The following is a 57,671-nucleotide window of genomic DNA, read 5'->3' as shown; positions in this document are numbered from 1 at the left end:
CTTCAGCAAGGCACGCGATGGCGCGCCCACGCTACGCCCCACGCCGGCAGTCTTGCGCTTGGGCGAGGCCTTCAATTTGAAGATGCCGATCGACTGGGCCACGCTGTCGGTGCGCTGCGCCAGGCTGGTGGCGGCGGCCGCCGCCTGCTCCACCAGCGCCGCATTCTGCTGCGTGATGCCATCCATGTGGATGACGGCCTGGTTGACTTGCCCGATGCCCTGGTTCTGCTCGCGCGTGGTGGAGGAAATCTCGTCCATCACTTCCGTCACGCGGGCCACGGAGGCGATCACGTCGGCCATGGTGGCGCCCGCATTGCTGGTCAGCACGCTGCCCGCGTTCACGGTGGCGATCGAATGGTCGATCAGATTCTTGACCTCTTTCGCCGCCGTGGCAGAACGCTGCGCCAGGCTGCGTACTTCGCCCGCCACGACGGCGAAGCCGCGGCCGTGCTCGCCCGCGCGCGCCGCTTCCACGGCCGCGTTCAGGGCCAGGATATTGGTCTGGAAGGCGATGCCGTCGATCAGGCCGATGATGTCGAGAATCTTGCGCGACGACGTGCTGATCTCATCCATCGTGGTGACCACTTCGCTGACGATGGTGCCGCCCTTGGCCGCGACGGTGGACGCCTGCGCCGCCAGGTCGTTGGCCGTGGCCACGTGGTCGGCGCTGTTTTGCACGGTCGACGTCAGCTCTTCCATGCTGGCCGCCGTCTGCTCCAGGCTGGAGGCCTGCGATTCCGTGCGGCTGGACAGGTCCATATTGCCCGTGGCGATTTCCGCCGTGGTGATGCGGATATCCTCGAAATTGGCGCGCACGTCGCCGATAATGCTGTGCAAGTTGATATTGGTCTGGCGCAAGGCTGCCATCAATTGACCCATATCATCGTCGCGCACCTTGTCGATCACGCCCGTCAAATCGCCACCGGCCATTTTGCGCGCCACCGTGATGGCGTCGCCCAGCGGCGCGACGAGGGAATTGTGCAGATGGGCCCAGAAATACAGCATCAGCGCCACGGCGGCGGCGGCAGCGCCGCTGAGCCAGCCGCGCGTGGCCGTGCTCGTATCGCCATCGATATTCCACACGGCGCAGCCGAGAATGGCCAGCACCACGCCAAAGACGATGCAATGCAGGGCGATGTCCTGCGACAGGCTCAACTTGCGCCACTCGGCCAGCTTGGCAGCCCAGCCCTGGCGCACGACGCGGCCATTGCGGATCGCCAGGTTCGCGCTATTGCCATCTTTAAAACTTTTATACAGGGCCGCCGCTTCGTTGATCTGCTCGCGCGTGGGCTTGGTGCGCACGGACATATAGCCGATCGGGCGGCCGTTTTCGATGACGGGCGTGATATTGGCGAAGACCCAATAAAAGTCGCCATTCTTGCAGCGGTTCTTGACCATGCCGGTCCACGGCATGCCCGTCTTGATGGTGTCCCACAGGTCGGCAAACGCTTCGGCCGGCATATCGGGATGGCGCAGGATATTCTGTGGCGCACCCAGCAATTCCATTTCTGAAAAACCGCTGACCTCAATGAAATACTGATTGGCGTAATTGATGTTTCCCTGTAAATCCGTGGTGGAAACAATCGTCATGCCTTCATTTAATACGTATTCATTTTGCGTGATAGGCGTATTGACCCGCATCGTCGCTCCTCTATTTTTCTCAACTAGCATAACAAAAACATAAAAACAATATACCACATCAAGCACCCATGATATATCGCCCCGGCGACACTGACACTGGTCAAATAATTTAATAAAAATCAATTCATTTATGTTTTAGAATTTACTTTGAATCAACTTGATTGATTTTATTGAAATGCAAAATTTAAATTGCGCGCAGATACAATAATTAATAAAAAATTATGTATCGATGCGGCAGGCAATCAAGACGGTGCTTGCGCCGATAAAAAGATGCGCAAGCGCCACAATTACCGCCGGCCCATGGCGGCGCGTGCCGGCAAGCATAATGCGGCAATAACAATCATTTCTTGAGGGAAAATAAAAACTGGCGCGAACGCGCCAGTGGTGGAATTGTCTCCAATCCGCGACACAGACGCCGCAGCGCCTGTAAGGGGATGGATTCCTGTCAGTAACGACGCCTGACAAAACCGTAGCGAGCGGCAGTGATTTGTGGCCGAGAAGCGCAACCGTACTCTAGTACGGTGAGCATCGCCGGCCGCAAAGCACGACGCGCAGTAGGTTTGGTCAGGTGTTACTTATAGGTTTTACGCGGCGGGGACTTCGGACGCGGTGGCGCAGGCTTGCGCTCCGTCGTGCCATCGTCCAGGCTGATGCGCAGTTTCTGGCCCGACACCACGACCGATTTCAAGTGGTCGAGGATTTCCGGCGGCATGCCTTCCGGCAGGTCCAGCACGCTGTAGTTGTCAAAGATATCGATGCGGCCGATATGCTTGGCTTCCAGGTTCGCTTCGTTGGCGATGGCGCCCACAATGTTGCTTGGCGTCACGGCGTGCTCGCGGCCCACTTCGATGCGGTAAGCCGTCACGCCTGGACGTGGACGTTCCTTTTTCGGCGCGCGCGGTGCCGGTGCATCAGCCGCGTCGGCTGGCGCGGACTTGGCGGCGAACGGCTTGCGCGGCGCGGCTGGCGGCGCCAGGTCCGGCGCGTCGCCGTCGCGGCTGATGCGCAGCTGCTGGCCCGCGACCCACACGGTTTTCAGCTGGTCCAGCAATTCTTTCGGCATGCTGTCCGGCAAGTCCAGGACGCTGTAGTCGTCATAGATTTCGATACGGCCGATGTTTTTCGAATCGATGCCCGCTTCGTTGGCGATGGCGCCCACGATATTGCCCGGTTTTACGCCATGTTGATGACCGACCTCAATACGGAAAGTCTGCATGCCGGCGTCGGCCGGACGCTGAATGCGTTCTTTTTTCGGGAAGGCCGGGCGTTCGCTGCGCTCAAAGCGGTCGCCGCGCTCGAAACGGTCGTTGCGCTCAGGGCGGTCAAAACGGTCCTGGCGTGCCGGACGGTCATCTTGCCACGTGGCTTGCTCGCGCGCCTTGTTCTTGTCCAGCAGTAGCGGCACATTGCCACGCGCCATCTTCGCCAGGGCGGCGGCGATTTCGATGGCGGGAATGTTTTGCTCGCGCTCGAAATCCTCGATCAGCGACTGGAACTGTTCCAGTTCGCCCAGGGCCAGGGTTTCGCTGATCTGTTCCTTGAACTTGGCGATGCGCACGTCGTTGACGGCCTGGATCGTCGGCAGTTCCAGCATGCCGATCGGCTGGCGGGTCGAACGTTCGATGGCTTTCAACAAGTTCTTTTCACGCGGGGTGATGAACAGAATCGCTTCGCCGCTGCGGCCGGCGCGGCCCGTGCGGCCGATGCGGTGGGTGTAGCTTTCCGGATCGTGCGGCACGTCGTAGTTGACGACGTGGCTGATGCGCTCGACGTCCAGGCCACGGGCGGCCACGTCGGTGGCCACGAGGATGTCGATCTTGCCGTCTTTCAACTGCTGGATCGTGCGCTCGCGCTGGGCTTGCTGGATGTCGCCATTGATGGCCGCAGCCGAAAAGCCGCGCGCTTGCAGCTTGCTGGCCAGCTCTTCCGTGCCCAGCTTGGTGCGGGCAAAGATGATCATGCCGTCAAACGCTTCCGCTTCCAGGATGCGGGTCAGCGCGTCGAGCTTGTGCATGCCCGACACGAGCCAGTAGCGCTGGCGGATGTTGTCGGCCGTGCCCGTCTTGGCGGCGACCGTCACTTCGGCCGGCTTGTCCAGGTAGGTGGTGGCGATGCGCTTGATGACGGAAGGCATGGTGGCCGAGAACAGGGCCGTTTGATGGCCTTCCGGGGTTTCTTTCAAGATACGTTCGACGTCGTCGATAAAGCCCATGCGCAGCATTTCATCGGCTTCGTCCAGCACCAGCGTTTTCAGCTTGGACAGGTCGAGCGAACCCTTGTCCAGGTGATCGATGACGCGGCCAGGCGTGCCGACGACGACGTGCACGCCGCGGCGCAAGGCCGACAGCTGCGGGCCGTAGCTTTGGCCGCCGTAGATCGGCAGCACGTGGAAGCCGGGGATGTGGGCGGCGTACACCTGGAACGCTTCGGCGACCTGGATGGCCAGTTCGCGTGTCGGTGCCAGGACCAGGGCTTGGGGTGAGCTTTGTTTCAGATCGATGCGCGACAGGATAGGCAAGGCGAAGGCGGCGGTTTTACCCGTGCCCGTTTGCGCCTGGCCCAGCACGTCGCGGTTGGCGAGCAATAATGGAATCGTGGCCGCCTGGATAGGCGACGGTGTTTCGTAACCGACATCCTTGAGCGCGCGAACCAGCGGCTCGCTCAGGTTAAGGTCGGAAAATAAGGAAATTGGTGTATCAGACATGAAATCACTCACAAGTTCGCTCGAATCGCCCAATGCGAAAGAGTGTATCTGCTAGTTTACTCTTTACTGGACCGTACCGGGTGGAACGAGGCGGCAGAACGCCATTTTTTGCATTCTAAAACGCAGAAAAATCGGCGATCCGCACGCAATTGGTGCAAAAACCAAGCAATATTATGAGTTTTGCAATAGATTCGGCTGTTTTACAGATGCGCCTCGATATTGCTGGCCGCATCGACCGAGTGGCGCAAAAACTCCAGCAAGTCCTCGTTCAGCCTGTCCTTGTGCGTCGTCGCCAGGCCGTGCGGCGCGCCCGGATACACGAGCAGCTTGCTGCCGATGACGAGCTCGGCAGTGCGCCGGGCCGAGGCGGCGATCGGCACGATCTGGTCGTCGTCGCCGTGGATGACCAGGGTGGGCACGTCGAACCTGGCCAGGTCGGCGGTGAAATCCGTTTCGGAAAATTGCTTGATGCACAGGTAGGAAGCCGGCATGCCCGCCTGCATGCCCTGGCGCCAGAAGCTGTCGCGCACGCCTTGCGAGGGTGTCGCGCCGGGCCGGTTATAGCCATAGAAGGCCTCGCTCAAGTCGCGGAAGAATTGGCTGCGGTCGGCCTGCACACCGGCGCGGATGGCGTCGAACGTGGACAGCGGCAGGCCCAGCGGATTTTCCGCGGTTTGCAACATCAGCGGCGGCACGGCACCCACCAGCACGGCGCCGGCCAGGCGCCCGGTGCCGTGGCGGCCGATGTAGCGCGCCACCTCGCCGCCGCCCGTCGAGTGACCGACGAGGGTGGCGCCCGTCAGGTCCAGCGCGTCGATCAGGGCGGCCAGGTCGTCGGCATAGGTATCCATGTCGTTGCCGTCGAAAGGCTGGCTGGAGCGGCCATGGCCGCGCCGGTCGTGCGCGACGACGCGGTAGCCGCGCGCGGCCAGATAAAACATCTGGTCTTCCCAGGCGTCGGACGACAAGGGCCAGCCGTGGCTGAAGACGACGGGCGGGCCGCTGCCCCAGTCCTTGTAGTAAATCAAAGTGCCGTCGGCGGTACGCAGGGTATTACTTGATTGCAAGTCAGTGGCAGTCATGGAACGCTCCTAGTCGGTGGGCCAGCGGCCATTGTGGCCGCAATCGGCTTGCGCGCGCCGCGCGCTACGCCAGAGCATTGCGGTAGAGTAAGATTGTCGCTGCTTTGCTTTCCCGTATTCACTTTTGGAGTTGTCATGCGCTTTCCCGTCGTCCTCGCCGCCAGCCTGTTCAGCACGGCTGTCCTCGCCCAACCGCTCGTTGCCGAAGCGCCCTTGCGCGCCCATTTGTCCTTCCTGGCCGACGATTTACTGGAAGGACGCGGCACGGGCCAGCGCGGCGGCGACCTGGCCGTGCGCTACCTGGAAACGCAGGCGGCCGTAGCCGGCTTGCAACCGTTGCCCGATGGCAGCTACCGCCAGGCGCTGACCATCGTCGGCAGCAAGGCCTTGCCATCGAGCACAGTGACCTTCAGCGCGGGCGGCAAGACCTTGTCTCCCGCCTTCGGCCAGGACATCGTCTTTGGCGCGGCGAATGGCCAGCAGACAGTAGCGTTCGACGCGCCCGTCGTGTTTGCCGGCTACGGCATCCGCGCCGCGGAAGAAAACTGGGACGATTTCAAGGGTGTTGATGTCAAAGGCAAGCTCGTCATCATGATGGTCAACGACCCGCGGCCGACCGCCGCCGAGCCGAACCGTTTTGCCGGCAAGTCCCTCACGTATTACGGCCGCTGGGTCTACAAGTACGAGGAAGCGCTGCGCCAGGGCGCCGCCGGCGTCTTGCTGATCCACACGACGGAGTCGGCCTCCTACCCTTGGTCGGTGCCGGCCAACGGCTTCGGCCATGAACGCTTCAACCTGGCCGGCGCGGGCAATGCGATGGAAGGCTGGCTGCAGGAAGACATGGCGCGCGCCCTGTTCCAGGCGGGCGGGCAAGACCTGGACGCCTTGCGCGCGCAGGCGGAAACGCGCGAATTCCGCCCCGTGGCCCTGAACGCGACGGTCAAGGTGGCATTGAATAGCCAGGTGCGCAGCATCGAGCAATTCAACGTGGTCGGCATCGTGCCGGGCACGGACCCGAAATTGAAGGACGAAGCCGTGATCTACTCGGCCCACTGGGACCACCTGGGCAAGGATGACGAAGGCAGCGCCCAAGGTGTCAAACAGGGCCAGAGCGACCACATCTACAACGGCGCCATCGACAATGCATCGGGCGCGGCGGCCCTGCTGGCCATGGCGCAGGTGGCCGTGAAGCAGCCGGCGCGCCGCACGCAGATTTTCCTGTGGCCGGCCGGCGAGGAAACGGGCATGCTGGGCAGCACGGCTTACACGCGCAAGCCCCTGTGGCCGCTGGCCAAGACGGCCGCCGACCTGAACCTCGACAGCATGAATTTCGTCGGCAAGACGCACGACATCGGCGTGGCGGGCGCCGAGCGCAGCAGCCTGTACGCGAGCGCCGCCAAGGTCGCCAAGCGCATGGGCTTGCGCCTGGCGCCGACCATCCCCGACCTGTCCGGCGCGTTTTACCGGGCCGACCATTTTGCCTTCGCCAAGGCCGGCGTGCCCGCCTTCAACGTGGGCTCGGCCGTGTTTTCCGGCGACGGCTCCTTCGATTTCGTCCAGGAGCCGAAGGCCTCCAGCGAGCGTCTGGTGGCGTTTAAAAAGGATTATCACCAGGTCAGCGATGAATACCACCCATCGTGGGACTTGTCCGGCATGGTGCAGCAAGCGCAGTTCACCCTGAACCTGGGCTATGAAGTGGCGAATGACAAGAATTTGCCTACGTGGAACAAGGGCGAGGCGTTTGGCAAGGTCAAACGTTAAGCGCGAGCGCCAGGTGTAGGTCGGATTGGCGGCATCGCCGCGTAATCCGACAGCGCCATCTTGCCAACAATGTTGTCGGATTACGCGAGGCGAGGCCTCGCTAATCCGACCTACGCTGTTTCAGATTGCCATGATGCGTTTCAGGTCGACGAACGCCGTCTCGTACAGGTGCTGGAACGCGCCCACCATGACCTCTTCCACGCCTTCGGCCGCGTCGAATTCGCTCGACCACTCCGCCACGCAGGAAGCGGCGCCCGGCTCGCCCGTGACGCGCAAGGTGGAACGGTAGTTCTTGACGGGGATCGGACCCGAGACGATGCTGTAGCTGTAGCTCTTGTCCGCTTCGCTGTAGCTTTGCAGGCGTTCGGTGATGACGGCGCCGTCCGTGGTTTTCAGGCGGCGCACGCGGCCGCCATGTTCGGACAGGCTGGTTTTGATCGAGCTCGACCATTCAGCCAGCGACTGGAAGCCGCCGATAAAATCCCACACTCTTTCGGCGCTTGCCGCCAATGTTACAGAAACAATTACTTGGGCCATCTTTAATTCGGTTCCTCATCCAGGTTTGCCGGGCGCCGCGCCCGGCCGGCCGGAGTTGCCCGGCACAGCCGCTATTTTAGCGCCCATGCGGCTTTGCTGCAGGGCGCGCAAGGCCGGCGATCCTGTTTTCGGCGCAAGCCTTACAGGTTTTCTGCCAGGAAAATCAAGGAATTGCCGTGCGCGTGGGCGGCGGCGCGCTGCTGGTAGCTGTCGCGGTGGGTGCAGTTGAAACCGTGCTCGGCGCCCGGGTAGATATGGATTTCCACGTCTTGCCGGTCTTCGAAGCGCTCGGCGATCTTTTGCACGGCGTCCATCGGAATATGGCTGTCCTCGCCACCGAAATGCATGAGCAGCGGCACCTGGATCTTGTCGGCCAGGTCCAGCTTGTTCTGGATGCCGCCGCCGTAATAGGCGATGGCGGCATCGACCAGGCCGGCCGCGGCCGCCTGGTACGACAGCCGGCCGCCGAAGCAGTAGCCGACCGAAGCGAGCTTGCCCGTCACTTCCGGGCGGGCGCGCAGGACGGCGACGGTGGCGGCGATATCGGCGTCGGCGCGCGGATTGTCGGTGGCCTGCATCAGTTCGACGGCGCGCTTCCAGCCGTCGGCGTCATAGCCGAGTTCAATGTGCGCGCCGGCGCGCCAGAACAGGTCCGGCACCAGCACCACATAGCCATCGGCCGCGTACTGGTCGGCCACGGCACGGATGTGTTCGTTGACGCCGAAAATTTCCTGCAACAGGATGATGGCCGGGCCCTTGCCCACGTGCGGTACGGCCAGGTAAGCCTGGAAGCTGCCGTCCGGGCCGGCGATATCGATCCACTGCGAAGTTGTGCTCATAGAAACTCCAGTCTGAGGTTGGGGGAATGCCACAGCCAGCCATGTTACTGGTTTTTCTCCCTTTCTGCGCCCGCCCTTTGTCCAGCAGGATCAATATATCTCGCGCAGGTAAATCACGGGGCCGGATCTGAGGATGCCAAAGACGACGACGCCCACCGTGCTGGCCAGATAGGGATGTTTAGTAGCGGAAACGTCCACGCTGCCGCTGTTGTTGGCGCCGGGCGCCAGCAGCGTCAGGAGATTGGCTTTTGGCAATGTTCCTTGAGCAACGGTATACGTCCGGTCATCGACGGCCAGCTTGGCGCAGTCCAGCGTTTTCTTGCAATTGGCCAGCACCACATCCGTTTTCTTGATCGCACTGATGCTGTCGAGCAGATTCGTGACCCATTTCGTCCCATTCCAGTACTGGACTTGCACGGCCAGCCTGACGGGCAGCAACTCGGAGCCATAGCTGTGGGGCACCATCCATTGCCCCGACAGCACAGTCATCCGTGCCTCGTTCTGGATCACTGGCGAGGTTGAGTTGACGATGGCGCCGTCCGGATACGTGCTGCTGGCGCGCAAGCGCACGTCGGTGGGCGCCACCTTCGCTGGCACGCCTGCCTTGCCCGGGAAACGGTAGGCAACCAAGGACGAGGCAACGCCGAGGATGAACTTCGCGGGCGCCACGCCGGTGACGGTATTTTGCTCCCTCTTGCCATCGGTGAGACGGCTGCTTCCATCAGAAGTGCTCGGCGGAAAGGAAATCTTGCCCGTGGCCGCATCCCAGCCATCGAGCAGCACGGGTGCCAGCACGGTCGGGTTGCGTTCGTCATAATTTTGGGTCGTCGCTTCCCCTAGGGCGCGCGCGGTCACGCGCACGCCTATCGCCTGCCCAGAGTAGGCGTAACGGCCTTTCTCCCCATCGTCGGCGCAGGTGAGCGGTGCGGCGCAAGGCGTGGCGGTGCTTTCGGCAGCGCCGTTCTTGATCAGCTCCGTGATGAAGTGGTGCGGGATGAACCGCACCTCATCGCTCAACCCCGAAGCCTTCAGCAAGGTCGGCACAGCAATGTTGGCATCCAGATAGCCGTTGCGGTTGGCCAGATTCAGGGCGATGGTGATCGTTCCCACTTCCGGCCAGCTCATGTCGCTGCTGGCAACGCTACCATTGGCGAAGACCACGCTACCCTGCATGGCCGGCTTGGCTCGATCAGAAAAATCGGTCTCCGCCGGCTTGACCAGGCTGGCCAGCGAAGGCAGCACCGTCTCTGACAATTTTTCGTTACCAAAGTTCGGCGTCAGGGCCTTGAGGTTATTGAGCGCGCGCGCGCTGATCATCACGGGCGCCCCCGCGCGCTGGGGGCTGGCAATGGCAGAGATGCTGAAGGAGGCAGGCACGACAACGACGTCGGCGCTGCCCTTCATACTCAAGCCGACGTCGCCGGTCGTGGCCGACCCCGTATAAGTGGCCGTCAAATTCAGCTTGCCCACGTCCGCATACGACATGATGGCCGTGGCGACGCCCGTGTTGTCGAACGCCAGGTTGACGGACTGGCCCGTCGCGCTGCACGCGCTGCTGGCGCTCGCGGCCAATGGCACGAAGCCCCCCGTGCCTTTGATCAAGACGGGCAAGGTGCCGCTGGCGGGATTGCTATAGCTGCAACTGAGGGTCAAATCCTTGCTGGTATTCTTGAACAGCGGCACGCAAGCTTGCGCGTCGGGGCCGGCTTGCACGGCGCTGATATCGAACGCCTGCGGCTTGGCCGAGACATGATTGACGGGGATGACCGTCAAGCCTGTCTCGGCAAAGGCCATGTCGCAGCTGCTGCTGGCACCCACCGCCCGCTTGCAGACAAGCGCGCCCGTGGTGCCGGGCACGCTCGTCAGGCTCAGGGTAGCCGTGCCAACGGTGTACTGGCGCACGCTGGCCGTCGCCACGCCGCTGTTACCGATCGGCGTCGCCGTGCCGCCAGGGCTGACGGTGACAGTCGCGCCACCCGTGTATCTGGCGCTGCAGGCGGCATCCGCGCACGCCGTCACCGTCACCGTCTGCGGCGCGCACGTCAGGGCCGTGCCTGGGTGCTCGATCTGGAAATGGTGCAGTCCGCTCGGCGTACCGGGGCCGCATTTCGGCCCCAGCGGATCGGTGTAGGGCCAGCCGCTGTTGTTCGTCACGCAGCTGCACGGATTCGATGGCGTATAGGCCTTGCAGGTAATCGTCTGCTGCACCCTCCCCTGCCAGCCCAGGGTGATGTGGTCGACCAGGGCATTGCCGGTGATATACGCATTCGAGGAATCGAGGGTGACATTGCCGCCCTCCACATTGCCCTTGATGCCGTTGCCGGAGGCGATCGACAGCGAAGTCAGCGCCTTCACGTCGCCCGTGACGAGCAGGCCGGACGCCTTCAGGTCGATGGTGGGCGATGTCAGGTTGCCCTTCACCTGGCTGCCCGAGCCGACGGACAGCGAGGTGCTGGCCGTGATGTCGCCCTGCACCTTGCTGTTGGACGCATCGATGCTGACGACGGGCGCCGTCGTGGTGCCCGTCAGGCTGCTGCCCGAACCGAGGCTGAAGGAATTGACGGCCGTCACGTCGCCCGTGATCGTCACGCTGGAACTGGTGCTGACGGCGCTGCCGCTGATGGGGCCGGCTATCGTCGAGCTTGAGCCGATGCTGACGCTGCCCGTGGCTTTGACGCTGCCGCTGATGGTGACGTTGGAATTGCTGCTGATCGATCCGCCGCTGATGGCGCCAGTCAGCGTCGAGCCGGAAGAAATATCGATATTGCCCGTCGCCGTGATGTTGCCCGTCACCTTTACGGGCGTGCCGCCCAGCGAGACGGACGCGGCCGAGATATCGGCCACGAGCACCGTGCCGCCCTGCGATCCCGCATTGAAATTACCGCCTTTGGCCGTCAAGCTGCCGCCCGTGATTTTCAGATTGGGCGGATTGACATTGCTGATGTCGATATTGCGGTTGGCCGTCAGGGCGGCCGTACCGCTCATGCTCAGACCCTGGTTGTAGCCGATGCTCACATCGCTGTTGACCGTCACGCCATAGCCGCTGGCGATGACGACATTGTCGGTGCTGCCCATAAGAAGGGTGGCGCACGTGTATTGGGTGCTTGACGCTGGCAGGCTGCAGCCGCTAACGGCGCCGCCATTGAAGTTGAGCGTGGCCGCGTGGACAAGGGAGGAGCCCAACAACAATGTCAGGGAGGCAAAAAAATGGAGTAAGCGCACGATATTCAGGAAGCCGATGGGTGGGAAGTCAGCGGGCGCGTCGGTGATTCCATGCTAGTCTACGCCATCGCCATTGTTGCATTATGGCAGTATTTTTCACCCTCGCGCATATCGCATGATCAAGCAAAGCCCCAAAGAATTCCCCCTGCGCACCGTGGACATCGTCGTCTATCCCGGCTTCAAGGCGCTCGAAGCCATCGGCGCCATGAAAGTCTTTGACTACGCCAACACCCATTTGCGCCTGCGCAATCTGCCTGGCGGCTACGACGTGCGCATCGCCTCGACGGCCATCGGCCCGGTCGAGTCGGACACCCTGATGTCGCTGCATGCCAGCAAGGCGCTCGATGCCAGCCGCCTGCCCGACCTGGCCGTCATCGTGGGCTGCCACCACGTCGAGCAAGTCTTGCAGGACATTCCCGCCCTCGCCGCCTGGGTGGCCGAGGCGGCGCCCCGCATCGCCACCCTGGCGGCCCTGTGCACGGGCTGCTTTTTCCTGGCCGAGGCCGGTGTGCTCGACGGCAAGACTGCCGCCACGCACTGGAGCGCCGTGGACAGCCTGCGCCAGCGCTATCCATTAATACAGGTCAATGCCGACGCGATTTTCGTGCGGGAAGGGAAATTCTGGACGTCGGCGGGCGTCACGGCCGGCATCGATCTGGCGCTGGCCCTGGTGGAAGACGATTTCAGCCGCGATATCGCGCTCGAAGTGGCGCGCGACCTGGTCGTGTATCTGAAGCGGCCCGGCGGCCAGTCGCAGTTTTCCGTGCACCTGTCGAGCCAGATGACGACGCATCCGACCATCCGGCAATTGCAGGGATGGATCATGGAACACTTGGCGGAAGAGCTGACTGTGCCGCTGCTGGCGGCCAGGCTGGCCATGAGCGAGCGCAATTTTACGCGCGTGTTCCAGCGCGAAACGGGCATCAGCCCCACGGAATTCATCGACACAGCCCGCTTCGAAGTGGCACGCCGTTTACTGGAAGACAATGTGTCCTCCTTAAAACAGGTGGCCGCGCAGGCGGGCCTGCACAGCGAGGACAGGCTGCGCCGCCTGTTTCAAAAAAAACTTGCCATCACGCCCCGCGACTACCGCGAGCGCTTTTCCAGCACGGCGCGCTAGGCGCAGCGAGGATCAGCGCGACTTGTTCGTGCGCACGTGGCGCGTGGCCAGCTGCTGGCGGTGCCAGGCCAGCGGCGTGAACATCAGCGCGCACAGCAGATAGGTGGCCAGCAGCGCCAGCCAGATGGCGGGCGTGGCAAGGCTGGCGGCATTGCTCCACCATAAGGCCAGCAGGGAAGACAGGGCCGCCCCCAGGAAGACGGGCAGCATGCGGCGCAAGGTCGCGAGATAGGCAGTGGCAAACATGAACGGCTCCCAAGGCAAGGCGTGATGTCTTCACACTAGCAGGGGCAGGCGGCGAAGTACAGCCTGCCGCCCTGCCCCGTCCGTTATGTGTTGCGCAATGAGTACATCCGATAAAACTAGTACAACACGACGGAACGGATCGATTCGCCGCTCTTCATCAGGTCGAAGCCCTCATTGATGCGCTCGAGCGGCAGGCGGTGCGTGATCAGGTCGTCAATGTTGAGCTTGCCTTCCATATACCAGTCGACGATCTTCGGCACGTCCGTGCGGCCGCGCGCGCCGCCGAAGGCCGAACCGCGCCACTCGCGTCCCGTCACCAGCTGGAACGGGCGCGTGGAAATTTCCTGGCCGGCCGCCGCCACGCCGATGATGAAGGACTTGCCCCAGCCCTTGTGCGTGCACTCGAGCGCCTGGCGCATCAGGGTCGTATTGCCCACGCATTCGAAACTGTAGTCGGCGCCGCCATCGGTCAGCTGCACGATGGCATCGACGACGTTTTCCACTTCGTTCGGGTTGATAAAATGCGTCATGCCGAACTTGCGCGCAATGGCCTGGCGCGCCGGGTTGATGTCGATGCCGATGATTTTATCGGCGCCGACCATCTTCGCCGCCTGGATCACGTTCAGGCCGATGCCGCCCAGGCCGAACACGGCCACGTTGGCGCCCGCCTCGACCTTGGCCGAGAACAATACCGCACCCACGCCCGTCGTCACGCCGCAGCCGATGTAGCAAACCTTGTCGAACGGCGCGTCTTCACGGATCTTGGCGAGCGCGATTTCCGGCACGACGATGTAATTGGAAAAGGTCGACGTGCCCATGTAGTGGAACAGCGGCTGACCATTCAGCGAAAAACGGCTGGTGGCGTCCGGCATCAGGCCGCGCCCCTGCGTGGAGCGGATGGCCTGGCACAGATTCGTCTTTTGCGACAGGCAGAATTTGCACTGGCGGCATTCCGGCGTGTACAGCGGGATGACGTGGTCATCCTTTTTCAGGGTCGTCACGCCCGGGCCCACGTCGACGACGACGCCGGCGCCCTCATGGCCGAGGATGGCAGGGAAGATGCCTTCCGGATCGGCACCGGACAAGGTGTAGTAATCGGTATGGCAAATGCCCGTGGCTTTGAGCTCGACCAGCACTTCGCCCGCGCGCGGGCCCGCCAGGTCGACTTCTTCGATGGTCAGCGGGGCGCCCGCCTTCCAGGCAATCGCGGCTTTGGTTTTCATGGGATGTCTTCCTGCTCGGTTTCAGATGCGCCATTATCGGACGCCGGCGGGCGTGGCGGGGCAAGGGCCCCCGCGCTTGTCTGAAAACGCGGCGCATTTGTCCGATGGCGCCGCACGGTGCAGCAGCGCACGGAAGGGCGGCAGAAGCGGGGCGTATGCTGGCGCCAGTATGAGATCCGTTTGCGCCAGCTCAATCTTGCCACCATCGAGACGCGCATTCTTGGCACAGGTCCTTCACCTGATCACCTATTGAGCAGCCGTTGTGTCCTTCCCGCAGGAGACTGACATGCGCAATATATTTTCCCGCTTTTCCCGTCCCTGGCCGGCCCTGCTGCTGGCAGGCTGTCTGGCCCTGCTGGCCGCCTGTGGCGGCGGTGGTGGCGGTGGTGGCGGACACCCGCCGCCCGGCGCGACGACCGGCAGCCTGACAGTCACCATCGGCGGCCTGCCCGCTGGCGTGGCGGCTGCCGTGACGGTCACGGGACCCGCGTCGTACAGCAAGACCTTGACGGCCAGCGCCACCTTGACGGACCTGGCGCCCGGCGCCTACGCCATCAATGCCGCCAGCGTGGCGCAAGGCACAGGCACCTTGGCGCCCACGCCCGTCACGCAGCAGGTGCAAGTCAATGCGGGCGCCACAGCCGGCGCCAGCGTCCTGTATGCGGCAGCCGCGCCGCTGGCCCTGCGCCTGCAGGAAGTGGCCAGCGGACTGGACGCCCCCATCTTCCTCACGGCGCCGCCCGGCGACAGCCGCCTTTTCATCGTGGAGCGCCCCGGCCGCATCCGCGTGGTGCAGAACGGCAGCCTGCTGGCCACGCCCTTCCTCGACATCAGTGCGCTCACCACCACCAGCGGCGAGCGGGGCCTGCTGTCGTTGGCCTTCCATCCGCAATACGCGGGCAACGGCTATTTTTTCATCTACTACACCAACCTGGCCGGCGATATCGTCATCGAGCGCCGGCAAGTGTCGGCCGGCAACGCCAACGTGGCCGATCCCCTGTCCGCGCTCGCCATTATCACCATCCCCCACCCCACGTTCAGCAACCACTATGGCGGCTTGCTCAGCTTTGGCCCGGACGGTTATCTGTACGCGGGCACGGGCGACGGCGGCAGCGGGGGCGATCCGCCCCGCAACGCGCAAAACACGAACATATTGCTGGGCAAGCTGCTGCGCCTGGACGTCAACGCCAGCACGGTGGCCCAGCCGTACGCCATTCCGCCGGGCAATCCATTTGCCGGTACGGCAGGCGCGCGCGGCGAAATCTGGGCCTACGGCTTGCGCAATCCGTGGCGCTACGCCTTCGATGTGCCGGGCCAGCTGCTGTACATCGCCGACGTGGGCCAGGCCAACTGGGAAGAGGTCGACGTGCGCCCCGTGGGCCAGGCGGGGAACAACTATGGCTGGAACATCATGGAAGGCGCGCATTGCTACAACAGTGCCAGCTGCAATCAGGCGGGTCTGGTATTGCCCGTTATCGAATACGACACCGGCAGTGCGGGCAACTGCTCCATCACGGGCGGCTATGTGTACCGGGGCACGGCCGTGCCGGAACTGGCCGGGCAATACCTGTATTCGGACTACTGCGGCGGCTGGCTGAGAAGTTTCGGCTACAGCAATGGCGCCGCCTCCGCTGTGACAGATTGGGGCATCACGAACGTGGGCAACATCCTGTCCTTTGGCCAGGATGCGCAAAACGAGCTGTACATGCTGAGCGGCACGGGCAAGGTGTACCGGATTGTCCGTAAATAAGCATAGGCCAAGCAGCGTGCGCAAGCAGTGATGGCAGCGCACGCCTGAGGCGGCGTTTTTCGACGGGGCACGGCGAACCGGCTAGAATTGGATTTTTTCGCCGCGCCCTGCGCACCAGCCCAAGAGAACACCATGGCCCGTTTGAAACTTGAATTCCCCGAAGACCAGTACTGCTATTCCTCGCAACTGACGGTACGCACGACGGACATCAACGCCGGCAACCATCTCGGCAACGATTCCATGATTTCCATGATTTCCGAGGCGCGCGCCCGCTTCCTGTTCGAATATGGCGTGCGCGACATCGAAGCGGACGGCACCGGCATCATCGTCACCGACCTGGCCACCACCTACCGCGCCGAAGCCCATGCGCGCGACCAGCTGTTGTTCGAAGTGGGCGTCATGGATTTCAACAAGTATGGCGGCGACATCACCTTCCGCATCACGCGCCCGCGCGACAATACCCTGATCGCCATGGCCAAGTCCGGCTTTGTCTTCTTCAACTACAAGCGCAGCCAGGTCGTGCCCATGGCGGAAGAGTTCGGCAGCAAGTTTCCACAGGTAAACTGGATCGATTGATTCAGGTCCAATTAAACGGGCCGTCATGCCGCCATGCTGTATGCTTATCAGGAAGACATTAATTCTGGAGCGGCATGCAAGCAGCAATACTGGCAAGACTGTGCCTGGCCCTGGCCCTGCCGGGCATGTTGCCGTCCGCCTTGGCCGCGCCGCAAACCGTCATCCTGTACGGCGACGATGACTATGCGCCGTACAGCTATGTGGAAAACGGGGCCTTCAAGGGCATGTACATCGATATCCTGCGCCAGGCGTCCAGCCGGATGCCCGAGTACCGGCTGGAACTGCAGCCGCGCCCCTGGAAACGGGGACTCGATGCTCTGGAAAAAGGCAAGGTTTTCGGCTTGTTCCCGCCCGGACGCAAGACGGAACGGCTATACGTGCAGCCGTACTCGGACATGCTGCACCGCGAATCGGTGGTGCTGTTTTGCCATGACGCCGTCATGCGCACGCCGCGCACGCACTTCCCGACCGACTTTGCGGGCCTGACCATCGGCGTCAACACAGGATTTTTACTGTCGGAAAAGTTGATGGTGCCCGCCCGCCAGGGGTTGTTGCGCCTGGATGCGGCCAAGGGCAATGAGGCGAATCTGAAGAAACTGGCCCTGCGGCGCATCGATTGCTACGCCAGCGACCGCGGCGCGGCACGCTATACGGCGCGCCGGCTGCAAGGCGAACTGGCCGGCTACGGTTTTCACTTGCGCGAAGTGCTGGAACTGTCGTCCGAAGCCACCTACATCGCCTACAGCGCCCGTAACACGCCTTCCTACAAGACCGATTTCATCGAGAAGATGAATGCCGCCCTGCTTGCCATGCGGAAGAACGGCCAGCTGGCGCACATCGAAGACGCTTATCTGCGTTGATTACCTGCGCTGAACGTCGCGCGGCTGCAAGGTCAGGACGGGACTGCTGCGGCCCTGGGGCTTGACGCCGAAGGTATTCTTGAACCACTCGTCGATCATGCGCTTTTCATAGCGCAAGGCATCGTTGCTGGAATAACGGTTGATATGTTGCAAATAGGACATATCTGACAGATAAGCATTGCCGCTGGCAATGATTTTGCCATGTTGCTCGAGCGTATAGCGCAAGCGCAGACGGGGCCAGTCAGCACGGCCCGTCATCACGCGCACATCGAAGGCGCCGCGGCGCGCCGGGTCTTCGCGTCCCGCCAGGTCGACATCGGTGATCTCGATCCTGAGGTCCTGACCGTGGGGCAAGCTCTTGCCCAGCCAAGTGAAGTGATCCGCCAGACCCGCCAGCACCTGCTCCCGGTCGCGCGAGCTGAACGGCACATCGGAATAGTCGTCGGGTTTCTCGAACGTCACCTGGACGCCCGCCCAGGCACTGCTGCCCGCAGCCAGTGCCAAGGCGGCTATCCATGTTTTCGTCATCGTGGAAATACGCATATGCTTTCCTTCCAGAAAGTTCACGGCCCGGCGGCAGCTCCATGCCGGCCTCTGCCTACCCTGCTTGACTATAGCCTGAAGTGAACATTTCTGGAGCGCAATACGTTTCGCGTGGCGCCACGCGGCTGACCGGGCCGCTTACTTGCGCGCGTGGCGCTTTACCTTGATGCCAAAGGTATCGGCATACCAGTCATCGATCATCAACTTTTCATAGCGCAACTTTTCATTGCTGAAGTAAGGATTGAGACGGGTCAGGTACGACATGTCCGACAGGGCCGCATTGCCGCTACTGATGACCTTGCCATCCTGTTCCAGCACATAGTGCAGGCGCATGCGCGGCCAGTCGACCCGGCCATTCATGACGCGGATATCCTGGCCGGCACGCAACGATGGGTTTTCACGTCCCGCCAGATCCACGTCCGTGACGTCGATTTTCAAGGTTTGCCCGGGCGGCAGCAATGCGCCCAGTTTCTCGAAATGCCGGCTCAGTTCCTTCAGCACGTCGTCGCGGTCCTGCGGATTGAACGGAACGTCCGTGTATTGATCCGGTTTGCTGAACCGCACTTCAGTTCCTGCCCAGGCCACGCTGCTGGCCAGCAAGGCCAGGCCGGCGATCAGGGCGCGTGTCGTTTGCTTTTGCATGATGTACCCTTTCAGGAAATGTGAGTGGCATGGAGCCACTTCTTATGCCTGCCCAATATAGCGCGCTCCAGTCCCTTCTGGCGCGTAATTCATACCTTGTTACTTTTCCGTTTTTTCGCCAAGCGGGAACGACGCCGCATTTTTTTGCAGATTCATTAGCAATATTAATTAAAACAAAGTATTGTCTTGAAAATATAGTTGCCTAAGCGATAAAGTATAGATAGTGTAGACAACATGAATTGAAAGTGCTTTTTTGGCACGTGTGTTGCATGATTTTAGTCAATTGTTCTTGCTTATTGTTAATACTTAGCGGTCGGTCTACAATCGACAGAATGCGCCCGAAAAACGCGCAACGCCGGTCATGGCGCACAGGAATTCCTGGCGCGGGCGTCTCAGCATTGCGTCGGTTATGCCTTTTAGCGGAACTCGTCCTTATGTCATTTTTGTCATCTGCATCGCCCAAGTTACCTCCCTGGAAAGTCCTGCTCGTCGATGATGAACCCGACATCCACGACATCACCGAACTGACGCTGAGCCGTTTCCGTCTCGAGGGCCGCGCCCTGAGCTTCGTGCACGCATACAGCGGCGCCGAAGCCAAGCAGGTGCTGGCGCGCGAAGAAGGCATCGCGCTGGTCTTCCTCGACGTGGTGATGGAACGCGAAGACAGCGGCCTGGAAGTGGCACGCTGGATGCGCGAAGACCTGGGCAACCAGTTTACGCGCATCGTGCTGCGCACGGGGCAGCCGGGACAGGCGCCGGAAGAACGGGTGATCGTCAACTACGACATCAACGACTACAAGGAAAAAACCGAGCTCGACCGCACCAAGCTGTTTACCACCACCTTTGCCGCCCTGCGCGCCTACCGCGACATCATGAAGGTGGAAGAGGCGCGCCAGGCCCAGCTCCACTACCGCGAAGGCCTCGAGCGCGTCATCGCCGCCTCGGCGCACATTTTCAAGCAGCGCAACCTGCGCGACTTCGCCAGCGGCCTGCTGCAGCAAGTCGTCGCCCTGCTGCGCCTGGAAACGAGCATGCTGCTGCGCCTGCGCGGCGCCAGCGCCATCACGGGCGAGCAGGACTATGAAATCCTCGCGCAGATCGGCGACCATGAAGCCGATGGCGGCATCCTCAGCCCTTCCCTGCTGTCGCAGCTGGACGATGCCAAGAGCAATAAAATCTCGCGCCTGCATGGCGACACCTATGTCGGCTATTTCCCGAACAGCAGCGGCAAGGCTTCCTTGCTGGTGCTCAAGGGCGTAGAAGAAATTTCCGACCTCGATGCGCAGCTGCTGGAAGTATTTTGTTCCGGCGTGGCCATCGCCTTCGACAACATCCTGCTGACGCAGGAAATCACCGATACCCAGGCCGAGCTGATCCTGCGCCTGGGCGACGTGGTTGAATCGCGCTCGCATGAAGGCGGCAACCACGTGCGCCGCATGGCCGAAGTGTGCCAGCTGCTGGCGCAGGCATCCGGCATGTCGGAAGAGGAAACCATGGTGCTGCGCCACGCGGCGCCCATGCACGACATCGGCAAGATTTCCACGCCCGACGCCGTGCTGCTGAAACCGGGCAAGCTCGACGCGGCCGAGTGGGAAATCATGAAGCAACATCCGACAGTGGGCATGTCCATCCTCGACGGCTCGCAGCGCCCGCTCTTGAAGGCGGCCGCCGTGATCGCCCACCAGCACCATGAAAAATTCGACGGCAGCGGCTATCCGCAAGGCCTGGTGGGCGAAGCCATCCACAAATACGCGCGCATCGCCGCCGTCGCCGACGTCTTCGACGCCCTCATGCACAAGCGCTGCTACAAGGATGCCTGGCCATTGGAACGCGTGGTCAGCTACCTGCGCGAAGTGAGCGGCAGCCATCTGGATCCGCAATATGTGGAGTTGCTGATTGCGAACCTGGACGAAGCGCTGGCGCTGAATCAACGTTTCCCGGATTAGAAGGCGTACGCCGGATTACGCTCGGCAAACCACGCTTCGGCCCAAGACCCCAACTTGGGCTCTCCGGGCCGAGCGGGCCTGAAAAATGCCGAGGGCAAGGCGCGGCGACGCAGACAGTACGCATGTACGGCAAGGAGCCGCAACGCCGCCATCGGCATTTTCTCAGGACCGCGTCTCCGGCGCGCCGTTTTCAAGTTTCAAGCACTCTTCGGCTCCAGCGGAAAACGGATCTTGTAATGCAATCCCATCCCCGGCGCGCTGACCACTTTTACGGTGCCACCCAGCGGCCCCGTCACCAGGTTATACAAGATATGCGCACCGAGGCCGCTGCCGCCCGAACCGCGCTTGGTCGTGAAGAAAGGGTCGAACAGCTGGCCCAGGGTGGCGCTGTCCATGCCCATGCCGTCATCGCTGTAATCGAGTTCCAGCATGTCGCCGGCCGTCCGCACGCTGATCTTGATCTTGCCCGGCTCGCCTTCGGCAAAGCCGTGCACGAGTGAATTGACCACCATGTTCGTGACGATCTGCGAGACGGCACCCGGATAGCTGCGCAGCTGCACCTCGGGCGCGCAGTCGATCTCCACTTTCACGGGCTTGCCTTTCAGCTTGGGCTGCAGCGAGAGCAGGATTTCATCGAGATATTTGCGCAGATTAAAGCTGCGCAATTCATCCGATGACTGGTCCACGGCCACCTGCTTGAAGCTGCGCACCAGCGCCGCGGCGCGCTGTGTGTTCGTCGTCATGATGCGCAAGGTCTGGTCGATGATGTCGAAAAATTGCCGCAAGCCGTCTTCGTCGAGCTGGCCGCCTTCCAGGTCTTCGCGCGTCAGTTTCAATTCCTGCACCAGGTGGCTGGTGGCCGTGACGCATATGCCCAGCGGCGTATTGATTTCATGCGCCACGCCGGCCACCAGCCGTCCCAGGGACGCCAGCTTTTCCTGGCGCACCAGTTCCGACTGCGCTTCCTGCAGGGCGCTCAAGGCGCTGTTCAGGGCCGCATTCTGCTCTTCCAGCGCTTCCTTGGCCTGGCGCATGGCGCTGTCGGCCTGGATGCGCGCCATCGCCACGGCCACGTGGCTGGCCATGAAGGCCAGCACGTCCAGTTCCGCCTGGCCATACACGACGGATTCGTCGTAGCTTTGCACGATGATCACGCCATATTTCCGATCACCGAGCAGCATGGGCGCGCCCATCCAGCTGGCGATGCCCACATTGCCCAGCGGCTCGTCCATTTCGCCGCTGGCCACCAGTGCCGCATAGCTGTCCGCATCGAGCAGGCACGCCTGCCGGCGCGCCAGCACGTACGAACTCATGCCGATGCCGTAATGAAAGCGTTTCACGGGCGCCTGCGCATCCTTCTCGTCGACGAAATACGGGATCGTGATGTCCTTGTTGTCCGGGTGGTACAGGGCGATGAGGAAATTCTTTGCCGTCACCAGCTCGCTGATGATGGCGTGCAGGCGCGCATACAGGGTCGTCGCGTCGGCCGCCTGCGCCGACAGGTTGGCGATTTCATACAGCGCATGCTGCAGGTTTTCCGCGCGCCGCCGCTCGGCCACCTCGTGCGCCAGCAGGGCCGTGCGCTCCTGCACCGCCTTTTCCAGCCGGTCCATGCTTTGCATGCCCTGCAAGGCGCTCGACACGTGCGTGGCGATCAGCGCGAACAGGGCCTGGTCTTCCAGGCTGAAACGGTGCTGCGCGTCATAGCTCTGGATGACGATGGCGCCCAGCACCTGGTGCTGCTGGTCCAGCAGCGGGCAGCCGATCCAGTGCTCGGCCGCCGTGCCGCCGCCCCAGGCGCCGCCGCCGATGGCGCGCATGGCGTCGTCGGCGGCCGTCATCACCAGCTGCTTGCGGTTGACGATGACCCATGCCGTGGGCGACTGCGCCGCGCTGGCCAGGCGCACGCCCTCGTCCGGATCGGGCGCGGCGTCGAATTCGTCGACAAAATACGGAAAGCGCACCAGGCCGTCGTCGCGGTCGCTGAGCGCCACGTAAAAGTTGGCCGCATACATGATGCGCCCCAGCGCCGTATGCACCGCCTGCAGGAATTCGCTGATATCGCTGCAGGTGCTCGAGCGCTGCCCGATTTCCAGCAACACGGTTTGGACGGCTTCCAGGCGGCTGAGACGGCTTTCCATGGGTGACTATGTGCCTTGTGCAAATATATGTTCTGGAAAACAATATTATCAGTTCAGCCCCGCCTTGGCACGGCATAAAACGCAGAATCTTGCCTTGAGGCAGAGCAACACACGCCACGCGCGCATTTGCCACCTTGGCGATACAGTGGCAGACTAGGCCCCTTCCTACAGACCAGACCGTCCTCATGACCGCCACGCTACGCGCCAAGCTTCGCCCCTACACCCTCGCCGGCCTGCTGGCCTTTGCCGCGCTGGGCATGCCGCCGCTGTGCGCCGCGCCAGCCAAGGCGCCGGCGGCGGAAACGGCCGATGGCGGACGCTATTTCGGCCCCCTCGTCGCGGGCAAGATGCATGGCCAGGGGCGGCTCGAATACGCGAGCGGCGCGTTTTACGAAGGGGGTTTTGCGCGCGGCGTGTTTTCCGGCCAGGGCAAGCTGCGCCAGGCGTCCGGCGTCGAATACACGGGCGCCTTCCGCCAGGGCGCCTTCGACGGCATCGGCCGCTACACCTCGCCCAAGGGGGAAATCTATGCGGGCAGCTTCGTCAACGGCAGCTTCGAGGGACAAGGCCGCTTCCAGGGCGCCGACGGCGCCACCTTCGAAGGCCAGTTCAAGCACTGGCGCCCGCACGGCGCCGGCAAGCTGACCGACACGGACGGCACCGTCTTCGAAGGCGACTTCGTCCAGGGCCAGGTGCAGGGCAAGGCCAAGGTCACCACCAGCGACGGCATCCGCTACGAAGGCGAGCTGAAAGACTGGAAATTCGAGGGTGTAGGCGTGCTGCGCACGGCCGACGGCGACGAATACCGGGGCGGCTTCAAGAATGGCCAGTTCGACGGCAAGGGCGTGCTGCGCTACGCCGTGGCGCAGGCGGACGGCCGGCGCGAAGACAGCGGCAACTGGACGGAAGGCCAGCTGGACGACCCTGCACTGGACAAGCTCACGCGCGACAATATCGAGCTGGCCCTGTACAACCAGCGCAGCCTGCTCGACGGCGCCCTGGCACGGATCGCGCCGCGCGATGCGGCGAAAAAGATCAATCTGTACCTGCTGGGCGTGGCCGGCGATGGCGCGCAGGAAGTGTTTCACCGCGAAACGGCCTTCGTGCAGCGCCAGTTCGACCGCGATTTCGGCACCGTGGGCCGCTCCCTGATGCTGGTCAACAGCCGCAACACGGTGGCGCAGCAGCCGATGGCCACGCGCACCAGCATCGCCGCCAGCCTCGATGCCTTGGGCGCGAAGATGGACAAGGCCAACGACATCCTGTTTTTATTTCTCACCAGCCACGGCTCGCCCGAGCACGAACTGGCGCTGGCGCAAAACGGCATGGATTTGCACAGCCTGCCCGCGCAAGAGCTGGCGGGCATGCTCAAGCACAGCGGCATCCGCTGGAAAGTCATCGTCATCTCCGCCTGCTATGCGGGCGGCTTCATTGCGCCATTAAAAGATGACAACACCCTCATCATCACGGCCGCGCGCAGCGACCGCACCTCGTTCGGCTGCGACGACCAGAACGATTTTACCTACTTCAGCGAAGCGTACTTCAAGGAAGCGCTGCCAAAGAGCGCCGGCTTTGCCGACGCGTTCGACAAGGCAAAAGTGCTGGTGCAGGCGCGCGAGGCGGCCGATTTCCTCGAAGGCGGCATGGAGGCGGAAGAGCATTCCGAGCCGCAACTGTTCCAGGGCAAGGCCATCGCCGCGCAGTTGAAGGCGTGGCGCGCCCAGCCACGCTAAGCACAGCACGGCCGCCCGCCTTTCTGTACAATAGCCGTCACCATGCGACGATTTTTCCTCATTTTGCTGCTGTTCGTGCTTCCGCTCCAGATGTCCTGGGCCGCGGCGAGCGCGTATTGCCTGCACGAGGAAGGCAAGGCGGCGCAGCACCTGGGCCACCACAGCCATCAGCACAAGGCCGATGCGGACAAAAAACCCGCCGGCGATAAAGCTGAGCAGCAGAAAAAAGGCCAGCCGCACAGCGATTGCAACGTCTGCCATGGCATCGGTCATGCGTGGCTGCCGGCCGGTTCCAGCCTGCCCATCGGCGACACGGCGTCCGTCAACGCGGACACTTCCCCCTTCTTTTACGCTTCCCACATCCCGGACGCTCCCAAGCGCCCCGACTGGTCGTCGGCCATCTAGGCCGACGGGACGTTTCTTTCACTGATTGCAATAAGCCAGGCGCCAGCCTGCGCGTCCCGTCGAATTCTTTTCCGTACCCTGGAGAATTCGATGCACCGTTCCATCTATCTGTTATTACTCTCAGCCGGCCTGCTCGCCGGCAACTTTGTCCATGCGCAAACACCTGCGGAACCCGCCGGTCCCCTGACCCTGCCCGCCGCGCTGCTGCTGGCCGAAAGCGGCAACGCCACCCTGTCGGCCGCCCGCCATGAACTGGCGGCGCAGGGCGGCGCCCTGCAACAGGCGCGCGCCCTGCCCAACCCGGAATTGCAAACGGTGCTGGAAGACACGCGGCGCGCCACGCGCAGCACCACCGTGCAACTCAACCAGCTCATTGAGCTGGGCGGCAAGCGCGGCGCGCGCGCCGCCGTCGCGCAGCGCGGCGAAGACCTGGCGCAGGCCGGCCTTTCCCTGCAGCAAGCCGACACGCGCGCCGCCGTCACTTCCGCCTTTGTCGACGTGCTGGCGGCGCAAGAAGGCTTGCGCCTGGCCGACAGCGCGCAGGCGCTGGCCGCGCGCGCCAGCGACATCACGGCGCGCCGGGTGACGGCCGGCAAGGCGTCCCCTGTCGAGGAAACCCGCGCCAGGGTCGCCGAAGCGAGCGTGCGGCTGGAGCTGAACCTGGCCCGCAGCACGCTGGCCGGCGCCCGCAAACGCCTGGCCGCCCTGTGGGGCAATGCCACGCCCCGCTTCAGCGTGGCAGAAGGCCGCCTGGAAACCTTGCCGCAACTGCCGCCAGGCAGCGAACTGGCGGCGCGCCTGGAGCAAGCCCCGGCCGTGCGCCAGGCCCGCAGCGCGCTGGCGCAACGGCAAGCCATGCTGGACGTGGAACAGCGGCGCGCCACGCCCGACGTCACGGTGAGCATCGGCATGAAACGCTCGGAAGAACTGGGCCGCAACCAGGCCATCATCGGCCTGGCCCTGCCATTGCCTTTGTTCGACCGCAATGCGGGCAACAAATTGGACGCCCTGCGCCGCAGCGACAAGGCCAGCGACGAGCTGGCCGCCGCCCGCATCGCCGTGCAGACCGACGTGGCCGCCGCTACCGAACGCCTGGCCACGGCCCGGCTCGACGTGGAAAGCTTGCGCCAGGACATCTTGCCTGGCGCACAAAGCGCCTACGACGCGGCCAGCAAGGGCTTTGAGTTCGGCAAGTTCGCCTTCCTCGACGTACTCGATGCCCAGCGCACCTTGCTGCAAGCCAAAAACCAATACCTGCGCGCGCTGACGGAAGCACAGCACGCCGCCGCCGAGATCGAGCGCCTGCTGGGCACACCAGCTCCCCTGTAAGGAATACCCTCCATGAATATCACACTGAACAAAAAGCAGGCGATCGCCATCGCCTCCATCGCGGCCGCCGGCATCGTGCTGGCCATCCTCATCCTGGGCACGGGCAATTCCAAGGCCCCGTCAGCGCCTGCCATCCAGGCGGAAGCCCATGCCGAAAAGAAAGATGAACACGGCCACGCAGAAGTGGAAGGCAGGCTGGAATTGACGGCGGCGCAAAGCCGCGCGGCCGGCGTCGTCATCGCCACGGCCGCGCCCGGCCGCATCAAGACGACGGTCGCCCTGCCCGGCGAAATCCGTTTTAACGAAGACCGCACGGCCCACGTCGTGCCGCGTCTGGCCGGCGTGGTGGAAGCCGTGCAGGCGGACCTGGGCCAACTGGTCAAAAAGGGACAAGTGCTGGCCGTTATCGCCAGCACGGAACTGTCGGAGCAGCGCAGCGCGCTGCTGTCGGCGCAGCGGCGCTTATCCTTGGCACGCTCCACGTATGAGCGCGAAGAAAAACTGTGGCGCGAGAAGATTTCGGCCGAACAGGATTACCTGCAGGCGCAGCAAGCGTGGCGCGAGGCGGAAATCGCCGTGCAGAACGCGCAGCAAAAGCTCAGCGCGCTAGGCGCGGCGAACACCGGCAAGGGTCCGCTGAACCGCTACGCCATCCGCGCGCCGTTCGACGGCATGGTGCTGGAAAAACACATCACCCTGGGCGAAGCCGTCAAGGAAGACGCGAACATCTTCGTCATTTCCGACCTGTCGACCGTGTGGGCGGAAATCGCCGTGCCGGCGAAAGACCTGGCCACCGTGCGCGTGAATGGCAAGGCCGAGGTGAAAGCCAGCGCTTTTGACGCCAGCGCGCAAGGCACGATCACCTACGTGGGTGCGCTGCTGGGCGAACAGACGCGCACGGCGAAAGCACGCATCAGCTTGCAGAATCCCGACATGGCCTGGCGCCCGGGCCTCTTCGTCAGCGTGGAAGTGGTGTCCGGCGAAGCGGACGCGCCCGTCACCGTACACAGCACAGCCATCCAGACGGTGGAAGACAAGCCCGTCGTCTTCGTGCAGGTGAAAGACGGCTACCAGGCCACGCCCGTGGTGCCGGGGCGCAGCGATGGCAAGTTGACGCACATCAAGCAGGGCCTGGCCGCCGGCACGCCGTACGCGGCGCAAGGCAGTTTTGTCCTGAAGTCCGAGCTGGGCAAGGACTCCGCCGGTCACGAACATTGATCACGGCCAGACAAAGGAAACCATCATGTTTGAACGCTTGATCCGCTTCGCCATCGACCAGCGCTGGCTGGTGCTGCTGGCCGTGGCCGCCATGGCCGCCCTGGGCATCTACAGCTATCAAAAGCTGCCCATCGACGCCGTGCCCGACATCACCAATGTGCAGGTGCAAATCAATACCCAGTCCGCCGGTTATTCGCCGCTGGAAACCGAACAAAGGGTCACCTTCCCCATCGAGACGGCCATGGCCGGCTTGCCGAACCTGGAACAGACGCGTTCGCTGTCGCGCTATGGCTTGTCGCAAGTGACCGTGATCTTCAAGGATGGCACAGACATTTATTTTGCGCGCCAGATGATCAATGAGCGCTTGCAGGAAGCCAAGGAAAGCTTGCCGGCTGGTATCACACCGAAGATGGGTCCCGTGTCCACGGGACTCGGCGAAATCTACCTGTGGACGGTCGAAACGCAGGAGGGCGCGACCAAGCCGGACGGCACGCCATACACGCCGACGGACTTGCGCGAAATCCAGGACTGGATCATCAAGCCGCAGTTGCGCAATGTCGCGGGCGTCACGGAGATCAACGCCATCGGCGGCTACGCCAAGCAATACCAGGTGGCGCCCTACCCGGAAAAACTGGCCGCCTACGGCATCAGCCTGCAGGACGTGGTGACGGCGCTCGAGCGCAACAACAGCAACGTGGGCGCCGGCTACATCGAAAAGCAGGGCGAGCAGCTGCTGATACGCGCGCCGGGCCAGGTGGCGTCGAAAAGCGACATCGGCAACATCGCCGTCGCCAATGTGCAGGGCGTGGCCATCCGCATCCGCGACGTGGCCGACGTGGTGCTGGGACGCGAGCTGCGCACGGGCGCGGCCACGGAAAACGGCCGCGAAGTGGTGCTCGGCACCGTCTTCATGCTGATCGGGCAGAACAGCCGCGCCGTGTCGCAAGCCGTCGATAAAAAGATGGTGGAGATCAACCGCAGCCTGCCCAAAGGCGTGCACGCCGTCACCGTGTATGACCGCACGGTGCTGGTCGACAAGGCGATTAATACGGTGAAGAAAAACCTGCTCGAAGGCGCCGTCCTGGTGATCGCCATTTTGTTTTTGTTCCTCGGCAATATTCGCGCGGCCGTCATCACGGCCATGGTGATTCCGCTGGCCATGCTGTTCACGTTTACGGGCATGGTGCAATACCATGTCAGCGCCAACCTGATGAGTCTGGGGGCGCTCGATTTCGGCATCATCATCGATGGCGCCGTGGTGATCGTGGAAAACTGCGTGCGCCGCCTGGCCCATGCGCAGCAAAAACTGGGACGGCCGCTGACCTTGCAGGAGCGTTTTCAGGAAGTATTTTCCGCATCGCAAGAAGCGCGCCGCCCCCTGCTGTACGGGCAGCTGATCATCATGGTCGTGTACCTGCCCATCTTCGCGCTGACGGGCGTGGAAGGCCGCATGTTTACACCGATGGCCCTGACGGTGGTGATCGCCCTGCTGGGCGCCATGCTGCTGTCGATCACCTTCATCCCGGCCGCCGTGGCGCTGTTTATCGGCGACAAGGTGGCCGAGAAGGAAAACGCCATCATGCGCGCCGCCAAGCGCTGGTACGCGCCGCTGCTGGACAAGGTGATGCGCAACACGCCCGTCGTGTTGACGGGCGCGGCGGTGGCCGTCGTGCTGTCGGGCTTGCTAGCCACGCGCATGGGCAGCGAATTCGTGCCCATCCTGAACGAGGGCGACATCGCCATCCAGGCCCTGCGCATCCCCGGCACCAGCCTCACGCAATCGCTGGCCATGCAGCAGCAGCTGGAAAGCAAGCTGATGGCAAACCACAAGGAAATCGCGCGCGTCTTCGCCCGCACGGGAACGGCCGAGATCGCCTCGGACCCCATGCCGCCGAATATTTCCGACGGCTACATCATGCTGAAACCCCGCGACGCATGGCCGGAACCGAAGAAGTCGCGCGCGCAATTGCTGGCGGAAATCGAAGCCACGGCCACCAGTTTGCCCGGCAACAACTACGAGTTTTCGCAGCCGATCCAGCTGCGCTTCAATGAACTGATTTCCGGCGTGCGCAGCGACGTGGCCGTGAAACTGTTCGGCGACGACATGCTTGTCCTCGACAGCACGGCGGCGAAGATCGCCGGCGTGCTGGGCAAGATTCCCGGCGCAACAGAGGTAAAAGTCGAGCAGACGACGGGCCTGCCGATGCTGACAGTGCAGATCGACCGCGAGCAGACGGCGCGCTACGGCCTCAACATTGCCGACGTGCAGTCGGCCATTGCCACGGCCATCGGCGGGCAAGAGGCGGGCACCCTGTTCCAGGGCGACCGCCGCTTCGACATCGTCGTGCGCCTGCCCGACAGCCTGCGCAGCGACCTGGAGCAACTCAAACGCCTGCCCATCGCCCTGCCCTTGGGCGCGGCGGCGGAGGGCCGCGCGCGCTTCATCCCGCTCGGCGAAGTGGCCAGCCTGCAAGTGGCGCCGGGGCCGAACCAGATCAGCCGCGAAGACGGCAAGCGCCGCATCGTTATCAGCACCAACGTGCGCGGGCGCGATATCGGCTCGTTTGTTGCGGAAGCAACGCAGCAGTTGCAGGCGCAGGTGGCCATTCCCGCCGGCTACTGGACCAGCTGGGGCGGCCAGTTCGAGCAGTTGCAGTCGGCGACCAAACGCCTGGAACTGGTGGTGCCGGTGGCGCTGGCCCTCGTCTTCGTGCTGCTGTTCGCCATGTTCGGCAACGTCAAGGATGGTGTATTGGTGTTCAGCGGCATCCCGTTCGCCTTGACGGGCGGCATCGTCGCCCTGTGGCTGCGCGACATTCCCATGTCGATCTCGGCAGCGGTCGGCTTCATCGCCCTGTCCGGCGTGGCCGTGCTCAACGGCCTGGTGATGATCGCCTACATCCGCCAGCTGCGCGAACAGGGCATGCCCTTGCAGGAGGCGATACGGGAAGGCGCCATCACGCGCCTGCGGCCCGTCTTGATGACGGCGCTGGTGGCCTCGCTCGGTTTCGTGCCGATGGCCATTGCCACTGGCACGGGCGCCGAAGTGCAGCGCCCGCTGGCCACCGTGGTGATCGGCGGCATTTTATCGTCGACGGCATTGACCCTGCTGGTGCTGCCGCTGCTGTACCGGCTGGCGTACCGCAAGGATGAGAACGTGGAAGAGGAAGCGGGCCGCATGCGCGTGAGCGAAGGACACGCGTAATCGGGCACGGCGCCGGCGCTCGTGGCGGCGTCGGATTACGGCCTTGCAGGCCTAATCCGACCTACCTGCTCACACAACGTAGGTCGGATTAGCGTGGCCGAAGGGCACGCGTAATCCGACAACACCACGCCGACAATACGGCGTCGGCGTCAAGGCCGGCGGTAGCCGCCTTCGATCCAGTTCGCCGCGGACGTGGCGTTGAACTTGAACGCGGCCGAGGTGCGCACCTTGGCGATCTGTTCGCCGTCGGCGTCGTAGGCGCTCAGTTCCGCGTAGGGGTGGTCTTCGTCGGGGACGATGTCGAACATCACCTTGATCTGCCCCTCGTCGGTGGCGACGAACACATTCTTGTGCAGTTGCGCGTGCAGCTGCTGCTCGTGGCGGCGCAGCACTTCCGAGGCGGTCTTGACCAGCGTATTGAAGGCGTTGACGTCGAGCGGCTTCGGGTTTTTCTTGTCGCGGCCCATGGTCCACGGGCCCACGAGAGCAGGCTCCGGTTCGCCATCCTTGATCATGGCCACGGCCCAGCCTTCATCTTCCTCGTTCTTGATCACGCGCGCCGTCCAGCCATTGCCTACCCACAGGCGCGGCTCCTGGATCGGGGCGTCATTGTCCTGCTCGGCGGATTCGTCGGAAAAATCGGGGAAATCGGTACTCATGGCGGTGCTCGTGATGGAAGGTCGGGGCTAGCATGATAGTCGAAAACGCCCGCCCGTGCCGCCTTCACGGCGGCATGGGTGAACGTTCAACACTTCCTTCGCGCACCTTCCAGGCAACTGTCAGCACATGGACATGGCAGGCCGGTTCGGCCAGGTCAGCGGCGGGCCGGGCGGTACCCAGCGCGGGTCGATGGCCGGCAGCGGCGCATGATAATTAAAAGGATTGATGATGATCGGCGGTATCGCCGATGGCGCGCCGACAGGCTCGGCGCAGGACTGCGTGGCGCTACGCTGGCGCGTGGTTCGATGGTGAAAAAGGGATAGCGATTGATCCCCGGTATCTGCAAACAAAAGCATGCTGCCCTCCTTGCGAGACTGAGGTGTTCAGTATAGGACGGCTTGCGCACATTACAAGAAAAGAAATCTTGTTCCAAATCAGTGTTTTCTGGCCGCCAGCGCCTTCCATACCGTGAAAATGACGGCCTGTCGCACGCCGCTGGCGGCAAGCGGGGCGCGCGCCTACAGTGTGACCATGCAATACCCGATCACCCACACACCGAGGCTTACCATGAAAAAATTGCTCACCTTCGTCCTCATCGTCATGCTCGCCTGCCTGTTCCTCGACAAGATCGGCGCCACGGACATGCACATGCAGCTCAACGGCGACGAGATCGACGGACCGCTGGAGTGGCTGTTCGGCCTGGTGTTTGCCGGCGGCGGCTTGCTGATCGCCGCCATTGCGCTGGTGTGCGGCGCCGTCGTCGCTGGCGTGGTGCTGGCCGGCGTCGGTGTGGTGCTGATCGCCGTGGTGGCCCTGTGCGTGGCGCTGGCGCTGGCCTTGAGCACGCCCGTGCTGCTGCCGCTCTTGATTCCCGTCGCCATCGTCTGGCTGATCGTCAGCCGCAACCGCAAGCAGGCGCAAACGCGTCAGCACAGCCTGTAATCACTGCGCCATGAACTTGCTGAGCACGCCGTCGCCGCCGCCGTCATTCTGTTCGATGCGGTTGCGCCCGCCCCGCTTGGCCCGGTACAGCGCTTCGTCGGCGCGCGCCAGCACGGCGTCGCAATCGGCATCGGTACCGACCATGGCGGCCATGCCGATGCTCACCGTGACGGTGAGCACAATGCCGCCATCGATGGTCAGCGAACTTTCCGCCACGCGCCGGCGCAGCCGTTCGGCAAACACGGCGGCGGCGCTCAGATCCGTGCCCGGCAACAAGATGGCGAATTCCTCGCCGCCCACGCGGCCCGGCACGTCGACCTTGCGCAGCGCCTGGCACATCAGCGCGCCCAAGTGGCGCAGCACGGCATCGCCCACGGCGTGGCCATACTCGTCGTTGACGCGCTTGAAATGATCGATATCGAGCATCAGCACGCTGGCGCAGCTGGCCAGTTCGCGCTGCAAGCGGGCATGCTCGTTTTCCAGCGATGCCATGAAGTGGCGGCGGTTCGGCAAGCCGGTCAGGAAATCCGTGGTGGCCAGCTGCAGCAGTTCCGCGTTCATGCGCTTGCGCTCGGTGATATCGAGCGAGGACACCATGACGAAATCGAGGCTGTCCGCATGGCCGGGCATTACCAGCAGGCTCAATTCATTTTGCCGCGCCGCGCCGTCGAGACGCACGAAACTGCTTTCGCACTCGTACAGGTGGGCGCCGCCAGCCAGCGCCAGCAACGCATCACCGAAACGGGGCAAGGCGCTGTCATCGAAATTCTGTGCCAGGCTCAGCGCGCCACGGCGCTGGTCATCCTCGTTGGCGCGCACCTGCGCCAGCGCGGCGCCGTTCGCATCGATGATGCGCACCAGGCCCGCCAGCTTGCGCAGCGCGTCCGGATTGGCCTGAAAGTGGGCGCCCAGGTCGCGCATGCCCGCTTGCTCGAGCGCGTCGAGCGCTGCGCGCACGGCCGACCAGTCCTGTTCCCACAGGGCCACTGGCGCATGGTCGTACAGGCTGCGGAAACGCGCTTCGCCGGCGCGCAGGGCCAGCGCCACCTGCGCCTGCTCGATGGCCATGCCGGCCAGGTGCGCCGCCTCGCTGAGCCGCGCCAGATGCGCCGCGCCCGGCAGGGTCGGCTGGCGGTGGTACGCCATCAGCACGCCCAGCAGCTTGCCCGAGCCGCCACGCACGGGCTCGGCCCAGCATGATTGCAGCTGGGCCCGGCACGCCAGTTCCATCGTTTCCTGCACATTGGCATGCAGGTCGCCCACGATCACGCGCTGGCCGTCGCGCACGGCTTGCGCGGCGATGCCATGCACGCCCTGCAGGGTGTCGAGGTCGTGGCCGTGGCTGGACAGGTTGAAAAACGCGGGCAAGCTCGGCGCCGCGCCCAGCACCAGGCGGTGGCGGCTTTCATCGAGCAGCAAGATGCTGCACAGCATGGCGGGATGGTCGGCTTGCACGCTGAGCACCACGCTTTCCAGCACCCGTTCCAGCGGCGCGCCCGTGGCCAGCATTTCCAGCACTTGCCGCCGCGTATGCTCGCGCCGCTCCATCTGGCTGCGCTCGCTGATATCGCGGAAGGTCCACAGGCGCGCCTGCTCATTGCCCAACTGCATGCTGCGCACATATTGTTCGACCACCCGTCCATCGCGCAGATGCAGCACGTCGCGCCGCTCGCGGTGGCCGTGCGGCGCATGGGCGCGTGCTCCAAGGAAAGGTGCAGCCTGCTCCAGCTGGCTTTCCACATGGCGCACCAGCGCCGCGCCATCGGCTTGCCAGTCGAGCGCGTCGGGCACTTGCCACAGGTCGCGGAAACGCCGGTTCGAGGTGAAGATGCGGCCGTTGATGTTATCGACCAAGATGCCGTCGATCGTCGAATCGAGGATGCTGCGCAGCATGGCCTGGCTGCGCTGCGCCGCCTCGGCCATCGCCAGCACGCTCGCCTGGCCCTGCTCCAGCTGGCCGGTCAGCTCGCTCGAGCGCGCCAGCGCCGCCTGGGCGCGGGCGCGGCCCGCCGCCAGCAGCCAGGCCACCAGCGCCAGCACGAGGCTGGCCAGCAAGCCCGCCAGCGCCACCAGGCGGGGCCGCGCCAGCAGCTCGCCATCGAAGCCCGGCATGGCGCGCACGCGCAAGGTCCAGGCGCGGCCGGCGGNGGGCGCGGCCCGCCGCCAGCAGCCAGGCCACCAGCGCCAGCACGAGGCTGGCCAGCAAGCCCGCCAGCGCCACCAGGCGGGGCCGCGCCAGCAGCTCGCCATCGAAGCCCGGCATGGCGCGCACGCGCAAGGTCCAGGCGCGGCCGGCGATGGTGATGACTTGCAGCGACACCAGGCTGTCCGAGGCTGCGGACGACAAACCGCCCGGCAAGCTGTCGTACATCAGGGCCGCCTCGGCCAGTTGCGCGCCGTCATAGATTTCCAGGTCCAGCTGGCGCGCCGCCTCGCCGCCCACGCCTGCCATCAGGTCGCCCATGCGGAACGGCGCAAACACCCAGGCGCGCAAGGCGGTGCGCCGCTGCTCCATGCTGGCATGCGGCAAGCCGTTGTCATACACGGGCAGTACGACCAGGAAACCATGCGCCTGGTCGCTGCCGCCATCTTGCACCAGGTGGATCTTGCCCGTCATGGCGGCCTGGCCCGTGTCGCGCGCCTGCTCGAGCGCGGTGCGGCGCACGGGTTCGGACCAGAGGTCATAGCCGAAGGCCAGCAGGTTGCTGTCGCTTAAAGGTTCCAGATACGTGATGGGCGCATGCCAGGCACGCTGGCCGTACGGACGCACGGCATAGCCGGGATAGCCTTCCGCGCGTACGCTGGCCTCGTGCCGCGCCAGCGCGGCGCCGGGCACCAGCGGCAGATAGCCGATGCCGTGAATGCCGGGAAAGTTTCGGTCGACCTGCTGCACCGCCAGATAGGCATGGAATTCGCGTCGCGTGACGTCCTGCGAACTGGCATACAGTCCCTGCACCCCGTGCAGCACCTGGATATAGGTCTGCATGCGGCCAACGATGTTGCCGACCAGTTCGCGCACGCGGAAATCGAAATCGGCCCGCACCTGCTGTTCGCTGGCGTCGTGGGCATTGCGCCAGGCGCCATACGTCAATCCCAGGCACAGCGCCAGCACCAGCGTGGCCAAGGCGCGCGGCCCCACCCAGTGCGACACTGGCCGGGCAAACCACGACGAAGACGCGCGTGTAGACATGGCAGGCTGACAGGCAGGACGACATCAAACCGCGACACTGCCGGCAACATGGCTGGCAGCGGGCTGCACGATTACCATCGGTAGTCGATGAGAATGATAGTACGTTACAGCGGGCGCCCTTGCAATGCCGAATATTGTATCAAAAAGACCACATATTTCATCGATGCAATGATGTGTACTCCAGGAAAATTCAATGCCATGAAAACCATTCCCGCCGGCTGCTATGATCGCCCTGTCATCCATCATCAGGGAGCCGCGTTTGCAGCAGGACAGCTGGCAGGGAACACTATGGCTGGCGCCGGACTTTGCCATCTTGCATGGCGCAGCGGGCGCCACGGATCGCCACGCCCATTATGCGCACCAGTTGATGCTGAGCACGGGCGCGCCTTTCACGGCCGAGCTCGACGGCAGCGTCCACACGGCGCGGCACTTGCTGATCGAAAGCCTGCGCCCGCACGCCATCGTGGCCGCACCGGCGCCCATGCTGACCATCTATGCGGAACCGCAGCGCCTGGGCGGTGCAGCCTTGCTGGCGGCCGCCGCCCATGCCGGTGCGCCCACGCTGGACCATGTCGCCGCCGCATTGCAGGCTCAGCCGCGCGAGCCCCTGCCCGATCCCCGCTTGCGGCGCGCGCTGGAGCAGGTCGACATATTATTGTCGGGCAAGGTCAGCGCGGCCGCCGTGGCCGCGGCCGCGCATTTGTCGCTGAGCCAGCTGGAACGCTTGTTCAGCGCCCGGCTGGGCTTGCCCGTGCGGCGGCTGGTGCTGTGGCGCCGCTTGCGCCTGGCCATCCGTTTTATCTTGCTCGGCAGCACCCTGACGGACGCGGCACACGGCGCCGGCTTTGCCGATGCCGCGCATTTTTCGCGCACCATGCGCAGCCTGTTCGGCGTGCGCGCCGACCGCAGCTTGCGCCAGCTCGACGTCAGGCTGCTCGATTGATGGCTTTACGCAAGCCGGCCGGCAGCTCGGGCGCGCGTACGCCCTCTTCCGCGCGGAACGGTTCGATCAGCTGCGCTCCATAGGCGACGGGATAATCGGGCCGGCTGCCGATGCCCAGGTCCTCGCCCCGCATGCGGTAATCCGGTGCATCGAAGGCGGTGCCCAGCAAGCGGTCCCAGCAGGTAAAGAACAGGCCGAAATTCACGTCACCGGCCGTGCCGTATTTCATGTGATGAAAACGGTGCAGCGGCGCCCAGGCAAACACGTGGCGCAGCGGCCCCATGCGCATGTCGACATTCGCGTGCTGCAGCAACAGCTGGATCGCCACGGCAAACGCCAGCACAGCCATGACCTGCCGCGGTATGCCCAGCAGCAGCAAGGGCAGCATGCCGCCCGCCGCTTCCAGCAGCAGATGCAGCGGGTGTTTCATCCAGCCATTGAAACCATACAAGCGCCGCACGCTGTGGTGCACGGCATGCAGTTTCCACAGAAAATAAGAACGGTGGCTCAGGTAATGCACCAGGGTAATGCCGCAATCGGCGATGAGGATGGCCAACAGCAGCTGCGCCCAGAACGGCAGCTGGACCGGCCAGAATGCGCCCAGCGCCAAGTGCCCTGCCAGCAAGGGAAAGGCAGCCAGGCCCAGCAGGTACAGCGCTTCGTTGACGAGCGCATGCACGACATCGCGCCCGCCGTCGCCGTGAGCGTGGTTCCACGCGCCGTCATACGGCAGGTAGCGTTCGGCAAGAAAGGAAGTAATCAGGGCCAGCAGCAGCAAGGGCGGCAAGACCCAGAGCGAGTAGTGGCACACTGCGATCAGGCAAGCGGCGGCGCCGATGAAGCCGGCCCAGAAGAAGGGGCCGTACAGCGCGGCAAAGAGGGATGTCATGGCAAGGCGCTCCTGTGGCAAAAACCACAGCATGGCTTGCCACCCTGCCGCGCCGCTTGAAGAAACGGCGCAAAACTACTTACTTGGCGGCCTTCCTCGCCGCGTATTGCTGGTAGCCATTCGCGCGCAGGGCGCAAGCGGGGCAAGTGCCGCAGCCATAGCCCCAGTCGTGCAGCTCGCCGCGCTCGCCCAGGTAGCAGGTGTGGGTGCCGCTGCGGATCAGGTCGACCAGCGGCTGGCCGCCCAGGTCTTCCGCCAGGTCCCAGCTTTGCGCCTTGTCCAGCCACATCAGCGGCGTTTCCAGTTTTAAACGCGTGTCCATGCCCAGGTTCAGCGCCACTTGCAGCGCTTTCATCGTGTCGTCGCGGCAATCCGGGTAGCCCGAGAAATCCGTCTCGCACATGCCGCCGACCAGCACCGTCAAGCCGCGGCGGTACGCCACGGTGGCGGCCACCGTCATGAACAGCAAGTTACGGCCGGGCACGAAGGTATTCGGCAAGCCGTTTTCCTGCATGACGATCTCGACGTTCTGCGTCATGGCCGTATCGGAAATGGCGGAAATCAACGACAGGTCGATCATGTGGTCCTGGCCCAGGCGGCTGTCCCACTCGGGCGACTGCCGGCGCATCTGTTCCAGCACGCCGGGACGCACGGTCAGTTCGATCGCATGGCGCTGGCCATAATCAAAGCCGATGGTTTCCACGCGACTATAGTGCTTGAGAGCCCAGGCCAGGCAGGTGGTGGAATCTTGTCCACCGCTAAAGAGCACCAGTGCGGAGTCCGTTGCTAGCATAATTTCTTTCTTTTCAGTTTGATTCTGTTCGAATTGTGCGCGGAGAAACATGATTCCCAGCGCAAAAAATACTTATTCGTCCGCCATCAGTTTACCTATTCCGGTAACATGCAGTCAGCATTTACTTATCTGGAGCACCATGTTTTCTGCACGACCCATACGGCATACGGCTGCCGGCAAGGCGATACGACCACGAATTTTGGCACAAGTAGTGACAAAAGCAATGGGTCAACTGATACTGGCGGGCGCCGGCAGTGTCATCTCGCTGTTTCCCATCGCCCATGCCGGCGCGCAGGAGGGTACGCAAGAACGCACGCAAGATGCCGTTGCGGACAGCCCCGCCACGGACACGGCGCCCGCCCCGCTGCAGTACGAGGTCAAGGTGAACGCACCCGGCGACCTCGATGAGCTGCTGGAAAAAAACCTGGACCTGGAACGCTTCCGCGGCAACCCGCGCATGGACCGCGAACAATTGCAGCGCCTCGTGCGCGATACGCCCGAGCAAGCCAAAAACCTCATCGCCACGGCCGGCTACTACACGCCCGTCGTCACGGTGCGCGTCGACACGACGGGCGCCAAACCCCTCGTCATCGTCGACGTCGAGCCGGGCCAGCCCGTGACCGTCGACAAGGTCGAGCTGGAATTGCGCGGCTTCGATCCCACGCCGCCGCTGGCCGCTTCCGAACCCTACGATACGGAAGCCCTGAAACGCAGCTGGTCCCTGAAAACGGGCAGCGTGTTCCGCCAGGCGGAATGGGAATCGGCCAAGCGCGCCCTGCTGCGCGAAGTGGTGCAGACGCGCTATCCGCGCGCCCAGCTGGTCGATACGCAAGCCGTGGTCGACCCGGAAACGCACAAGGTCTCCTTGCTGGTGGTGCTCGACAGCGGCCCCGAGCTGCGCTTCGGCGAACTGCGCATCGAAGGCCTGAAGCGCTACGATGCCAGCATCATCCGCAACCTCGACAAGATACGCCCGGGCGACTATTACAGCGAATCGGCGCTGCAATCGTTCCAGGCGCGCCTGCAGGACACCGGTTACTTTGCCAGCGTGGAAGTCAGTGCCGACATGAGCAGCATCCTGGGCGAGCAGATCGAAGCGGGCCAGGAAAGCCAGCAAGCGGAAGCCGAAGGTGCCAGCGCCGGGGCCGCGCCCGAAGCCAGGCCCGTCAACCGCGGCCCCGCGCCGCAGCTGCCGCTGGTGGTGCGCGTGACGGAAAACAAGCAGCAGAACGTCAGCGCCGGTCTCGGTTTCAGTACGAATACGGGGAATCGCGCCCAGCTCAACTATGACAACCTGAACGTATGGGGCACGCGCTTCAAGAGCGCGCTCACCATGGAAACGAAGAAACAGGCGGCGCACGCCAATTTTTACTTTCCGACGACGGCGCGCGGCTACAACGACAGCGCGGGCGCCTCGTTCGAGCGCAGCGACATTTCCAATGAGATCACGGCCGTCACCACCATCTCGGCCAAGCGCAACTGGGGCGGCACCAACCTCGAGCGCAGCCTGACGTTCGAATTCCTCAGCGAAGACAAGACCGTCGTCGGCCTGGAACAGACGCGCAGCAAGAGCTTGCCGCTGACCTATGCCATCACCAAGCGCAGCCTCGACAGCCTGCTGTTTCCCACCAAGGGCTATGTCATCAATGCCCAGGTGGGCGGCGCCCTGCTGCCCCTGCTGACGGACGAGCGCTTCGTGCGCGTGGCCGGCAAGGCCGTGTATTACCGTCCGCTCGGTGAAAAAGGCGAGCTGATCGTGCGCGGCGAAATGGGCGCGCTGGGCTCGAAGGAAAAACGCGGCGTGCCGGCCGTCTACCTGTTCCGCGCGGGCGGCGACCAGTCGGTGCGCGGCTATGGCTACCAGGAACTGGGCGTGAAGGAAGGCGACGCCACCGTCGGCGGGCGCTACATGCTCACCGGCAGCGCCGAATACCAGTACTGGTTCAAGCCGAAGTGGGCGATTGCCGCCTTCTATGACGCCGGCAACGCGGCCGACACGGTCAAAGCGGCCATGACGCCGAAATCGGGCTATGGCCTGGGCGGGCGCTACAAGAGCCCCGTCGGTCCCATCAATGTCGACGTGGCATATGGCCACGCCGTCCACGCCTACCGTTTGCACTTCTCTCTGGGATTCACTTTCTGATGTCCGATATTACTACCGAGTCCCACGACGCCGCGCCGCCACCGCCGGCGAAAAAACCGCGCCGGGCGCTGCGCTACGCGCTGATCGCCGTCGCCAGCCTGGCCGTGCTGCTGGGCGGCGCCTTCTGGTTCCTTGGCCGCGAATCGACCTTGCAGATGCTGGTGCAAAAAGTGGCCAGCGCCAGCGGCGGCGAGATCGCCGTGTCGGGTGTGTCCGGCTCGCTGTACAACCGCATGCACCTGGGCCACGTCAGTTACCGCAGCAAGACGCAGCACATCCTGGCCGACAACATCGACATCAACTGGTCGCCATTCCAGTTCTTCTCGGAAGGCATCGCCATCAGCGAACTGCACGTGGCCAGCCTGTCCGTGGAAAGCACGGCGCCATCCGAGGAGCCGTCAAGCATGCCCGCCAGCCTGGCCGCGCCTTTTAAAATCGGCATTGCCGACGCGCGCCTGGACAAGGTAACGCTGGTGAGCGCGGGCGGCAACACGGTATTTGAAAAGATCCATTTCACCTTGTCTGGCGACAAGTCGCAATGGCAGCTGGCAGACGCCTCGGCCCTGACGCCGTTCGGCCAGGCCACGGCCAGCGCGACGATCGCCGCCACGCAGCCTTTCAAGCTCAGCGGCAAAGCGAGCTTGACGCAGCTCAATGCCGCCGCCGGCGAAAAACCGGCCGCCCTGGCGCTGCAGCTGGGCGGCGACCTGAATGTGCTGGACGTCACGGCCAAGGGCAGCGCGGGCGCGGCCACGGCCGATGCCCGGCTGGCGCTGGCGCCGTTCGACCCCGTCATCATCCTGCGCTCGGCCAGCATTCAGGGCCGCAACATCAATCCGGGCAAGTTCGACGCCACCTTGCCGCAGGCGGACCTGAGCCTGGAACTCGACGCCGCCATCGACACCCGGCCGACCAAGCAAACGGTGTCAGGCAAACTGGCTTTCCTCAACCACGCCACGCCGGGCCCCATCGACCAGCAAAAGCTGCCGCTGCGCCAGTTCGAGGCACGCCTGGGCGGCACCCTGACGGCCACCACCCTGGAGGCGGCCATCATCGATTTCGGCAACGCGGGCAAATTCACGGGCGGCGGCAAACTCAACCGCAACGCCGTCGATGGCCCTATCGGCAATGCGCAACTGACCTTGCACACGGACAAGATCGACTTGCAGCACATTTACAGCAGCATCAACAGCACGAAGATCGCCGGCGACATCGTGCTCGACAGCGACGGCAAGACGCAAACCCTGCGCGCCAGGCTCGGCGAAGCCAAACTGCGCCTGGACCTGGAAGCCACCCTGGCCGATTCACTCGTGCAATTGCACAAGGCCACCTTGCAGGCAGGCAAAAGCAATATCAACGCGACGGGCCAGATCCGCCTGAAGGACGAACAGCCCTTCAAGGCCGTGGCCAGCACCAGCCGCCTCAATCCCGCCGACTTCGGCGCCTTCCCCGTGGCCGACCTGAACCTCGACGTGCGCGCCAACGGCCACGTGGCTCCCAAGTGGCTGGCGAACGCGGACTTTACCGTGCGTCCCAGCAAGCTGCTCGACCAACCCTTGTCCGGCAAGGGCAAGCTGACGGCCGACGCGGCCCATTTCAGCGGCATCGACGTACAATTGGCACTGGGCAAGAACAACGTGACGGCCAAGGGCAACTTTGGCGGCGCCGGCGAAAAGCTCAACTGGAACGTCGATGCGCGCCAGCTTTCCGCCCTGCAGGGCGACCTGCTGGGCACGGTGCTGGCCAGCGGCGTGGTGCAGGGCACCTTGCAGCAGCCGCGCACGACATTCGTTGCCGACGCGAAAGGACTGGGCCTCACCAGCGGCAAGCGCCCCGCAGCGGACAGCGCCATCCACGCCAGCGGCGAAGTGGGCTTGACGGGGCCGAAGCAGCAGGCGGCATTGACCATGACGGGTTCCTTGCAAAAGATTAATCCGGCCGCGTTTGGCGCATCGCTGCCCAACGGCAACGTGAATGCGGATTTCAACGGCAACGGACGCTTGACGAGCGACTGGCAAGTGGCCCTCAACCTGGCCCTGCGCGAATCGACCCTGCAAAACGCCCCGCTGGCCGGCTACGCCAAGCTGTCGGCCAATGCGAAACGCATCGACAGCGTGGATACGGAATTGCGCCTGGGGCCAAACAGCCTGCTGGCCAAGGGCGCGCTGGGCGGCGCCACCGACCGGCTGACGTGGAAACTCGATGCGCCGCAACTGTCGACCCTGGGTCCCAAGTTTGCCGGCGTGCTGCATGCGGCCGGTTCCGTCTCGGGCAAGATGGACGCGCCCGCAGCGCAGCTGACGCTCGATGGCAAGGATCTGACCTTCTTTGGCGACCAGCAATTGAAAGCCGTGAAAGGCAGCGCCAGCGTGGGCGCCGGCCAGGGCGCGCTCGACCCCATGGTCAGCAGCCTGGAGATCACCGGCTACAGCACGCCCACCTTCAAGCTGGCCAGCGCCCGCCTGGGCACGACGGGCACGCGCGGCAGCCATACGGTCAGTTTGACGGCGCGCAATGACGATTTCGATGCCGCCGTGCAAATCCGCGGCAGCCAGAGCGGCGCCGCCTGGACGGGCACCGTCGACAGCCTGCAAAACAAGGGCCGCTATGCGCTCGTGCTGCAGGCACCCGTGCCCGTGAAAGTGGCGGGACCGGCCGGCAGCGGCGTGGCCGGCCTGGGCCAGCCGGAACAGATCAGCGTGGGCAACACCGTCATCAAATTGCCGGCAGGCAGCATCACCATGCAAAACCTGGTCAAGAACGGCCCCCGCTGGACCAGTTCCGGCCAGGCGGCCGGCGTAGCCCTGACCTATCTGGCGCAAGTGATTCCCTCGCTGCAAGCCAATGCGCGCAGCGACCTGACCCTGGGCGCGCAATGGTCGTTCGACATGCAGGTGCCGACGGCCGCGCAGAAAGATCCCAAGGCCCCCTCTTTGGCCGGCATGCTGCACATCTACCGCGAAAAAGGCGACGTGACGGTGGGCGTGGAACAGCCGCTGGCGCTGGGCTTGCGCACCTTCGATGCCCGCGTGGATGTCGCCAACCAGCAGCTGCGCCTGGCCGTGAAACTCGATGGCGCGCGCGCGGGCCAGAGCGATATCAATGCCACCGTGCACATGCTGAACGGGCGCATCAGCAACGACAGCGCCCTCTCGCTGACGGGCACCACCAATATCGATTCGTTGGCGTGGCTGGCCCCCCTGACGGGCCAGCCTGGCCTGGAACTGGGCGGCGCCTTGAAGGTGGCCCTGTCCGGCAGCGGCACCATTGGCGCACCGCAATTGAATGGCGACATCAACGGCAGCAAGCTGCTGCTGAACTGGGCCGACCAGGGCTTGAAATTGCGCAATGGCGTGCTGCAAGCCAAGCTGGCCGGCGATCAATTGCAATTGCAGCGTTTGAGTTTTGACGGCGGCGATGGCAAGGTGCAGGCGGATGGCTGGGTACGCTTTGCGAATGGCGAAGCGAGCCTGGAACTGAAACTGCTGGCCGACCGCCTGCAGGCGCTGTCGCGTCCCGACCGCACCCTGGTCCTGTCAGGCAACAGCACCCTGGTGCGCAACGACAAGCGCTTCAGCTTTGAGGGCAAGTTCAAGGCCAACCGCGCGCTGATCGAACTGGCGCCGCAGGATACCCCGACGCAAAGCAGCGACGTGGTGGTGCTGGGCAAGGAAGTCAAGGGCGGCAAGGAAGCGCCTTCGCTGCCCCTGAATATCGACCTCGAGTTTGACCTGGGCAATGCCTTCCACCTGCGCGGCATGGGCCTCGACGCGGATTTGGCCGGCAATGTGCGCGCCCGCGTCATCAACCGCGCCGCGCCGCGCGTGACGGGCAGCATCAAGGTCACCAACGGCCAGTACGCCGCGTATGGGCAGAAGCTGTCGATCGAACGGGGCTTGATCGCCTTCACGGGCGCCTACGACAACCCCTCGCTGAATATCCTGGCCGTGCGCAAGCGCCCCGAAGGCGAGGCGCTGTCGGAAACGAACGTGGAAGCGGGCGTGGAAGTGCGCGGCACGGCGCAGGCGCCGACGGCCAAGCTGGTGTCCACGCCGAGCGTGTCGGACAGCGACAAGCTGGCCTGGCTGATCCTCGGCCATGGCGCGGAAACGGCGGCCGGCGATGAAATGGCGCTCTTGACGACGGCCGCAGGCGCCCTCTTCGGCGGCTCCGGCGGCGGTTTGCAGGGCAAGCTGGCCAATTCGCTGGGCCTGGACGAAGTGGGACTGGCGCAGGCGAAGGGACTGGAAAGCACGGTCGTCACCGTCGGCAAGCGGTTGTCGTCGCGCGCCTACCTGACGTTCGAGCAAGGCACGAGCACGGCGACGAGCCTGGTCAAGCTGCGCTACAAACTGAACCGCCGCATCACCCTGCAATTCCAGACCGGCACGAACAATGCGCTGGACGTGTTGTATACGTGGGCGTTTGATTAGCGTGGCGGCCAACCATGTTGTCGGATTACGCGGGGCATGGCCCCGCTAATCCGACACCAGCAGAAACAGCAAAGGGCGCCTCGGCGCCCTTTTTCTTGCTCTGCCGCAAAGGCGATCTTACTCGGCCACGTCGAGGCCCCGCTCGATCATGCCTTCGACATACGCGCGCAGATACTGCTCCAGCGCGGGGCCGGACAGCACGTTGGCCGTCAGCGCGCCGTGGGGCGAGCCTTTCAGCACGCCGTCGTGGTACACGCGCGCAATCCAGGCCACGTCCGCGCCCTGGGTGTAATCGAGTTCATAGTCGAACGATTCTCCGCTGACTTTGCGTGTGTAGACTTCCTTGACAATTGCCATCTAAAACAGCCTTTCTTGACGAGTTTCACTGGGATGCGGGTGCGGCACGGGATCGTCCTGCGGCACCGGGTGCACGGGCCCCGGGTGGCGCCCGGGCGCTTCTTGCGGCTCCGGCGCCGGCATGGGTTCATCGACGGGCGCCGGGTCGGGCGCGCGGTGGGCATGGATGACGTTCATGGCTGGCCTCCCTGCAGACAAAAGAAGACCATACCACGAGATGCGCGCCGCCGCCCTTATTTGCCGGCCGGCTTGACGTCGGCGGCCGGCGGCGCCGCGTTCTTCACATATTTCTCCAGCCAGTTGTTGCTTTCATACAGCATCTGCATGATCGATTCGCGCGCGCGGTAGCCGTGGCTTTCGTTCGGCAGCATCACCAGGCGCGCCGTGCCGCCCAATCCCTTGACGGCCTGGAACATGCGCTCGCTCTGGATGGGGAAAGTGCCCGAATTGTTGTCCTGCTCGCCATGGATCATCAGCAGCGCATCCTTGATCTTGTCCGCGTAATTGAACGGCGACATGGCCTGGTAGACGGCCGGTGCCTGCCAGAACGGGCGCTCTTCCGCCTGGAAGCCGAACGGCGTCAGGGTGCGGTTGTAGGCGCCGCTGCGGGCGATGCCGGCGCGGAACAGCCGCGTGTGCGCCAGCAGATTGCCCGTCATGAAGGCGCCATACGAGTGGCCGCCGATGGCGATGCGGTTGCGGTCGGACACGCCACGGCGCACCACCTCGTCGACGGCCGCCTCGGCATCGGCCACCAGCTGCGGCAGATAGGTGTCGTTCGGTTCCTGCTCGCCGTTGCCGACGATGGGGAACGATGGATTGTCGAGCACGGCGTAGCCCATGGACAGGAAGGCGGCCGGGCCCCAGTAGCTGACGGCATTGAATTTGTACGGCGAGCCCTTGATCTGGCTGGCGGCGCTGGCCGTCTTGAATTCCTGCGGGTACGCCCACATCAGGGTCGGCAGCGGGCCGTCGCGTTTTACGTCATAGTTCGGCGGCAGCATCAAGGTCGCCGTCAAGTCGACACCGTCGGCGCGCTTGTAGCGGATCAGCTCTTTCTGCACGTCCTTCAGTTGCGGCAGCGGATGGGGGAAATGCGTGAGGGCCGTCAGCTGCGCGGCGCCCTGCTGTTTCAGGTTGCGCACATAATAATTCGGCTGCTCGGTCGGCGATTCGCGCGTCGACAGCAAGCGGCTGCCCTCCTCGTCCAGCACGGCCACCACGTTTTCATAGTAGGGCGCGGCGCTCTGGAACAGGCGCTGCTTCTCTTTCGTCGCCAGGTTCAGGCGGTCGATGAACGGGCGGTCGCCGTCCTTCGAGGCACCCTGGCCGTCGAGCAGGATGGCCCCGTCGGCGGCGATCAGCAGGCGCGGCAAGCCGGCGGCGTCCGCGCGCATGACGGGCTGGCCCGGATCGTTGTAGCGGTCTTCAAAGGAGCCGGCGTACACGAGGTCGCCAGGCGTGCCCGCCACGGCGGACAGCTGGTCCGGCTCGATGCGCCACTGCTTGACGGCGCGCGTCTTGTACCACGCTTCGCTGAGCAGGGCCAGGTCGCCGCGGCCCCAGGCCACGCCCGCGTAGCGCGAGGCCAGCCTGGCCAGCACGGCCGGCCTGGCGGTGAACGGCGCCGCCTGCATGTAGACGATGTCGCGGATTTCGGCCGCCCTGGCCGGATCGCCGCCGTCCTGCGCCTCGGCCCAGACCAGGGTGGCGGGCGCATCGACGCGCCAGCTGACGGAGCGCACGCCGGCCGACACGGCATCATTGCCTGGCGGCAGCCCTTCCTCCAGCGGCAGGGCCGCCAGCGCGTGTTCCACCTTGCCATTCAGGTCGCGCACGTCGATCTTGTGGGCGAAGTCGTGCGCCGGCACGATATACGAATACGGCCGCACGATGCTGGTCGTCAGCAGGTGCTTGCCATCGGGCGAGGCCGACACGCGCGAGAACTGGCCCGGCTGGCCGACGAGGCGCTGCTTGCCCGCCACGTCCAGCAAGGCCAGCTGCACGGTGATGTAGTGTTCGAACAGCTGCGCATCCTGTTCGTTTTTCAGCAGGTCGGGATAGGTGCGCAATTGCTTGACGCCACCGCCCGGCACGCTGTCCTGGATGGACGGGCCCGTCGGGATGCCGCTCGCCGCTGGCGCCGCGCCCAGCTTGGCCGGCTTCAGCTGCACCAGCAAGGTCTTGCTGTCTGGCATCCAGGAAAAGCCGCGGCCATACACGGTCGACAGCGCTTGATTGCCCAGCTTGCGCGCCGCCTTCGTCTGCACGTCGAGCAGCCACAGTTCCACGCCCGACTCCTTCACGCCCCTGGCGGGATCGGCAAAGGCGACGTGCGTAAACGCCAGGTAGCGCTGGTCGGGCGACCAGGCCAGGTCGGCGATACGGGGCGCCGCCGGCAGGCCGCTGACCTTGATTTCCTTCTGCGTATCAATGTCGAGCAAGCCCAGCCCCGTGTGGAAACTGAAGCGGCTGGCCGAATACGTGCGCGGATTGATGCGCAAGCCGGCCAGCTTCAGTTCCGGCTGCGCCACTTCGCTGATGCTGGGCAAGGATGGCGTGGGCAGCACGGCGGCCAGGTTGCGTTTCGGGCTCAGACTCAGGGTCGGCGCGCGCGGCGCATCGACGATGGCTTGCAGGGGCGCGGGCGGGGCTTGATACGCGCCATCTTGCGCCATGACCAGGGAAGACGAGGCCATCAAGCCGACAGTGATGGGCAGCAAAGGCAAACGAGTAGACATGGAACTCCAGTGGATGAAGGTGGTGACAACAAGCGAGCGCACCGCACCGCGCATGGCGGCGCTTTGTGACAGGGCATAGTGCGTTCATGCCAAGTAAATGTCAACCAGCAACTTTTGCTGTTTGACAAGCATCGCCGCCCGTCCCCATCTGGCTTACAATCGCTGTTTTACCCGTACCCGATTGCCTACATGGAAACCACTACCCTCGCCCTGCTGTTCCTGGTCCCGCTGCTGGTCTGGCGCATTTATTCGCGCCTGAAGAAACTGGTGGCGCGCCAGAAGTCGCAGCTGTGGCGGCACTGGAGCGTGGCGATCGCGTTTCCCGCGCTGCTGCTGTTCCTGGCGACGACGACGAAATTCGAGCTGCTGCCCCTGTCGAGCCTGGGCGCGGCCGCGCTGGCCGGCGGCTGGCTGGGCGTGCTGGGCCTGAAGCTGACGCGCTTCGAACAGGTGGGCAAGGATTTCTTTTTTACCCAGCACCGCTATCTGGGTCTGGCCATCACGATGCTGTTCATCGCCCGCTTGCTGTACCGCGGCATGGAAATTTACCTGAACACGCGCCTGGACGTGCCCGTGCCACCGCCGCCGTTCGGCCAGAGCCCGCTGACCATGGCCGCCTATGGCCTCGTCATCGGCTACTACGCCGTGTATGCGTGGGGCCTGGTGCGCTGGCGCCAGCGCAACAAGCCGCTGCAGGCGCCCGAGTAAGTCAAATCAGTCAATAGTACTGGCACAGGCCGGCGCACGTCGTCACCGACAGCGCCTGGCGGATCGCCGCCAGCGCCGGCGCCAGGACGGGATCGAGGTCCTTGTCCGCATCGGCCAGGCTGGTCAGCAGGCGCTCGCGCAAGGGCGGCGCCATCAGATTGGCATTCGCCGTGGCGTGCTGCGCCGCCGCTTCCAGCATCCGCTTCTTTTGCGCCACGCTCCAGAACGGCACCTGCACGAACTGCACCACGCTCGTGTAAACAACGGCCGTGTTCTTGCTGAACGCGCGTGCGCGCAGACGCTCGGGCCCGCTCACGGCATCGGCCGGCTGGGTGCTGAAATCCTGCTCCATCAGTGCAATCAGATGGCCATGGCAATGCATGCTGAAAGCAAACAAGGTGCTCATTTCATCGCCGTAATTGGCCAGGTTCCGCGTCACTTGCTCCCTGCGCGCCTGCTGCAATTCGGCGCCGGACAGCGGCAACGGCCACTCGAGGCCGTACGCATAGTATGTTTTTCCCAAACGCATGGCCTTTTCGCACACGGCCACGCTCTCGTTCACGTCCTGCAGCGCGGCGACGGGCGCCTGGAACAGGCGCGGACCGTCGGCGATCTGCGCAAACAGCTGTGCAACGGCAGGGTCGCCCAGGCGCGGCAAGCCGCTCTGCGGCGTCGCCTTGGCCATCAGCGCTTCCAGGCGGGTACTCGCTTGCTGGAAATCGGTATAGCTGTCGGCCCAGGCGGCGGGCGCCACGAGGATGGAGGAAAGGCAAAGCAGGCGACCGAAACGGCGCAACGGCGGGGAAATCGACAGGGACATGGGATCAGGAGAACGCTATTGGATAACTGGCAATTATAGGCAATCTATATCCATACTGCATCCAATCAGACGATGATCGCAACGCGCGGCCAGCGCGCCGCATAGTCCTTGCTGGCCACGCGCTGCGCATAACCATCGGCGCTGATGCGCGCCGGGTTGCGCCGCACCACCATGTCGAACAAGTCATCGAGGCCATGCGGCGCGATGATGCCGATCCCGCCGTCGGGCTGCAGCCAGATGCCGACCGAGGTGGCAAATTCGGGCCAGGTAGCGATGGCATCGTCGAGCGACAGCAGCGGCGGCACGGCATAGCCGAAATAGTCTTCGAACCACAGGTGCACGCGGGCCTGGTTGCACACTTCCCACGGTACGCCGGGCAGCACCGTTTCCAGACGCTGGCGCAGCCGCACCTCGCTTTGCGCAAGCATATCGTGCGCATCGAAATACGCCACGTCGACATCGCTCAATGCCGACGGTTGCGCGTAGCCGTGCAAGGCATCCCACACCAGCGTGCGCACGGCGCCGGCGCCGATGCAGCAATGGGGCAAGCCCAGCTGCGCCACGGCGTGCAGCGCCTGCATGCACCACGGCGTGGCGCGGGCGATGGCGCGCAGGCGCGCGGCCAACGCTTCCTGCGCACTCATTCCTATGGCCGGATCTGCGGCGCCACGCCGTCGTTGCTCACCGTGCCTTCGACATTGCCGAAGTACACGTCCAGGTCCTGCTTCGGATGGAAGTTCCGCAGCTTGACTTGCAAGGTGGTGGGATTAATTTTGGTAAACGTGCCGGGGAAGCACAGGCTGACCAGCTCGTCCGGCTTGCCCTTGATCAGGTTCAAGGTGAAGTCTTCGATGCCACTCTTCCAGGTGTTACCCGTCGTCAAAATGTACGAGACCCACACGGCATTGACGAAACCGCTTTCGCCCTGCTGGGCCGCCAGCCGGTTCCACGTCTTGTAGAAGGCCTTGTCGCCGCAGTATTTCTTTTCAAAGGTATTGCCATCGCCCAGGTAGGACGCGCCGGGGCCGGCCGCGACGAAGGGCGCATATTGATGACGCACGCGCACGACTTTACCGGCGGGGAATTTCTGCTGCCACAGGTAGATGACTTTTACGGTCCAGGCTGGCGCCCATTCCTCGTCGTACAGCTGGGCCAGCAAGCCCTCCTTGATCATGATCTTGCTCTGCGCGGCCGTCAGCGGCGCCACCTTCTTGTCGAAAGGCGTGTGCGAGGGGAAATACGCAATCTGCGCGTCCGACAAGCCCAGCTGGCGCAAGCGGGCCGTGACATCTTCGGCGCCCAGCTTGGCGACAAACGTGGTTTTGTAATCCTTGCGCTTGCCATCCACGTCGACCGTGAACTGCCGCGGCTGGCCATAATACGTGGGCGAGCCGTGGTAGCCGGACGAGTATTCGGGCAGAGGGAAGAAAATCGTCTCTTCCACATCCTTCGCCGATTCATTGAGGAATTCGTACTCGACCTTGATCAAGTCCGTGCTCACGCTGAGCACTTCCTTTTTCATGGCCACGGCATCGGTCTTGCCGAACAGGATGCCACCCGCGCTGACGGAACCGATGCCGTCGTTGGCCACGGCCGGCGCCGAACACGCCAGCGCCAGGGCCGCGGCCATAACCAGCTTGCGCACGCTCATCATGCCGCCTTGCCCGGCGCGGGATCGACCCTGCGCTGCAGCACGAAAATCGGTTGCGCCCATTGGGTATCCTTCTTTTTCTTACTGGTGATCAAGGTCAGCTCCGAGGGATCGTAGACGTCCGTATTGTGCGTCAACGGCGTCGTCATCAGGTATTGCGCTTCCGTGTTTTTCAGGAATTCGCCGACCAATTGAATGTTGCGGATATCGAGGTGGGCAAACGGTTCGTCGATGAAGACGAAGCCGCCGGAACCGTCTTCTGACTTCAGCAAGCCGATCAGCAGCACCAGCGACTTCATGACCTGCTGGCCGCCCGACGCTTCGCCGTCGTTCATGCCGATAACGCCCTTGCCATCGAACTTGAAACGCACGTGCAAGCCCGCCTGCGACAGCTGCACGTCGTCGTTTTCCAGGCGCACGGGGTCGGCATGCACTTCGATGCCGGCCAGTTCGCCCAGTTCCTTGATGTTCTTGCTGTAAGTCTTGATGGTGTAGCGCAGGCGCTCCATGTAGGCGCCGCGGGCATTGCCCGTCGCTTCTATGGCGCGGTTGTTCTGGTAGCGGCGCTCGTCCGTTTCCGACTGGCGGCCATGCAGCTGCTCCGACAGGCGGTGGTGCTGATCGATGACGGTGGCGTCGAGTTCCCAGTCGTCGCGCGCCAGGCTGTTTTGCAGGCTGGCCACGCGCAAGTCGACCTGGTGCGCATTCTGGTGCTCGGCCACGAGCGCTGCGCGGCGCGCCGGACGCTTCCAGCTTTTCGGCAAATGGCGCCACGCGTGGCGCAAGGCCAGCAAGGCGCGCGCATGCTCGGCGCGCTGCTCGATCTGCTTCTTGTAGCCGAGGCGCGAACCCGCTTCCGCTTCCGACAAAGCCAGGCGCGCGTTTTGCCACACGGTATCGGCACGCGTGCGCGCCACAGTGGCGTTCTTGGTCAGGTTTTGCAGCTCGCCCAGGCGGCCGCCCACTTCCAGGCGCTCTTCCTTGAGCGGCTTCGAATTGCGCAGCGCTTCGGCGAATTCTTCCTGGCGGGCACTGAGTTCCTTGGCCGCATCGACGCCGGCGATGCGCGCTTTCAAGGCGCCCACTTCGGCCGCCAGTTTCGAGATGGCCAGGGTCAGGGTGTCTTCCTGCCCTTCCAGGCCCGGCAGCGAGCGCAGCAGCGCTTCCAGGCGGCCGCTGCGGCCGGCCTGGCCGAAGCGGTAGCGCGACGCTTCCACGAACAAGGAGCGGCCGCCGCGGCGTTCGCGGTGGTAGGCCTCGGGCGTGATCCATTCCTCATGATTGCCCAGCTTGAAACCGGCCTCGACGGAATCGACCCTGGCAATGCGCGACAACTGCTCGATCAGCCAGCTGGGCACGGGCGCGGAAAATTTCACTACCGCCAGCAGGCTTTCGTCTTTCGCCACCGGCGCCGTGACCAGGTCGGGCACGATGAAGTGGCGGTAGCGCTCCTTCTCGGCCAAACGGTAGGCGGCAGCCGCATCCTTGGCCTTGTCGAGCAGGACCACCGAGGCGTAGCCGCCCAATATACCTTCGACGGCGCCCTGCCAGCGGCTGTCCGTCACTTCGACGATATCGGACAGCATCGCGTGGGAAATCCCCGCGTCGCGCAGCGCGCGGCGCATGCCGCGCACATTGTCCGGCTCCGGCATGGCCGTCTTGCCTTGCAGCGCCGCAATCGTCGCCTGCTCGGCCGTGATACGCGCCGACAGGGCGTCGCGCTGCTGGCGCTGGCGCAGCAGTTCCGCTTCCTTCTGTTCCAGCTGCGCCGCCACTTCGGCAATATCGCTGCCCGAGTCGGCCGCCAGCTTGTGCAGGCGGTCCTTCTGTTCCAGCAGGCTGTCCAGCGGTTTTAATTTTGCATTGATCAAGGACAAGCGGCTCTGCAGGCCGATCGATTCCTGCTCCAGCAAGGTTTCGTTCATCTGCGCGTCGGACAGGGCCTTGGCCTGCGCCGCCAGCGCATTGCGTTTATCGGTCAGCTGCTGGTCCGCCTGCGCCATTGGTTTACGCGCATCGCGCAATTGCCGGCTGGCGACGGCCGCTTTTTCGCGCGCCTCATGGTACTGCAGGCTGGGCAATACTTCTTCGAGCAGGTTGCGACGCTCTTTATGCAGGCCTTCCCACTGGTGGTAATTGGCCACGCGCAAGCGCAAGCCTTCCAGGTTGGTTTTCGACGCTTCCAGTTCCGTCTCGAAGCGTTTCAGTTCCACTTCCGTGTCGCGCTGGTGGCGCTTGGCCTCGTCGTAGGCATCGAGCACTTCCTTGTCGCCGAACACCTGGAACACCAGGTCGAGCAGCTGGCGCGGCGCGTATTCGCACAGTTTGTCCGTCTCGCCCTGCTCCAGCGCCAGCACTTTCGACATGGCCGGCGACAGGCCCGCATTGGCCAGGCGCTTGCGGTAGTTTTCCACGCCGAGCCAGTCGTTGGCGTCCGTGATGTCCTCGATCTGCACATTGCCCGGACGCATCAGATACTGGCGCTTCCAGTCGCCGCCATTTTTCTGGATCTGGCAAAACAGCGTTACTTCATCGTCGCTGAAGAAGCCGGAACTGCGGAACGGGCGGTTCGACAGCTGCTTGCCCACGTTCTTGTTGTCGACCACGGCGCGCAGCCAGGCCGTCTGCTGGCCCGAGTGGCGCGCATAATGTTTATAGGTGCGGCCCATCGAGCAGTCGAGGCCGAACAGGGTGCGCAAGGCATCGAGCAAGGTGGTCTTGCCCGAACCGTTCTGCCCCGCGATGGTGATGATCTTCGCGTCGAGCGGAATATTCTTGATGCGCTGCCAGTAATCCCAGTGCACCAGTTCAAGTGATTTGATATGAAACATGGGCGCTTTCAGTGAGGGAGGTCGGACGAATCGGCGTCGCCGGCGTCGGGCAGGTCGCCGAGGTCGGCGGACAAGTCAGCGTCGAGGTCGACGGCCACCAGGCGCGCCGGCGCGCGCTTGAACACGTCGGCCAGCGCGCCATTGATGATGCGCTCCTTCAAGACGTCCGTATCCATCATCAGGTCCAGCAGCGGGCCTTCCAGGATGACGTCGCCGCGCCGCTCGATGAAGCCCAGCTTGGCCAATGTGCCCAGGTTCATGTCCATGCGCGTCTTCTTGCCCAGCTTGTCGCCGAAGTCCGACAGCAGCGCCTTGTAGGAAATGCCGATCGACGCGTCTTCCGCGCGCGGCAGCGGCTTTTCCGTGCCGAACATGTCGTTCTGGTCGTCGTCCGCGTGCTGGTGCGTTTCCTGGCGTTCGCGCTTGGGCAGGATGATCTGCGCCCACAGCACCACCAGCAAGGCCACGCCATCGCGCGCCAAACCGAAATTATTGTTTTGCCACACGTCGCGCGCGCCGAAAATCTTCGGCTCGATGGTGCGCGTCAGGGCCAGCGTCACATGGTCGGCATACACGTTGTCGAGCAGCTTCAGGCCGCAGGCCAGCAGGCGCGCATCGATCTCGGCGCGGAACAGCTCGTCGGACAGCACGCGCTTGACGAGCTTGTCGTCGCGGCGCAGGGTTTGATGCGTGAGCAGGCGCGCAATCAGGATTTGGGAATCGTCATTCATCGGCTGTGCCGCTATCTAAATCAAGTGAAACATTCAGTGAAAGCGAGGCGATCGACATGGCCGCCACATGGGGGTCGGCCAGTTGGACCATCTCGTCGGTCGGTGTAAAGGTGATCGGCAGACGGGCCAGTTCGGCCGTCGAACCTTGCAAGCTCGCTTCGGACACGTCGCCGAGCAGCGGCAGCATCGAGGCACGGTAGGACGCCACGGCAAAGCTGGCCGGCAGCAGCGAATCCTGCACCGGTACGGACTTCGGCCCTTCCTCGCCGATGCTGGGGAAATTGCCCAGGCTGGCAAAGTTCGACAGGCGTTCGAGCAAATCATCGAGTTCAAGCTGCATGGCGGGACCGTCGCTGATGGTGGTGGGCGCATCCTCGCCGCTAGGCAGGCCCGTGTTGATGATGCCTGCCGCCCGTTCGGACAGCAGTTCCGTTTCGGCCACGTCGATCATCTCGGCCGGCGTGGAGAACAGGGGCACGACGGGCTGGTCGATGGCGCCTTCGGCCAGGCTGGCCAGGTCGTCGTGCAGCAGCAGCCAGCGCTTGATGTCGGTGGTCGACAGGCCCGACTGGCCCAGGTGCACGCGCTGGCGCTCGATCTGATTCAGGGCGCGCGAAAACATGCCCTGCATGTTGAGCAACTTGCTTTGTGCGCGGCCGATCGCCTGCGCCGCCTTGTGCGTGGCGCTGTCCGCGTTTTCATCGGAGGTGATGGCCACGAGGATCTCGGAACCCTTTTCCACCCAGTCGCAGGCCATGTTCCACTTCGCTTGCGCCGTGCGCAGCCGGAATTCGGAACCGGAAGCGATGGCGTCGGAAAACTCCTCCGTCAAGTCGACCAGGCGCCCCAGCAAATGCTGGAGTTGCTCGACCGACACGCCGCCCACGGCTTGCGCGCCCGCCACCTGCGACAGCAGGAAGCCCATTTCCGCCTCGTCTTCCGTCTGGCCCAGGCCCAGCAAGCTGTCGATGGCGGACAGCACATTGCGCGCCATGGGCGTGACGCGGTACACGCCCTGCTGCGCATCCCAGGCCAGCAACTGGTTCGAGCGCAGGCGCAGCAAGACCGTTTCCAGGCTTTCCGGCAACAGATACGCGAGCTTCGTATTGATATCGGCGCGCGTATAGGCGGACGTGGCCGCATCGGACGCGAGCTCGCGCAACACCAGCAGACGCACCAGCACGCCATCGAAACCGCCGTGGAACAGGGCCGTAAACACTTGCAGCAAGGGTTGCGCCCGCTTCAAATGGAAAACCTGTTCGATCTCGTCGGCCGAGATATTCGGCTGGAAATGCGCCTGCAAGGAATCGTGATGCTCTTGCTCTGTCTGATTTGCATCCGTAGCCACGGCTGCACTTGCCATTATATCAATCATTCTTTTCCGGATGAGTGTTCAGCGGGCGGCGCAGCGGGCCCTGGCAGCGCTGCGGCCTTAAAGGTACGCGGGGCGTCAGTATATCAGTTCTGACATGCAATTTAGCGCCTGGGAGGGGGCGCTGCGGACGCGGCGCAACACGGCGCCAACACCGTGCCGGGCCAGGCGGGCAAAACAGGCGAGCCAGCACGGCTCGCCTGGCGCCGAAAATTGGTGAGCACTTACTTCTTGACGATCTTCTGCAAGGTTTGCTCGACGTAATCGCCACCGTCCGCATCGGCGAACGTCACCTTGACGGGATACCATTCCAGCGACGGCGCCAGCCACAGGTCCACTTGCTGGCCCTTCTTGTCCGGCGGCGGCGCCTTGACCAGGTGGATGGCGGCGACCTCGCCCATGCCCGTGGCGACCGTCTCTTCCTTGACGACCTTGAAGGTCCACGGCTCGGCATCATGCGCACCGGCGACAAAAAACGCCCATTCCGAGCCGGGGACGAATTTCTCGGGCGCGGCGCGCGCCACGCTGGCCAGTTGCCAGACGGCGCTGTTGCGGTCCTGTTCGCCGCCTTTCAGCGGATAGCTTTCATCGCCCTCGCCAAACACGATGGTCTTGCTGTCGCGCTTGAAGGTGGTCGTCACGGCATCCTTGCGGAAGCGCTTTTCCACGAACTGGGCTGGCGCCAGACCGTAATCGTCGACCATGCCTTCGCTGCGCTGCTCAAGGATCTTGCCGAACAGGGCAGCCTTGGTTTCGGCCAGCAGCGAGTACTTGCCGTCGCCGGCGCGCCAGTTGCTGACCGATTCGCCGGACAGCGCAATGCCGCGCTGCCTGGCCTTGATCGAATACACGAGGTCGGCCGAGGGCGCAAGCTTGTACGGGCGCTTGATGACGGGGTGGTCCACGGGCGCGTCGGCCATGGCGGGAGACAAGGTGGCGGCCAGCACGCCGGCAGCCAGCAAATGTTTCAAGGTATTCAGAGTCATCATCTATTTTCCTGTAGTGTCATTGACGCGAATTTGGGTCACGGTTTGCGTCGTCAGCGCCCCGTTCGCTTCGGTATTGCGTATTTGTACCGGATACCATTGCATGGACGGCGCCAGCCAGATATCAAGCTGCGATGAATACGTGCCCGGCTTCGGCGGCCGGCGCAAATGCCAGGTCACCAGGCGGCCCATCTTGGTCTCGAGTTCTTCCTCGCCCACCAGCTGGAAGCGGAACACGGTCGCTTCCTTTTCCTCGCCGACAAGGATGTCGATATTGCCCGCCAGCTGGTTGACGTCGGCGCGGCCGATGGCGGCCAGCTGGAACGGCACGGTCGCCTTGTCCTGCGCCCCCTCCTGCCATGGCGCCGTCGCCGTCGTGGCCGAAAACGTGATGGCCTTGGCGTCGCGGTTGAAATGCGTGGCCGTTTGCGCGCGGCCCTTGCGTTTTTCCGTGGCCGTGACGGGCACGATGCCGCTGCCGTCGATCAGGCCCTCGCTGGTCAGCACCAGCAGGTTGATGCGCGTGATCAACATGCTCAGGCCCACTTCCAGCTTCAGCTGGTACGTGTCGCCCCGGTTGTCCCACGCCATCGCGGCCACGCCCTGCCACTTGGTGCCGTCGGCATCGCGCCGGTCCACGTGCAGGTCAAACTGGGCCGAGGCGGGCGCATTCGTCTTGTAGCGCCGCGCCTGCTCGACGGGCGGTGGCGGCGGGCTAGCCGGGGCCGGCACCTCCGCCACGGCGGGCGCGGGCGCCG

Annotated in this window: 44 protein-coding genes (1 of these 44 running past the window's edge); 16 read left to right on the top strand and 28 right to left on the bottom strand. The window is 63.9% G+C overall.

Translation table 11 applies throughout. The features are described from left to right. The 3 genes from CBW66_RS23930 to CBW66_RS23920 all read right to left on the bottom strand — a co-directional run. On the bottom strand, nucleotides 1-1,641 hold the 5' portion of the coding sequence (locus tag CBW66_RS23930; RefSeq protein WP_086140390.1) for a PAS domain-containing methyl-accepting chemotaxis protein. It extends 9 nt beyond the left edge of the window; the window shows 1,641 of its 1,650 coding nt (coding positions 1-1,641); its start codon is at nucleotides 1,639-1,641; its stop codon lies beyond the left edge, outside the window. Nucleotides 1,642-2,212: 571 nt separating this feature from the next. Next, nucleotides 2,213-4,345 (bottom strand): DEAD/DEAH box helicase, encoded by a 2,133-nt coding sequence (locus CBW66_RS23925; RefSeq protein WP_086140402.1) that lies wholly within the window; start codon nucleotides 4,343-4,345, stop codon nucleotides 2,213-2,215. 200 nt (nucleotides 4,346-4,545) lie between these two features. Then, on the bottom strand, nucleotides 4,546-5,427 hold the full coding sequence (locus tag CBW66_RS23920) for an alpha/beta fold hydrolase (protein WP_086140389.1): 882 nt from the start codon (nucleotides 5,425-5,427) through the stop codon (nucleotides 4,546-4,548). Nucleotides 5,428-5,562: 135 nt separating this feature from the next. Here CBW66_RS23920 and CBW66_RS23915 point away from each other — a divergent pair, with 135 nt between their 5' ends. Next, on the top strand, nucleotides 5,563-7,188 hold the full coding sequence (locus CBW66_RS23915) for a M28 family peptidase (protein ID WP_086140388.1): 1,626 nt from the start codon (nucleotides 5,563-5,565) through the stop codon (nucleotides 7,186-7,188). A 120-nt stretch (nucleotides 7,189-7,308) separates the two neighbouring features. On the opposite strand, the gene CBW66_RS23910 is transcribed toward CBW66_RS23915, so the two are convergent. From CBW66_RS23910 to CBW66_RS23900, 3 genes are all read right to left on the bottom strand, one after another. After that, nucleotides 7,309-7,725, bottom strand: a complete 417-nt coding sequence (locus tag CBW66_RS23910; RefSeq protein ID WP_086140387.1) for an SRPBCC family protein — start codon at nucleotides 7,723-7,725, stop codon at nucleotides 7,309-7,311. 140 nt (nucleotides 7,726-7,865) lie between these two features. After that, a complete protein-coding gene (locus CBW66_RS23905; protein WP_086140386.1) occupies nucleotides 7,866-8,564 on the bottom strand; it encodes a dienelactone hydrolase family protein in 699 nt (232 codons plus the stop codon). A 90-nt stretch (nucleotides 8,565-8,654) separates the two neighbouring features. Beyond that, complete coding sequence (locus CBW66_RS23900) at nucleotides 8,655-11,747, bottom strand: polymer-forming cytoskeletal protein (RefSeq protein WP_139841763.1); 3,093 nt, start codon at nucleotides 11,745-11,747, stop codon at nucleotides 8,655-8,657. Between the two features lie 154 nt (nucleotides 11,748-11,901). On the opposite strand from CBW66_RS23900, the gene CBW66_RS23895 reads away from it, so the two are divergent. Beyond that, nucleotides 11,902-12,906 carry a GlxA family transcriptional regulator gene (locus tag CBW66_RS23895; protein ID WP_086140384.1) on the top strand — a complete coding sequence of 335 codons (1,005 nt, stop codon included), beginning with the start codon at nucleotides 11,902-11,904 and terminating at the stop codon, nucleotides 12,904-12,906. 12 nt (nucleotides 12,907-12,918) lie between these two features. Here CBW66_RS23895 and CBW66_RS23890 read toward each other — a convergent pair whose 3' ends face one another. Continuing rightward, on the bottom strand, nucleotides 12,919-13,152 hold the full coding sequence (locus CBW66_RS23890; RefSeq protein WP_086140383.1) for a hypothetical protein: 234 nt from the start codon (nucleotides 13,150-13,152) through the stop codon (nucleotides 12,919-12,921). A 116-nt stretch (nucleotides 13,153-13,268) separates the two neighbouring features. Beyond that, entirely contained in the window at nucleotides 13,269-14,375 is a 1,107-nt protein-coding gene (locus CBW66_RS23885) for an S-(hydroxymethyl)glutathione dehydrogenase/class III alcohol dehydrogenase (RefSeq protein WP_035824324.1), read from the bottom strand. Nucleotides 14,376-14,661: 286 nt separating this feature from the next. On the opposite strand from CBW66_RS23885, the gene CBW66_RS23880 reads away from it, so the two are divergent. From CBW66_RS23880 to CBW66_RS23870, 3 genes are all read left to right on the top strand, one after another. Then, the gene (locus CBW66_RS23880; RefSeq protein WP_086140382.1) at nucleotides 14,662-16,125 is read left to right on the top strand and encodes a PQQ-dependent sugar dehydrogenase; all 1,464 of its coding nucleotides are present in this window, start codon (nucleotides 14,662-14,664) and stop codon (nucleotides 16,123-16,125) included. 132 nt (nucleotides 16,126-16,257) lie between these two features. Next, complete coding sequence (locus CBW66_RS23875) at nucleotides 16,258-16,701, top strand: thioesterase family protein (protein ID WP_086140401.1); 444 nt, start codon at nucleotides 16,258-16,260, stop codon at nucleotides 16,699-16,701. A 74-nt stretch (nucleotides 16,702-16,775) separates the two neighbouring features. Continuing rightward, a complete protein-coding gene (locus tag CBW66_RS23870; protein WP_086140381.1) occupies nucleotides 16,776-17,561 on the top strand; it encodes an ABC transporter substrate-binding protein in 786 nt (261 codons plus the stop codon). On the opposite strand, the gene CBW66_RS23865 is transcribed toward CBW66_RS23870, so the two are convergent. Further along, the gene (locus tag CBW66_RS23865; RefSeq protein ID WP_086140380.1) at nucleotides 17,562-18,104 is read right to left on the bottom strand and encodes a DUF3016 domain-containing protein; all 543 of its coding nucleotides are present in this window, start codon (nucleotides 18,102-18,104) and stop codon (nucleotides 17,562-17,564) included. 138 nt (nucleotides 18,105-18,242) lie between these two features. Then, nucleotides 18,243-18,746, bottom strand: a complete 504-nt coding sequence (locus CBW66_RS23860) for a DUF3016 domain-containing protein (RefSeq protein WP_086140379.1) — start codon at nucleotides 18,744-18,746, stop codon at nucleotides 18,243-18,245. Between the two features lie 434 nt (nucleotides 18,747-19,180). Between CBW66_RS23860 and CBW66_RS23855 the strand changes: the two genes are divergently transcribed. Next, the gene (locus CBW66_RS23855) at nucleotides 19,181-20,692 is read left to right on the top strand and encodes a DUF3369 domain-containing protein (RefSeq protein WP_086140378.1); all 1,512 of its coding nucleotides are present in this window, start codon (nucleotides 19,181-19,183) and stop codon (nucleotides 20,690-20,692) included. A 197-nt stretch (nucleotides 20,693-20,889) separates the two neighbouring features. On the opposite strand, the gene CBW66_RS23850 is transcribed toward CBW66_RS23855, so the two are convergent. Next, entirely contained in the window at nucleotides 20,890-22,833 is a 1,944-nt protein-coding gene (locus CBW66_RS23850) for a GAF domain-containing sensor histidine kinase (protein WP_086140377.1), read from the bottom strand. A 185-nt stretch (nucleotides 22,834-23,018) separates the two neighbouring features. Between CBW66_RS23850 and CBW66_RS23845 the strand changes: the two genes are divergently transcribed. The 5 genes from CBW66_RS23845 (at nucleotide 23,019) to CBW66_RS23825 (ending at nucleotide 30,723) form a co-directional block, all read left to right on the top strand. Further along, complete coding sequence (locus CBW66_RS23845; RefSeq protein ID WP_086140376.1) at nucleotides 23,019-24,566, top strand: C13 family peptidase; 1,548 nt, start codon at nucleotides 23,019-23,021, stop codon at nucleotides 24,564-24,566. Nucleotides 24,567-24,608: 42 nt separating this feature from the next. Beyond that, nucleotides 24,609-24,971, top strand: coding sequence for a cation efflux protein, CzcI family (czcI, locus tag CBW66_RS23840; protein ID WP_086140375.1), 363 nt, complete (start codon nucleotides 24,609-24,611; stop codon nucleotides 24,969-24,971). A gap of 90 nt (nucleotides 24,972-25,061) precedes the next feature. Further along, the gene (locus CBW66_RS23835; protein WP_139841762.1) at nucleotides 25,062-26,300 is read left to right on the top strand and encodes a TolC family protein; all 1,239 of its coding nucleotides are present in this window, start codon (nucleotides 25,062-25,064) and stop codon (nucleotides 26,298-26,300) included. Nucleotides 26,301-26,312: 12 nt separating this feature from the next. Then, a complete protein-coding gene (locus CBW66_RS23830; RefSeq protein WP_086140374.1) occupies nucleotides 26,313-27,518 on the top strand; it encodes an efflux RND transporter periplasmic adaptor subunit in 1,206 nt (401 codons plus the stop codon). Nucleotides 27,519-27,543: 25 nt separating this feature from the next. Continuing rightward, on the top strand, nucleotides 27,544-30,723 hold the full coding sequence (locus tag CBW66_RS23825; RefSeq protein WP_086140373.1) for an efflux RND transporter permease subunit: 3,180 nt from the start codon (nucleotides 27,544-27,546) through the stop codon (nucleotides 30,721-30,723). A gap of 149 nt (nucleotides 30,724-30,872) precedes the next feature. Here the strand turns inward: CBW66_RS23825 and CBW66_RS23820 are convergent, their stop codons facing one another. Together CBW66_RS23820 and CBW66_RS28740 are read right to left on the bottom strand one after the other, a co-directional pair. Then, nucleotides 30,873-31,382 carry a hypothetical protein gene (locus CBW66_RS23820; RefSeq protein ID WP_086140372.1) on the bottom strand — a complete coding sequence of 170 codons (510 nt, stop codon included), beginning with the start codon at nucleotides 31,380-31,382 and terminating at the stop codon, nucleotides 30,873-30,875. Nucleotides 31,383-31,502: 120 nt separating this feature from the next. Beyond that, nucleotides 31,503-31,739, bottom strand: coding sequence for a hypothetical protein (locus CBW66_RS28740; RefSeq protein ID WP_070217756.1), 237 nt, complete (start codon nucleotides 31,737-31,739; stop codon nucleotides 31,503-31,505). Nucleotides 31,740-31,950: 211 nt separating this feature from the next. Here CBW66_RS28740 and CBW66_RS23815 point away from each other — a divergent pair, with 211 nt between their 5' ends. Next, complete coding sequence (locus CBW66_RS23815) at nucleotides 31,951-32,325, top strand: hypothetical protein (protein ID WP_086140371.1); 375 nt, start codon at nucleotides 31,951-31,953, stop codon at nucleotides 32,323-32,325. Here the strand turns inward: CBW66_RS23815 and CBW66_RS23810 are convergent, their stop codons facing one another. Both CBW66_RS23810 and CBW66_RS29520 read right to left on the bottom strand, forming a co-directional pair. Further along, entirely contained in the window at nucleotides 32,326-34,218 is a 1,893-nt protein-coding gene (locus CBW66_RS23810; RefSeq protein ID WP_367379990.1) for a diguanylate cyclase, read from the bottom strand. Further along, the gene (locus tag CBW66_RS29520) at nucleotides 34,169-35,515 is read right to left on the bottom strand and encodes a CHASE domain-containing protein (RefSeq protein ID WP_086153679.1); all 1,347 of its coding nucleotides are present in this window, start codon (nucleotides 35,513-35,515) and stop codon (nucleotides 34,169-34,171) included. Before CBW66_RS29520 ends, CBW66_RS23810 begins: the two co-directional genes overlap by 50 nt. 223 nt (nucleotides 35,516-35,738) lie before the next feature. Here CBW66_RS29520 and CBW66_RS23800 point away from each other — a divergent pair, with 223 nt between their 5' ends. Then, nucleotides 35,739-36,458, top strand: coding sequence for a helix-turn-helix domain-containing protein (locus tag CBW66_RS23800; RefSeq protein ID WP_086140860.1), 720 nt, complete (start codon nucleotides 35,739-35,741; stop codon nucleotides 36,456-36,458). On the opposite strand, the gene CBW66_RS23795 is transcribed toward CBW66_RS23800, so the two are convergent. Both CBW66_RS23795 and queC read right to left on the bottom strand, forming a co-directional pair. Further along, nucleotides 36,442-37,347, bottom strand: coding sequence for a sterol desaturase family protein (locus CBW66_RS23795; RefSeq protein ID WP_086140872.1), 906 nt, complete (start codon nucleotides 37,345-37,347; stop codon nucleotides 36,442-36,444). The genes CBW66_RS23800 and CBW66_RS23795 overlap by 17 nt on opposite strands. A gap of 79 nt (nucleotides 37,348-37,426) precedes the next feature. Then, the gene (gene queC, locus CBW66_RS23790; RefSeq protein ID WP_086140873.1) at nucleotides 37,427-38,140 is read right to left on the bottom strand and encodes a 7-cyano-7-deazaguanine synthase QueC; all 714 of its coding nucleotides are present in this window, start codon (nucleotides 38,138-38,140) and stop codon (nucleotides 37,427-37,429) included. Nucleotides 38,141-38,363: 223 nt separating this feature from the next. Between queC and CBW66_RS23785 the strand changes: the two genes are divergently transcribed. Together CBW66_RS23785 and CBW66_RS23780 are read left to right on the top strand one after the other, a co-directional pair. After that, nucleotides 38,364-40,283 (top strand): autotransporter assembly complex family protein, encoded by a 1,920-nt coding sequence (locus tag CBW66_RS23785; RefSeq protein ID WP_086140861.1) that lies wholly within the window; start codon nucleotides 38,364-38,366, stop codon nucleotides 40,281-40,283. After that, nucleotides 40,283-44,716: a translocation/assembly module TamB domain-containing protein gene (locus CBW66_RS23780; RefSeq protein ID WP_086140862.1), complete on the top strand. Its 4,434-nt coding sequence runs from the start codon at nucleotides 40,283-40,285 to the stop codon at nucleotides 44,714-44,716. Before CBW66_RS23785 ends, CBW66_RS23780 begins: the two co-directional genes overlap by 1 nt. A gap of 117 nt (nucleotides 44,717-44,833) precedes the next feature. Here the strand turns inward: CBW66_RS23780 and CBW66_RS23775 are convergent, their stop codons facing one another. From CBW66_RS23775 to CBW66_RS23770, 3 genes are read right to left on the bottom strand one after another with little or no spacing between them, the layout of a single operon-like run. Further along, nucleotides 44,834-45,073 carry a hypothetical protein gene (locus CBW66_RS23775; RefSeq protein WP_034753464.1) on the bottom strand — a complete coding sequence of 80 codons (240 nt, stop codon included), beginning with the start codon at nucleotides 45,071-45,073 and terminating at the stop codon, nucleotides 44,834-44,836. Then, nucleotides 45,074-45,250 (bottom strand): hypothetical protein, encoded by a 177-nt coding sequence (locus tag CBW66_RS29100; RefSeq protein ID WP_170933117.1) that lies wholly within the window; start codon nucleotides 45,248-45,250, stop codon nucleotides 45,074-45,076. 56 nt (nucleotides 45,251-45,306) lie between these two features. Next, on the bottom strand, nucleotides 45,307-47,814 hold the full coding sequence (locus tag CBW66_RS23770; protein ID WP_170933118.1) for a S9 family peptidase: 2,508 nt from the start codon (nucleotides 47,812-47,814) through the stop codon (nucleotides 45,307-45,309). Between the two features lie 189 nt (nucleotides 47,815-48,003). On the opposite strand from CBW66_RS23770, the gene CBW66_RS23765 reads away from it, so the two are divergent. Further along, nucleotides 48,004-48,522, top strand: coding sequence for a hypothetical protein (locus tag CBW66_RS23765; protein ID WP_086140863.1), 519 nt, complete (start codon nucleotides 48,004-48,006; stop codon nucleotides 48,520-48,522). Between the two features lie 10 nt (nucleotides 48,523-48,532). Here the strand turns inward: CBW66_RS23765 and CBW66_RS23760 are convergent, their stop codons facing one another. From CBW66_RS23760 to CBW66_RS23725, 8 genes are all read right to left on the bottom strand, one after another. After that, nucleotides 48,533-49,342, bottom strand: a complete 810-nt coding sequence (locus CBW66_RS23760; RefSeq protein WP_086140864.1) for a hypothetical protein — start codon at nucleotides 49,340-49,342, stop codon at nucleotides 48,533-48,535. 65 nt (nucleotides 49,343-49,407) lie between these two features. Continuing rightward, nucleotides 49,408-49,986, bottom strand: coding sequence for a nucleotidyltransferase family protein (locus CBW66_RS23755; protein ID WP_086140865.1), 579 nt, complete (start codon nucleotides 49,984-49,986; stop codon nucleotides 49,408-49,410). A 2-nt stretch (nucleotides 49,987-49,988) separates the two neighbouring features. Beyond that, nucleotides 49,989-50,996: a DUF4424 family protein gene (locus tag CBW66_RS23750; RefSeq protein ID WP_170933119.1), complete on the bottom strand. Its 1,008-nt coding sequence runs from the start codon at nucleotides 50,994-50,996 to the stop codon at nucleotides 49,989-49,991. After that, the gene (locus tag CBW66_RS23745) at nucleotides 50,993-53,824 is read right to left on the bottom strand and encodes an ATP-binding protein (protein WP_086140867.1); all 2,832 of its coding nucleotides are present in this window, start codon (nucleotides 53,822-53,824) and stop codon (nucleotides 50,993-50,995) included. The genes CBW66_RS23750 and CBW66_RS23745 overlap by 4 nt, the downstream gene beginning before the upstream one ends. Before the next feature lie 8 nt (nucleotides 53,825-53,832). Next, nucleotides 53,833-54,555, bottom strand: coding sequence for a hypothetical protein (locus CBW66_RS23740; protein ID WP_086140868.1), 723 nt, complete (start codon nucleotides 54,553-54,555; stop codon nucleotides 53,833-53,835). Continuing rightward, entirely contained in the window at nucleotides 54,548-55,918 is a 1,371-nt protein-coding gene (locus CBW66_RS23735; protein WP_086140869.1) for a hypothetical protein, read from the bottom strand. The genes CBW66_RS23740 and CBW66_RS23735 overlap by 8 nt, the downstream gene beginning before the upstream one ends. Nucleotides 55,919-56,151: 233 nt before the next feature. Further along, nucleotides 56,152-56,916 carry a DUF3108 domain-containing protein gene (locus CBW66_RS23730; protein WP_086140870.1) on the bottom strand — a complete coding sequence of 255 codons (765 nt, stop codon included), beginning with the start codon at nucleotides 56,914-56,916 and terminating at the stop codon, nucleotides 56,152-56,154. Next, on the bottom strand, nucleotides 56,917-57,671 hold a 755-nt coding region (locus tag CBW66_RS23725), incomplete at its 5' end, for a DUF3108 domain-containing protein (protein ID WP_139843069.1).

Source organism: Janthinobacterium sp. GW456P, assembly GCF_002127655.1.
Taxonomy (GTDB): Bacteria; Pseudomonadota; Gammaproteobacteria; order Burkholderiales; family Burkholderiaceae_D; genus Janthinobacterium.
Note: the sequence above shows the minus strand (reverse complement) of the source record. Positions and strands in the feature narration are given on the sequence as shown.

What these genes read in the sequence shown, in the direction of transcription:
- CBW66_RS23925 (WP_086140402.1), bottom strand. Translation starts at nt 4,345, where the DNA reads ATGTCTGATACACCAATTTCCTTATTTTCCGACCTTAACCTGAGCGAG.
- CBW66_RS23920 (WP_086140389.1), bottom strand. Translation starts at nt 5,427, where the DNA reads ATGACTGCCACTGACTTGCAATCAAGTAATACCCTGCGTACCGCCGAC.
- CBW66_RS23915 (WP_086140388.1), top strand. Translation starts at nt 5,563, where the DNA reads ATGCGCTTTCCCGTCGTCCTCGCCGCCAGCCTGTTCAGCACGGCTGTC.
- CBW66_RS23910 (WP_086140387.1), bottom strand. Translation starts at nt 7,725, where the DNA reads ATGGCCCAAGTAATTGTTTCTGTAACATTGGCGGCAAGCGCCGAAAGA.
- CBW66_RS23905 (WP_086140386.1), bottom strand. Translation starts at nt 8,564, where the DNA reads ATGAGCACAACTTCGCAGTGGATCGATATCGCCGGCCCGGACGGCAGC.
- CBW66_RS23895 (WP_086140384.1), top strand. Translation starts at nt 11,902, where the DNA reads ATGATCAAGCAAAGCCCCAAAGAATTCCCCCTGCGCACCGTGGACATC.
- CBW66_RS23890 (WP_086140383.1), bottom strand. Translation starts at nt 13,152, where the DNA reads ATGTTTGCCACTGCCTATCTCGCGACCTTGCGCCGCATGCTGCCCGTC.
- CBW66_RS23885 (WP_035824324.1), bottom strand. Translation starts at nt 14,375, where the DNA reads ATGAAAACCAAAGCCGCGATTGCCTGGAAGGCGGGCGCCCCGCTGACC.
- CBW66_RS23880 (WP_086140382.1), top strand. Translation starts at nt 14,662, where the DNA reads ATGCGCAATATATTTTCCCGCTTTTCCCGTCCCTGGCCGGCCCTGCTG.
- CBW66_RS23875 (WP_086140401.1), top strand. Translation starts at nt 16,258, where the DNA reads ATGGCCCGTTTGAAACTTGAATTCCCCGAAGACCAGTACTGCTATTCC.
- CBW66_RS23870 (WP_086140381.1), top strand. Translation starts at nt 16,776, where the DNA reads ATGCAAGCAGCAATACTGGCAAGACTGTGCCTGGCCCTGGCCCTGCCG.
- CBW66_RS23865 (WP_086140380.1), bottom strand. Translation starts at nt 18,104, where the DNA reads ATGCGTATTTCCACGATGACGAAAACATGGATAGCCGCCTTGGCACTG.
- CBW66_RS23860 (WP_086140379.1), bottom strand. Translation starts at nt 18,746, where the DNA reads ATGCAAAAGCAAACGACACGCGCCCTGATCGCCGGCCTGGCCTTGCTG.
- CBW66_RS23855 (WP_086140378.1), top strand. Translation starts at nt 19,181, where the DNA reads ATGTCATTTTTGTCATCTGCATCGCCCAAGTTACCTCCCTGGAAAGTC.
- CBW66_RS23850 (WP_086140377.1), bottom strand. Translation starts at nt 22,833, where the DNA reads ATGGAAAGCCGTCTCAGCCGCCTGGAAGCCGTCCAAACCGTGTTGCTG.
- CBW66_RS23845 (WP_086140376.1), top strand. Translation starts at nt 23,019, where the DNA reads ATGACCGCCACGCTACGCGCCAAGCTTCGCCCCTACACCCTCGCCGGC.
- czcI (WP_086140375.1), top strand. Translation starts at nt 24,609, where the DNA reads ATGCGACGATTTTTCCTCATTTTGCTGCTGTTCGTGCTTCCGCTCCAG.
- CBW66_RS23835 (WP_139841762.1), top strand. Translation starts at nt 25,062, where the DNA reads ATGCACCGTTCCATCTATCTGTTATTACTCTCAGCCGGCCTGCTCGCC.
- CBW66_RS23830 (WP_086140374.1), top strand. Translation starts at nt 26,313, where the DNA reads ATGAATATCACACTGAACAAAAAGCAGGCGATCGCCATCGCCTCCATC.
- CBW66_RS23825 (WP_086140373.1), top strand. Translation starts at nt 27,544, where the DNA reads ATGTTTGAACGCTTGATCCGCTTCGCCATCGACCAGCGCTGGCTGGTG.
- CBW66_RS23820 (WP_086140372.1), bottom strand. Translation starts at nt 31,382, where the DNA reads ATGAGTACCGATTTCCCCGATTTTTCCGACGAATCCGCCGAGCAGGAC.
- CBW66_RS28740 (WP_070217756.1), bottom strand. Translation starts at nt 31,739, where the DNA reads ATGCTTTTGTTTGCAGATACCGGGGATCAATCGCTATCCCTTTTTCAC.
- CBW66_RS23815 (WP_086140371.1), top strand. Translation starts at nt 31,951, where the DNA reads ATGAAAAAATTGCTCACCTTCGTCCTCATCGTCATGCTCGCCTGCCTG.
- CBW66_RS23810 (WP_367379990.1), bottom strand. Translation starts at nt 34,218, where the DNA reads ATGCTGCGCAGCATCCTCGATTCGACGATCGACGGCATCTTGGTCGAT.
- CBW66_RS23800 (WP_086140860.1), top strand. Translation starts at nt 35,739, where the DNA reads ATGATCGCCCTGTCATCCATCATCAGGGAGCCGCGTTTGCAGCAGGAC.
- CBW66_RS23795 (WP_086140872.1), bottom strand. Translation starts at nt 37,347, where the DNA reads ATGACATCCCTCTTTGCCGCGCTGTACGGCCCCTTCTTCTGGGCCGGC.
- queC (WP_086140873.1), bottom strand. Translation starts at nt 38,140, where the DNA reads ATGCTAGCAACGGACTCCGCACTGGTGCTCTTTAGCGGTGGACAAGAT.
- CBW66_RS23785 (WP_086140861.1), top strand. Translation starts at nt 38,364, where the DNA reads ATGGGTCAACTGATACTGGCGGGCGCCGGCAGTGTCATCTCGCTGTTT.
- CBW66_RS23780 (WP_086140862.1), top strand. Translation starts at nt 40,283, where the DNA reads ATGTCCGATATTACTACCGAGTCCCACGACGCCGCGCCGCCACCGCCG.
- CBW66_RS23775 (WP_034753464.1), bottom strand. Translation starts at nt 45,073, where the DNA reads ATGGCAATTGTCAAGGAAGTCTACACACGCAAAGTCAGCGGAGAATCG.
- CBW66_RS29100 (WP_170933117.1), bottom strand. Translation starts at nt 45,250, where the DNA reads ATGAACGTCATCCATGCCCACCGCGCGCCCGACCCGGCGCCCGTCGAT.
- CBW66_RS23770 (WP_170933118.1), bottom strand. Translation starts at nt 47,814, where the DNA reads ATGTCTACTCGTTTGCCTTTGCTGCCCATCACTGTCGGCTTGATGGCC.
- CBW66_RS23765 (WP_086140863.1), top strand. Translation starts at nt 48,004, where the DNA reads ATGGAAACCACTACCCTCGCCCTGCTGTTCCTGGTCCCGCTGCTGGTC.
- CBW66_RS23760 (WP_086140864.1), bottom strand. Translation starts at nt 49,342, where the DNA reads ATGTCCCTGTCGATTTCCCCGCCGTTGCGCCGTTTCGGTCGCCTGCTT.
- CBW66_RS23755 (WP_086140865.1), bottom strand. Translation starts at nt 49,986, where the DNA reads ATGAGTGCGCAGGAAGCGTTGGCCGCGCGCCTGCGCGCCATCGCCCGC.
- CBW66_RS23750 (WP_170933119.1), bottom strand. Translation starts at nt 50,996, where the DNA reads ATGATGAGCGTGCGCAAGCTGGTTATGGCCGCGGCCCTGGCGCTGGCG.
- CBW66_RS23745 (WP_086140867.1), bottom strand. Translation starts at nt 53,824, where the DNA reads ATGTTTCATATCAAATCACTTGAACTGGTGCACTGGGATTACTGGCAG.
- CBW66_RS23740 (WP_086140868.1), bottom strand. Translation starts at nt 54,555, where the DNA reads ATGAATGACGATTCCCAAATCCTGATTGCGCGCCTGCTCACGCATCAA.
- CBW66_RS23735 (WP_086140869.1), bottom strand. Translation starts at nt 55,918, where the DNA reads ATGGCAAGTGCAGCCGTGGCTACGGATGCAAATCAGACAGAGCAAGAG.
- CBW66_RS23730 (WP_086140870.1), bottom strand. Translation starts at nt 56,916, where the DNA reads ATGATGACTCTGAATACCTTGAAACATTTGCTGGCTGCCGGCGTGCTG.